Annotated in this window: 49 protein-coding genes, 1 tRNA gene and 1 pseudogene (2 of these 51 only partly in view); 9 read left to right on the forward strand and 42 right to left on the reverse strand. The window is 72.2% G+C overall.

Annotation, left to right across the window (positions count from 1 at the left end):
• From nusB to RWE79_RS07350, 13 genes and pseudogenes are all read right to left on the reverse strand, one after another.
• On the reverse strand, window positions 1-48 hold the start of the coding sequence (nusB, locus tag RWE79_RS07290) for a transcription antitermination factor NusB (RefSeq protein ID WP_475939194.1). 381 nt of this gene lie to the left of the window's left edge; 48 of the gene's 429 nt are visible here — the first part of the coding sequence; the start codon lies at window positions 46-48; the stop codon falls past the left edge of the window.
• Window positions 49-50: 2 nt separating this feature from the next.
• Complete coding sequence (gene efp / locus RWE79_RS07295; protein WP_475939195.1) at window positions 51-617, reverse strand: elongation factor P; 567 nt, start codon at window positions 615-617, stop codon at window positions 51-53.
• A gap of 52 nt (window positions 618-669) precedes the next feature.
• Window positions 670-1,786, reverse strand: a pseudogene (locus tag RWE79_RS07300) (aminopeptidase P family protein).
• Window positions 1,787-1,909: 123 nt separating this feature from the next.
• Window positions 1,910-2,584 (reverse strand): P-loop nucleotide/nucleoside kinase family protein, encoded by a 675-nt coding sequence (locus tag RWE79_RS07305; protein ID WP_475939196.1) that lies wholly within the window; start codon window positions 2,582-2,584, stop codon window positions 1,910-1,912.
• Window positions 2,585-2,737: 153 nt separating this feature from the next.
• The gene (gene aroB, locus RWE79_RS07310; protein ID WP_475939197.1) at window positions 2,738-3,829 is read right to left on the reverse strand and encodes a 3-dehydroquinate synthase; all 1,092 of its coding nucleotides are present in this window, start codon (window positions 3,827-3,829) and stop codon (window positions 2,738-2,740) included.
• Window positions 3,826-4,377, reverse strand: coding sequence for a shikimate kinase (locus tag RWE79_RS07315; RefSeq protein WP_475939198.1), 552 nt, complete (start codon window positions 4,375-4,377; stop codon window positions 3,826-3,828). Before RWE79_RS07315 ends, aroB begins: the two co-directional genes overlap by 4 nt.
• Window positions 4,374-5,558, reverse strand: a complete 1,185-nt coding sequence (gene aroC, locus RWE79_RS07320) for a chorismate synthase (protein WP_475939199.1) — start codon at window positions 5,556-5,558, stop codon at window positions 4,374-4,376. The genes RWE79_RS07315 and aroC overlap by 4 nt, the downstream gene beginning before the upstream one ends.
• 98 nt (window positions 5,559-5,656) lie before the next feature.
• Window positions 5,657-6,493, reverse strand: a complete 837-nt coding sequence (locus RWE79_RS07325; protein WP_475939200.1) for a shikimate dehydrogenase — start codon at window positions 6,491-6,493, stop codon at window positions 5,657-5,659.
• A 50-nt stretch (window positions 6,494-6,543) separates the two neighbouring features.
• Window positions 6,544-8,421: an endolytic transglycosylase MltG gene (gene mltG, locus RWE79_RS07330; RefSeq protein ID WP_475939201.1), complete on the reverse strand. Its 1,878-nt coding sequence runs from the start codon at window positions 8,419-8,421 to the stop codon at window positions 6,544-6,546.
• A gap of 122 nt (window positions 8,422-8,543) precedes the next feature.
• Entirely contained in the window at window positions 8,544-9,008 is a 465-nt protein-coding gene (gene ruvX, locus RWE79_RS07335) for a Holliday junction resolvase RuvX (protein WP_475939202.1), read from the reverse strand.
• Complete coding sequence (alaS, locus tag RWE79_RS07340; protein WP_475939203.1) at window positions 9,008-11,677, reverse strand: alanine--tRNA ligase; 2,670 nt, start codon at window positions 11,675-11,677, stop codon at window positions 9,008-9,010. The genes ruvX and alaS overlap by 1 nt, the downstream gene beginning before the upstream one ends.
• The gene (locus tag RWE79_RS07345; protein WP_475939204.1) at window positions 11,677-11,970 is read right to left on the reverse strand and encodes a DUF6167 family protein; all 294 of its coding nucleotides are present in this window, start codon (window positions 11,968-11,970) and stop codon (window positions 11,677-11,679) included. Before RWE79_RS07345 ends, alaS begins: the two co-directional genes overlap by 1 nt.
• 6 nt (window positions 11,971-11,976) lie before the next feature.
• A complete protein-coding gene (locus RWE79_RS07350) occupies window positions 11,977-12,408 on the reverse strand; it encodes a DUF948 domain-containing protein (protein ID WP_475939205.1) in 432 nt (143 codons plus the stop codon).
• A gap of 204 nt (window positions 12,409-12,612) precedes the next feature.
• Between RWE79_RS07350 and RWE79_RS07355 the strand changes: the two genes are divergently transcribed.
• Window positions 12,613-14,799, forward strand: coding sequence for an ATP-binding protein (locus tag RWE79_RS07355; RefSeq protein ID WP_475939206.1), 2,187 nt, complete (start codon window positions 12,613-12,615; stop codon window positions 14,797-14,799).
• Between the two features lie 19 nt (window positions 14,800-14,818).
• On the opposite strand, the gene rpsD is transcribed toward RWE79_RS07355, so the two are convergent.
• On the reverse strand, window positions 14,819-15,433 hold the full coding sequence (gene rpsD, locus RWE79_RS07360; protein WP_405734097.1) for a 30S ribosomal protein S4: 615 nt from the start codon (window positions 15,431-15,433) through the stop codon (window positions 14,819-14,821).
• Window positions 15,434-15,654: 221 nt separating this feature from the next.
• Here rpsD and RWE79_RS07365 point away from each other — a divergent pair, with 221 nt between their 5' ends.
• On the forward strand, window positions 15,655-16,365 hold the full coding sequence (locus RWE79_RS07365; protein WP_475945652.1) for a DUF2470 domain-containing protein: 711 nt from the start codon (window positions 15,655-15,657) through the stop codon (window positions 16,363-16,365).
• A gap of 36 nt (window positions 16,366-16,401) precedes the next feature.
• On the opposite strand, the gene RWE79_RS07370 is transcribed toward RWE79_RS07365, so the two are convergent.
• From RWE79_RS07370 to RWE79_RS07385, 4 genes are all read right to left on the reverse strand, one after another.
• The gene (locus RWE79_RS07370) at window positions 16,402-17,751 is read right to left on the reverse strand and encodes a replication-associated recombination protein A (protein ID WP_475939207.1); all 1,350 of its coding nucleotides are present in this window, start codon (window positions 17,749-17,751) and stop codon (window positions 16,402-16,404) included.
• Window positions 17,752-17,822: 71 nt separating this feature from the next.
• Window positions 17,823-18,464 (reverse strand): vitamin K epoxide reductase family protein, encoded by a 642-nt coding sequence (locus RWE79_RS07375; protein ID WP_475939208.1) that lies wholly within the window; start codon window positions 18,462-18,464, stop codon window positions 17,823-17,825.
• A 129-nt stretch (window positions 18,465-18,593) separates the two neighbouring features.
• On the reverse strand, window positions 18,594-19,856 hold the full coding sequence (gene hisS, locus RWE79_RS07380; RefSeq protein WP_475939209.1) for a histidine--tRNA ligase: 1,263 nt from the start codon (window positions 19,854-19,856) through the stop codon (window positions 18,594-18,596).
• Between the two features lie 13 nt (window positions 19,857-19,869).
• Window positions 19,870-20,595 (reverse strand): MBL fold metallo-hydrolase, encoded by a 726-nt coding sequence (locus tag RWE79_RS07385; protein ID WP_475939210.1) that lies wholly within the window; start codon window positions 20,593-20,595, stop codon window positions 19,870-19,872.
• Window positions 20,596-20,782: 187 nt separating this feature from the next.
• Here RWE79_RS07385 and RWE79_RS07390 point away from each other — a divergent pair, with 187 nt between their 5' ends.
• Both RWE79_RS07390 and RWE79_RS07395 read left to right on the forward strand, forming a co-directional pair.
• Entirely contained in the window at window positions 20,783-21,607 is an 825-nt protein-coding gene (locus RWE79_RS07390; RefSeq protein ID WP_475939211.1) for a peptidylprolyl isomerase, read from the forward strand.
• Window positions 21,608-21,803: 196 nt separating this feature from the next.
• Complete coding sequence (locus tag RWE79_RS07395; protein WP_475939212.1) at window positions 21,804-23,033, forward strand: DUF349 domain-containing protein; 1,230 nt, start codon at window positions 21,804-21,806, stop codon at window positions 23,031-23,033.
• 100 nt (window positions 23,034-23,133) lie between these two features.
• Here the strand turns inward: RWE79_RS07395 and RWE79_RS07400 are convergent, their stop codons facing one another.
• The 15 genes from RWE79_RS07400 to RWE79_RS07470 form a co-directional block, all read right to left on the reverse strand.
• Window positions 23,134-25,569, reverse strand: coding sequence for a RelA/SpoT family protein (locus tag RWE79_RS07400; RefSeq protein ID WP_475939213.1), 2,436 nt, complete (start codon window positions 25,567-25,569; stop codon window positions 23,134-23,136).
• Window positions 25,570-25,805: 236 nt separating this feature from the next.
• On the reverse strand, window positions 25,806-26,366 hold the full coding sequence (locus RWE79_RS07405) for an adenine phosphoribosyltransferase (protein WP_475939214.1): 561 nt from the start codon (window positions 26,364-26,366) through the stop codon (window positions 25,806-25,808).
• A gap of 45 nt (window positions 26,367-26,411) precedes the next feature.
• The gene (gene secF, locus RWE79_RS07410) at window positions 26,412-27,542 is read right to left on the reverse strand and encodes a protein translocase subunit SecF (RefSeq protein WP_475939215.1); all 1,131 of its coding nucleotides are present in this window, start codon (window positions 27,540-27,542) and stop codon (window positions 26,412-26,414) included.
• On the reverse strand, window positions 27,542-29,323 hold the full coding sequence (gene secD, locus RWE79_RS07415) for a protein translocase subunit SecD (protein ID WP_475939216.1): 1,782 nt from the start codon (window positions 29,321-29,323) through the stop codon (window positions 27,542-27,544). The genes secF and secD overlap by 1 nt, the downstream gene beginning before the upstream one ends.
• A gap of 102 nt (window positions 29,324-29,425) precedes the next feature.
• Window positions 29,426-29,920, reverse strand: a complete 495-nt coding sequence (yajC, locus tag RWE79_RS07420) for a preprotein translocase subunit YajC (RefSeq protein ID WP_475939217.1) — start codon at window positions 29,918-29,920, stop codon at window positions 29,426-29,428.
• Between the two features lie 165 nt (window positions 29,921-30,085).
• Window positions 30,086-31,144, reverse strand: coding sequence for a Holliday junction branch migration DNA helicase RuvB (gene ruvB, locus RWE79_RS07425; protein ID WP_475939218.1), 1,059 nt, complete (start codon window positions 31,142-31,144; stop codon window positions 30,086-30,088).
• 25 nt (window positions 31,145-31,169) lie between these two features.
• Entirely contained in the window at window positions 31,170-31,781 is a 612-nt protein-coding gene (ruvA, locus tag RWE79_RS07430; protein ID WP_475939219.1) for a Holliday junction branch migration protein RuvA, read from the reverse strand.
• On the reverse strand, window positions 31,778-32,368 hold the full coding sequence (gene ruvC / locus RWE79_RS07435) for a crossover junction endodeoxyribonuclease RuvC (RefSeq protein ID WP_475939220.1): 591 nt from the start codon (window positions 32,366-32,368) through the stop codon (window positions 31,778-31,780). The genes ruvA and ruvC overlap by 4 nt, the downstream gene beginning before the upstream one ends.
• Window positions 32,369-32,580: 212 nt before the next feature.
• Entirely contained in the window at window positions 32,581-33,339 is a 759-nt protein-coding gene (locus RWE79_RS07440) for a YebC/PmpR family DNA-binding transcriptional regulator (RefSeq protein ID WP_475939221.1), read from the reverse strand.
• Between the two features lie 62 nt (window positions 33,340-33,401).
• Window positions 33,402-34,001, reverse strand: a complete 600-nt coding sequence (gene pdxT, locus RWE79_RS07445) for a pyridoxal 5'-phosphate synthase glutaminase subunit PdxT (RefSeq protein WP_475939222.1) — start codon at window positions 33,999-34,001, stop codon at window positions 33,402-33,404.
• Window positions 34,001-34,912: a pyridoxal 5'-phosphate synthase lyase subunit PdxS gene (gene pdxS / locus RWE79_RS07450; protein WP_475939223.1), complete on the reverse strand. Its 912-nt coding sequence runs from the start codon at window positions 34,910-34,912 to the stop codon at window positions 34,001-34,003. Before pdxS ends, pdxT begins: the two co-directional genes overlap by 1 nt.
• A gap of 100 nt (window positions 34,913-35,012) precedes the next feature.
• A complete protein-coding gene (locus RWE79_RS07455; RefSeq protein ID WP_475939224.1) occupies window positions 35,013-35,549 on the reverse strand; it encodes a LemA family protein in 537 nt (178 codons plus the stop codon).
• Window positions 35,550-35,581: 32 nt separating this feature from the next.
• A complete protein-coding gene (locus tag RWE79_RS07460; protein ID WP_475939225.1) occupies window positions 35,582-37,531 on the reverse strand; it encodes a primary-amine oxidase in 1,950 nt (649 codons plus the stop codon).
• A gap of 59 nt (window positions 37,532-37,590) precedes the next feature.
• Window positions 37,591-39,129 carry an APC family permease gene (locus RWE79_RS07465; protein ID WP_475939226.1) on the reverse strand — a complete coding sequence of 513 codons (1,539 nt, stop codon included), beginning with the start codon at window positions 39,127-39,129 and terminating at the stop codon, window positions 37,591-37,593.
• Window positions 39,130-39,216: 87 nt separating this feature from the next.
• A complete protein-coding gene (locus RWE79_RS07470) occupies window positions 39,217-40,185 on the reverse strand; it encodes a hypothetical protein (protein ID WP_475939227.1) in 969 nt (322 codons plus the stop codon).
• Window positions 40,186-40,482: 297 nt separating this feature from the next.
• Here RWE79_RS07470 and RWE79_RS07475 point away from each other — a divergent pair, with 297 nt between their 5' ends.
• Window positions 40,483-41,892 carry a hypothetical protein gene (locus RWE79_RS07475; protein WP_475939228.1) on the forward strand — a complete coding sequence of 470 codons (1,410 nt, stop codon included), beginning with the start codon at window positions 40,483-40,485 and terminating at the stop codon, window positions 41,890-41,892.
• On the opposite strand, the gene RWE79_RS07480 is transcribed toward RWE79_RS07475, so the two are convergent.
• From RWE79_RS07480 to pgsA, 3 genes are read right to left on the reverse strand one after another with little or no spacing between them, the layout of a single operon-like run.
• Window positions 41,855-43,015: a glycosyltransferase family 4 protein gene (locus RWE79_RS07480; RefSeq protein ID WP_475939229.1), complete on the reverse strand. Its 1,161-nt coding sequence runs from the start codon at window positions 43,013-43,015 to the stop codon at window positions 41,855-41,857. The genes RWE79_RS07475 and RWE79_RS07480 overlap by 38 nt on opposite strands.
• Window positions 43,012-43,923 (reverse strand): phosphatidylinositol mannoside acyltransferase, encoded by a 912-nt coding sequence (locus tag RWE79_RS07485; RefSeq protein WP_475939230.1) that lies wholly within the window; start codon window positions 43,921-43,923, stop codon window positions 43,012-43,014. The genes RWE79_RS07480 and RWE79_RS07485 overlap by 4 nt, the downstream gene beginning before the upstream one ends.
• The gene (gene pgsA / locus RWE79_RS07490) at window positions 43,920-44,645 is read right to left on the reverse strand and encodes a phosphatidylinositol phosphate synthase (protein ID WP_475939231.1); all 726 of its coding nucleotides are present in this window, start codon (window positions 44,643-44,645) and stop codon (window positions 43,920-43,922) included. The genes RWE79_RS07485 and pgsA overlap by 4 nt, the downstream gene beginning before the upstream one ends.
• 205 nt (window positions 44,646-44,850) lie before the next feature.
• Between pgsA and RWE79_RS07495 the strand changes: the two genes are divergently transcribed.
• Together RWE79_RS07495 and RWE79_RS07500 are read left to right on the forward strand one after the other, a co-directional pair.
• Entirely contained in the window at window positions 44,851-47,085 is a 2,235-nt protein-coding gene (locus tag RWE79_RS07495; RefSeq protein ID WP_475939232.1) for an elongation factor G-like protein EF-G2, read from the forward strand.
• Between the two features lie 152 nt (window positions 47,086-47,237).
• Window positions 47,238-48,968 (forward strand): hypothetical protein, encoded by a 1,731-nt coding sequence (locus RWE79_RS07500; RefSeq protein WP_475939233.1) that lies wholly within the window; start codon window positions 47,238-47,240, stop codon window positions 48,966-48,968.
• A 68-nt stretch (window positions 48,969-49,036) separates the two neighbouring features.
• Here RWE79_RS07500 and RWE79_RS07505 read toward each other — a convergent pair whose 3' ends face one another.
• The 4 genes from RWE79_RS07505 to RWE79_RS07520 form a co-directional block, all read right to left on the reverse strand.
• On the reverse strand, window positions 49,037-49,600 hold the full coding sequence (locus RWE79_RS07505) for an HIT family protein (RefSeq protein ID WP_475939234.1): 564 nt from the start codon (window positions 49,598-49,600) through the stop codon (window positions 49,037-49,039).
• A gap of 67 nt (window positions 49,601-49,667) precedes the next feature.
• Window positions 49,668-51,653, reverse strand: coding sequence for a threonine--tRNA ligase (gene thrS / locus RWE79_RS07510; RefSeq protein WP_475939235.1), 1,986 nt, complete (start codon window positions 51,651-51,653; stop codon window positions 49,668-49,670).
• A gap of 168 nt (window positions 51,654-51,821) precedes the next feature.
• The gene (locus RWE79_RS07515) at window positions 51,822-53,000 is read right to left on the reverse strand and encodes a hypothetical protein (RefSeq protein WP_475945654.1); all 1,179 of its coding nucleotides are present in this window, start codon (window positions 52,998-53,000) and stop codon (window positions 51,822-51,824) included.
• Window positions 53,000-53,593, reverse strand: a complete 594-nt coding sequence (locus tag RWE79_RS07520; RefSeq protein ID WP_475939236.1) for a DUF4365 domain-containing protein — start codon at window positions 53,591-53,593, stop codon at window positions 53,000-53,002. Before RWE79_RS07520 ends, RWE79_RS07515 begins: the two co-directional genes overlap by 1 nt.
• Before the next feature lie 196 nt (window positions 53,594-53,789).
• On the opposite strand from RWE79_RS07520, the gene RWE79_RS07525 reads away from it, so the two are divergent.
• A complete protein-coding gene (locus tag RWE79_RS07525; RefSeq protein WP_475939237.1) occupies window positions 53,790-54,530 on the forward strand; it encodes an exonuclease domain-containing protein in 741 nt (246 codons plus the stop codon).
• 77 nt (window positions 54,531-54,607) lie between these two features.
• On the opposite strand, the gene RWE79_RS07530 is transcribed toward RWE79_RS07525, so the two are convergent.
• Window positions 54,608-54,679: transfer RNA gene (locus RWE79_RS07530), tRNA-Val, on the reverse strand.
• Between the two features lie 38 nt (window positions 54,680-54,717).
• Window positions 54,718-55,176: an SRPBCC family protein gene (locus tag RWE79_RS07535; protein ID WP_475939238.1), complete on the reverse strand. Its 459-nt coding sequence runs from the start codon at window positions 55,174-55,176 to the stop codon at window positions 54,718-54,720.
• 92 nt (window positions 55,177-55,268) lie between these two features.
• Between RWE79_RS07535 and RWE79_RS07540 the strand changes: the two genes are divergently transcribed.
• A protein-coding gene (locus RWE79_RS07540) for an SCO7613 C-terminal domain-containing membrane protein (protein ID WP_475939239.1) crosses the window boundary here: on the forward strand, window positions 55,269-57,671 show its 5' portion. 87 nt of this gene lie beyond the right edge of the window; 2,403 of the gene's 2,490 nt are visible here — the first part of the coding sequence; it begins with the start codon at window positions 55,269-55,271; its stop codon lies off the right edge, out of view.

The following is a 57,671-nucleotide window of genomic DNA, read 5'->3' on the forward strand; positions in this document are numbered from 1 at the left end:
GAACAGGATCTGGAAGGCCCGCTTGCGGGCCTTGTTCCGGGCAGCCACGGTTAGTTGTTCACCCGGCCGAGGTAGTCACCCGTACGGGTGTCCACCTTGACCTTTTCACCCGTGGTGATGAAGAGCGGGACACCGATCTCGTAACCGGTCTCCAGGCGCGCCGGCTTGGAGCCGCCGGTGGAGCGGTCGCCCTGGACGCCGGGCTCGGTGTACTCGATGACGAGCTCGACGGAGGCCGGCAGGTCGATGTAGAGCGGCGCGCCCTCGTACATCGCGACGACGGCCTCGAAGCCCTCCAGGAGGTAGTTGGCGGCGTCGCCGATGACCTCGGGGGTGATCGTGATCTGGTCGTAGGTGTCCGTGTCCATGAACACGAAGTCGGAGCCGTCCTTGTAGGAGAACTGCATGCCGCGCTTGTCGACGTTGGCCGTCTCGACCTTCACGCCGGCGTTGAAGGTCTTGTCGACGACCTTGCCGGAAAGCACGTGCTTGAGCTTCGTACGGACGAAGGCGGGGCCCTTGCCGGGCTTGACGTGCTGGAACTCGACTACTGACCAGAGCTGGCCCCCGTCGAGCTTGAGCACGAGGCCATTCTTGAGGTCGTTCGTGGATGCCACGGTTGCGGAATCTCCTGGACTGCTGCTTCGGAGACCAAACGTGCGCGCCCACTTACAGGGCGAGCAGCTCCTTGGTCGTGATGGTGAGTAGCTCGGGCCCGCCGTCCGCCACGGGGCGTACGACGAGTGTGTCGTCGATGCGGACACCGCCGCGGCCCGGAAGATGGACCCCCGGTTCGACGGTGACCGGCACGCAAGCGTCCAGTTTACCCATGGCCGCGGGCGACATCCGAGGGTCCTCGCCGATCTCCAGACCGACGCCGTGCCCGGTGCTCTCCTCCAGCTCGTCGCCGAACCCCGCGGCGGTCAGCGCCGACCGGGTGGCTCGGTCGACATCACGGCAGGCCACACCCGGTGCGAGGGCTTCCCGGCCGGCCCGCTGAGCGGCGAACACCAGGTCGTACAGCTCGACCTGCCAGTCGGCCGGAGTGGTCCCGATGACGAAGGTACGGCCCACCTCGCAGCGGTAGCCGCGGTAGCGGGCGCCCAGGCAGACGGTGAGGAAGTCGCCCTCCTCCACCCGGCGGTCGGTGGGCATGTGACGGGCGACACCCGAGTGCGGGCCGGTACCGACGGAGGTGGGGAAGGCCGGGCCCTCCGCGCCGTGGTCGACCAGCCGGCGTTCCAGTTCCAGGGCGAGGTGGCGCTCGGTGCGGCCGACCAGGATCGACTCCAGCAGCTCGCCGAGGGCCTGGTCCGCGATCTCCGCGGCGATGCGCAGCGCGGCGATCTCCTGCTCGTCCTTGACCAGGCGCAGCTGCTCCACCGCCCCGCCGAGGTCACCGATGCGGACGCCCGGTACGACCGAGCCGATCGCCCGGTACCTGGCCATCGTCAGATGGTGTTCCTCGACGGTCAGCGCCCGTGCCCCGCGCTCGCGGGCGAGGTCGGCGGCGGCCACCACCGGGTCGGCGTCCGGCGAGGGCAGAGGGCAGCACCAGGGCGCGTACGTCGTCCGGTACCTGGCCCTCGGCGGGGTCGCCGGAGGGCCGTCGGCGGTGGACCAGGACGTCCTGCGCGCCAGGACCGACCAGCAGCACCGCGTCGGCGGGGGCGCAGCCGGTCAGGTAACGGACGTTGGCCGGGCGGGACACCAGGGCCGCTTCCGCCCCTGCCGCGGCGCAGCGGTCACGGAGGCGTTCCCTGCGAACGGCGTGCACCTCGGACATGTGGCGAGCGTACGTCGCCGCCGGGTGTCCGGCCCGTCGAGCGCGTCCGGGGGTGGCCCACCGGGACGCGGCGGGGCCCGGGCAGGGCCCGGCGGCCGCCCGGGCCGGCCCCGCACCGGCTCCCTACCAGGCCGGTGGGCCCTGGAGGCTGCGGGTGACCACGCTGTCCAGTGCCGCGGCGGCGGAGACGACGTCCATCTGGGAGTTGTCGATGATCGGCAGCCCGGAGCCGTACCAGCCGGCCATCCGGCCGTGGATACGGGCCACCTCCTCGTCGGACAGCCGGCGGTTGCCGGAGCGCTGCGCGTTGCGGGCCAGTACGACGTCCAGGCCGGGCAGCAGCACGACGGGCAGCAGCCCCGGGCCGACGTGCCGTTTCCAGCCGCCGAGGCCGACGACCGGCCGGTCCGGGAAGACGGCGTCGTCGATGATGCAGGAGATGCCGTTGGCCAGGAAGTTGCGGGCCGAGAAGCCGCAGGTGCGGCGGGCCAGGCGGTACTGGGCCTCGGAGTGCTCGTTCCAGCCCGACTGCGGGTCGGCGAATCCGGAGCGCACCCATTCGCGGACGTCGTCCAGGCTGATGTGCGCCGTCGGCACACCCCGGTGGTCGGCCCAGTGGCGGGCGATGGTGGTCTTGCCCGCCCCGGCCGCGCCGATCAGCAGCACGGCGACGGGCGCCGGGGTGTGTGTCTGCGGCTGCGGCTGCGGCAACTGGACCGGCGCTCCCGGTGGCAGCGGGAAGTGTCCCGTGGTGCCGCCGTGCGGCGGTGGCATTGGCACCCCCACAGCATGCTGCATGTCGGCCCACTCCGTCTCGTACGGGATCGTGCTTGCGCGAGCGGCGGGCGGAGCGCCGTTCGACACCGAACGGTACCGTCCCGGGCCGCACTTGTGTGAACGGCCCGGTGACGGCGCTGGTGCCCGCGCATGCTCGCGGGGCCCACCGGCAGGCTACGTGGCGACCTCGGCGTAGGCGGCGACCAGCACGGCGGGGTCGGGGCCCTCCAGGACGGTGGGCTTGCCGAGGCCGTCGAGGACGATGAACCGGAGCCGGTCGCCCCGCGACTTCTTGTCGACCTTCATGGTCTCCAGCAGCTTGGGCCACTGGTCGTAGCGGTAGCTCAGCGGGAGGCCCACGGACTCCAGGACGGCGCGGTGGCGGTCGGCGGTCGCGTCGTCCAGGCGCCCGGCGAGACGGCCGAGTTCGGCGGCGAAGACCATGCCGATGGAGACGGCGGCGCCGTGGCGCCAGTTGTAGCGCTCGTTCTTCTCGATGGCGTGGGCCAGCGTGTGACCGTAGTTGAGGATCTCGCGCAGCCCGGACTCCTTGAGGTCGGAGGAGACGACCTCGGCCTTGACCCGGATCGCCCGCTCGATGAGCTCGGCGGTGTGCGGGCCTTCGGGGGTCCGGGCGGCGGCGGGGTCGGACTCGATGAGGTCGAGGATGACCGGGTCGGCGATGAAGCCGGCCTTGATGATCTCCGCCAGGCCGCTGACGTAGTCGTTGACGGGCAGCGAGTCCAGCGCGGCCAGGTCGCACAGCACACCGGCCGGCGGGTGGAAGGCACCCACGAGGTTCTTGCCCTCGGCGGTGTTGATGCCGGTCTTGCCGCCGACCGCGGCGTCCACCATGCCCAGCACGGTGGTCGGTACGGCGATCCAGCGCACCCCGCGCAGCCAGGACGCGGCGACGAAGCCCGCCAGGTCGGTGGTGGAACCGCCGCCCACGCCGACGATGACGTCGGTACGGGTGAAGTTGGACTGGCCCAGGGCCTTCCAGCAGTAGGCGGCGACCTCGGCGGTCTTGGCCTCCTCGGCGTTGGGGACCTGGACGGCGATGACCTCGTAGCCCTGCCCGGCGAGGTCCTCGCGCAGCGCCTCGCCGGTGGTGGCCAGCGCCTCGGGGTGGATGACGGCGACCCGCCGGGCATCGGTGCCGATCAGCGTGGACAGTTCGCCGAGCAGCTGCCGGCCGACCAGCACCTCGTACGGCGCGGTGCCCGCGCTGCCGCCGACGTGGACGCGGGTGGGGACCTCGGTCATACGGGCTTCAGCTCCAGTTCGGCCAGGACGATGCCGGCCACTTCCTCGGCGGTGCGGTCCTCGGTGCTGACGACGGCACGCGCGACCTCGGTGTACAGGGGGCGGCGGGCCTCCATCAGCTCGCGCCACTTCTGGCGGGGGTTGACGACCAGCAGCGGGCGGGCGGTGTCCAGGCCGACCCGCTTGACCGCCTGCGCGACGCCCATGTCGAGGAAGACCACGGGCAGTCCGGTCAGCAGCTTGCGCGTGTCCTCGCTGAGGATCGCGCCACCGCCCAGCGCCAGTACGCCGTCGTGCTCGGCGAGCGCCACCCGCACCGCCTCGGCCTCCAGGGCCCGGAAGTGCTCCTCGCCCTCGTCGACGAAGATCTCCGCGATCGGCCGGCCCTGGGCCCGGACGATGTCGGCGTCGGTGTCCCGGCAGGTAACGCCGAGCCGGGCGGCCACCAGCTCACCGACGGTGGTCTTGCCGACCCCCATCGGGCCGACCAGCACGACGACCGGGCGGCCCGGAGCGCCCGAACGTGCCGAGCTGCCGGGGCCGTTCACCGGATCACCAGGTTGTCGAGGTATCCGCGCACGTTGCGGCGGGTCTCGGGCACGCTGTCGCCGCCGAACTTCTCGGCCACCGCGTCGGCCAGCACCAGGGCGACCATCGCCTCGGCGACGATCCCGGCGGCCGGCACGGCGCACACGTCCGAGCGCTGGTGGTGGGCCTGGGCGGCCTCGCCGGTGGTCACGTCGACCGTGGCCAGCGCCCGCGGCACGGTGGCGATCGGCTTCATCGCGGCCCGCACCCGCAGCAGTTCGCCGGTGCTCAGACCGCCCTCGGTGCCGCCGGCCCGGCCGGAGGTGCGCCGGATGCCGTCGGCGGTGGGCACGATCTCGTCGTGCGCCTTGGACCCGGGCACCCGGGCCAGGTCGAAGCCGTCACCGACCTCGACGCCCTTGATGGCCTGGATGCCCATGAGCGCGCCGGCCAGCCTGGCGTCCAGCCGGCGGTCCCAGTGCACATGCGAGCCCAGTCCGACCGGGACGCCGTAAGCGAGGACCTCCACGACACCGCCGAGGGTGTCGCCGTCCTGGTGGGCCTGGTCGATCTCGGCGACCATCCGCTTGCTGGCGTCGGCGTCCAGGCAGCGCACCGGGTCGGCGTCCAGCCGCTCGACGTCGGCGGGGGTGGGGTAGACGCCGTACGGGGCCTTTGCCGCCGCCAGCTCCACCACATGGGAGACGATCTCGATGCCGGCGGTCTCCTTGAGGTAGGAGCGGGCCACCGCGCCGAGCGCCACCCGGGCGGCCGTCTCCCGGGCGCTGGCGCGCTCCAGGATCGGCCGGGCCTCGTCGAAGCCGTACTTCTGCATGCCCGCCAGGTCCGCGTGGCCGGGGCGCGGCCGGGACAGCGGGGCGTTACGGGCCAGGCCGGCCAGGATCTCGGGGTCGACCGGGTCGGCCGCCATCACCTGCTCCCACTTGGGCCACTCGGTGTTGCCCACCATGACGGCGACCGGGCTGCCCAGGGACAGGCCGTGGCGCACACCGCCGAGGAAGGTGACCTCGTCCCGCTCGAACTTCATCCGGGCACCGCGGCCGTAGCCGAGCCGCCGCCGCGCCAGGGCGTCCGCCACCAGGTCCGTGGTGATCGGCACGCCGGCGGGAAGGCCCTCCAGCGTCGCGACGAGTGCGGGGCCGTGCGACTCCCCCGCGGTCAGCCAGCGCAACCTGCTCAACGATGCTCCTTAGACGTACTGCGGCTCGGGGCGGACCCCACGCTTCGATCCTCCCACGATTCACCGCGCCGGTTTGCCCCGGTCCACGGTGCGGACGGTCAGCGGCCGTGCAGCGCGGCCTCGCCCGCCGCGCGCATCGCGGCGAGCGGGGCGGGCGCCAGACCGGTCATCTGCTCCACCTGGAGCACCGCCTGGTGGACCAGCAGGTCGAGGCCGCCCACCACCGCGCCGCCGCGCCGCGACCAGGCGGCGGCCAGCGTCGTGGGCCAGGGGTCGTACAGCACGTCGAAGAGCGCGCCCGGGTCGCGGGGTACGGCCCCGGCCAGCGCGTCGGCCGCCCCGGCGGGGGTGGTGGCGATCACCAGCGGCGCGTCGAGGGCCCGGGCAGCGTCCTCCCAGGCGGCGGTGCGCACGGTGACACCCAGCCGTTCGCCCCACTGCCGCATCTCGGCGGCGCGGTCGGGGCCGCGCACGTAGGCGGTGACCTCGCCGGAGCAGACCTGGGCGAGGGCGGCCAGGGCGGAGGAGGCGGTGGCCCCGGCGCCCAGGACCGCGGCCGACTCGACCCGGCCGACGCCGCGCTCGCGCAGGGCGGCCACCATGCCGGGGATGTCGGTGTTGTCGCCGATACGGCGGCCGTCCTCGGCGAAGACCAGGGTGTTGACGGCCTCGACGGAGGCCGCGGTGGCGCTGACCTCGTCGAGGAGCGGGATCACTGCCCGCTTGAGCGGCATGGTGAGCGACAGCCCGGCCCAGCGGTCCTGGCCGGCCTCCAGCTCCTTGAGGAAGCCCGCCAGGGCGTCCTCTTCCACCTCGAAGGGGTCGTACGACCAGCCGGTCAGGCCCAGCTCGGCGTAGGCGGCGCGGTGCAGCACCGGGGAGAGCGAGTGGCCGATCGGCGAGCCGAGTACGGCTGCTCTGCGTGCGCTGGTCATGCGGGTTCGGGCTCCTGCGATGGTGCGGGCGGGCCGTGCGGGCGGGCCCGCTACTGGCACGACCCGGAGGTCGCGTTCAGGCTCTGGCCATGGTATTCGCAGTATGCCTTGACGTTCTTCAGGTGCTGGGCGTAGGTCACCGCGAAACGGGTGTCGCCGGCCTTGACCGTCACCCAGTAGGCCCAGTCGCCCTTGGTCGGGTTCAGGACGGCTTCGAGGGCGTCCGCACCGGGGTTGGAGATGGGCGCCGGGGGCAGCCCGATGTTGGTGTAGGTGTTGAAGCCGTCGGCCTTCGAGGCGAGTTCGGCGCTGGTGAGCTTGGTCCTGCCCAGGTGGTACTGGAGCGTGGAGTCCAGCTCCAGCTTGTGGTTGGTCGCGTCGGTGTTGAGGCGGTTGTAGAGGGCGCGGGCGGCCTTGCCCATGTCCTCCTTCTGGTCCACCTCGGCCTGCAGGATGCTCGCCTCGATGATGACGTCGTAGGCGGTGTTCAGGTTGACGTCCTTGCCCGCGCTGCCCAGGTCGAGCTTGGTGTACTCGGACTTGGCGTTGCCGACCATCTGCTTGAGCAGGTCGACGGGCTTCATCTTGCTGCTGATGGAGTAGCGCGCCGGATAGAGGAAGCCCTCCGGGTTGCCGTCGGCGTACGAGGGCAGGCCGAGACTCTTGGTGTTGTTCTCCGCGGCCTTCTGCGTGGTACCGGTGGCGACCTTGAGCTTGGAGTCGATCAGCGCGTAGATCTTGGTGGCGCGCAGCCCTTCGGGGATGATCAGCACGTTCTGGGAGGAGGGGTCGAGCATCATCGTGATGGCGGACTTCGCCGACATCTGGCCGCGCAGCACATAGACACCGGCCTGGATGGTCAGGCTCTTGGAGTTCTTGGCGGCGGCCTCGGTGAAGGCGTCGATGCTCTTGATGACGCCGGCCTTCTTCAGGATCCGGCCCATCTGCAGCGCCGAGGAGCCGTCGGGAATCTCGACCTGGACCTCGCCCTTGCCGCCGCCCGCGTAGTCCGGGGCGGGGCCGAAGTGCTGCTGGTAGTACTGGTAGCCGGCATAGGTCGCGCCGGCTCCGCCGCCGCCGAGGACCAACAGGACGACCAGGCAGGCACAGCCGCTGCGGCGCTTCTTGCCGCCCTTCTTCTTGCCCTTGCCGCCGCGCCCGCGACGTCCCTCGCCGGGGTCGGCGTCGTCGTCATCGTCATCGTCGTCGCCGCCGGTGAAGAAGGCGTGCGTCTCCTCGGCGGGTTCCTCGTCGGGGTCCCAGTCGGAGGGCGAGGCGGGGGCGGTCCGCAGCGGCTGCTGCCGGGGCTCGCCCTGCTGGGGGGCGGGCTGCTGCCGCTGGATCTGCTGGGGGTCCTGCTGGTGGGGCTGCTGGGGCTGCTGAGGCTGCGGCCGGCCCTGCTGGGGGTGCTGTGCCTGCGGCTGACCCTGCGGCTGGCCCTGCTGCTCGTAGTGCTGCTGCTGGGGCTGCTGGGGCTGCTGCTCCTGGTAGTTCGGCCGCTGGGGCGGAGGGTAGCCGCCCTGCCCGTAGTAGTCGGCCTGCCGGCCGCCGGTGGCGTAGGGGTCGCCGTACGGATCGCCCTGGTTCACGTCGTACGCGGCCGGGGCGCCGTTCCAGGCGTCGTACTGCTGCTGGGGCTGGTGCTGCTGCTGGGGCTGCGCCTGCTGCTGATACCCCTGCTGCTGGTCGTACTGCGGCTGGACCTGCTGCTGGTGCTGGTGCTGCCCGGAGGCGTAGGGATCCCAGTTCTCCTGCTGCTGCGCCTGCGCGGGCTGCTGCTGGTACTGGTTCTGGTGCTGCTGCTGGTTCTGCTGGGCTTGCTGCTGCGCCTGGGACGGGTACTGCTGCTGGTCGCCCCAGTGGTCGCCGAAGAGCGGGTCCTCGGGGTGCCACGGTTCGGAGCCGGGGCCCCGGCCATAGTCAGTCATCGATCCCCTTGGTTCGCGAGGCGGCAGCAGGCCGGCGCTTGCGGCACGGCCGTCGGGACCGCCCCGTCGGCACGGGACCACTGCGGTCGCCATGTGCCGCGCGGAACGTTACCGTACCGCGATCAGATAAACGGTTCGACGCACTCGCCCGGAGCTTTACCAGACACCCGTTCGGTCTCCAGGGCACTCTGGAGGATGACGACTGCCGCGGCCTGGTCCACCACGGCCCGGCCCTTTTTCGCCTTGACGCCCGATGCGCGCAGCCCGTGGGTGGCGGTGACGGTGGTCATCCGCTCGTCGACGAGCCGGACCGGGAGCGGCGTGATGATCTTCGCCACATCCTGCGCGAAGCCCCTGACCTTGGCCGCGGCGGGCCCCTCCTTCCCGCTGAGGGAACGGGGGAGCCCGATCACGACCTCGATCGGCTCGTACTCGGCGACGATCTCGGCTAGCCGGCGCAGGGCCGCCGCGACGTCCCGGCCCGGCACGGTCTCGACCGGGGTGGCGAGGACCCCGTCGGGGTCGCAGGAGGCGACCCCGATCCGGGCGTCCCCGACGTCGACGGCGAGTCGGCGGCCCCTGCGCATCAGGCCTTCTCTGCCACGAGGCGCTGGACGGCGCCGATGGCCTCGTCGACGGCGGCCGGGTTCTGGCCACCGCCCTGGGCCACGTCGTCCTTGCCGCCACCGCCGCCACCGAGGGTCTTGGCGGCGGCGCGGACCAGCTCACCGGCCTTCATACCGCGCTCGCGGGCGGCCTCGTTGGTGGCGATGACGGTCAGCGGACGGCCGCCCGCGACCGTGAAGAGGGCGACGACGGCCGGACGGCCGCCCGTGACGCGCTGACGGACGTCCAGAACGAGCCTGCGCAGGTCGTCGGCGCCGGTGCCCTCGGGGACCGTACCGGTGACCAGGGCGACGCCCTTGACGTCCTGGGCGCCGGCGGCCAGGCCGGCGGCGGCCTGCAGGACCTTCTCGGCGCGGAAGCGCTCGATCTCCTTCTCGGCCTCCTTGAGCTTGGCCAGGACACCGGAGATCTTGTCGGGCAGCTCCTCGGGACGGCCCTTCACCAGGTCCGTGAGCTGCGCGACGATCGTGTGCTCACGGGCCAGGAAGTTGTACGCGTCCACCCCGACCAGGGCCTCCACGCGGCGCACGCCGGAGCCGATCGACGACTCGCCGAGCAGCTTGACCAGGCCGAGCTGGGCGGTGTTGCCGACGTGGGTGCCGCCGCACAGCTCCTTGGAGTAGTCGCCGATGGTGACGACGCGCACATGCTCGCCGTACTTCTCGCCGAACTCGGCGATGGCGCCCTGCTTCTTGGCCTCGGCGATCGGCAGCACCTCGGCCGTGACGTCGAGTTCGCGGGCGAGCACCTCGTTGATCTTCTGCTCGACATCGGTGAGGACCGTACCGGGAACGGCGGTCGGCGAGCCGAAGTCGAAGCGGAAGCGGCCCGGGGAGTTCTCCGAGCCGGCCTGGGCGGCGGTCGGGCCGAGGGCGTCGCGCAGCGCCTGGTGGGTGAGGTGGGTGGCGCTGTGGGCGCGGGCGATGGAGCGGCGGCGCACGAGGTCGATCCGGGCCAGGGCGCCGGCCCCGACGGTCACCTCGCCGACCTGGACGACGCCCTTGTGCACGCTGACCCCGGGCACCGGCTGCTGGACGTCGCGGATCTCGATGACGGCACCGGTGTCGATCCGGATCCGGCCGGTGTCGGCGAGCTGACCGCCGCCCTCGGCGTAGAAGGGGGTGCGGTCCAGGATGACCTCGACCTCGTCGCCCTCGTTGGCGGCGGGCGACGGCACGCCGTCCACCAGCAGGCCGACGACGGTGGCCTCGCCCTCCTCGCGCGTGTAGCCGGTGAACTCGGTGGTGCCGGCGCTGTCGGCGACGGCCCGGTAGGCCGACAGGTCGGCGTGGCCGCTCTTCTTGACCAGGGCGTCGGCCTTGGCGCGGTCCCGCTGCTCCTTCATCAGGCGGCGGAAGCCGTCCTCGTCCACCGAAAGGCCCTGCTCGGCGGCCATTTCGAGGGTGAGGTCGATGGGGAAGCCCCAGGTGTCGTGGAGCAGGAACGCCTTCTCGCCGGGGAGCACCTTGCCACCGGAGGCCCTGGTCTCGCTCACGGCGGTGTCGAGGATGTTGGTGCCGCCCTTGAGCGCCTTGAGGAAGGCGGCCTCCTCGGCCAGGGCGACCGTCTCGATGCGCTTGCGGTCCTCGGTCAGCTCCGGGTACTGCCGGCCCATGGTCTTGATGACGACGTCCACCAGGTCGGCGACGACCGGCTGCGTGGCGCCGAGCAGGCGCATCATCCGGATGGCGCGGCGCATGATGCGGCGCAGGACGTAGCCGCGGCCCTCGTTGCCGGGGGTGACGCCGTCGCCGATGAGCATGACGGAGGTGCGCATGTGGTCGGCGACCACGCGCAGCGACACGTCGGAGCCCGGGTCGGCTCCGTAGGCGACCCCGGTGAGTTCGGTGGCCTGGTCGATGACGACACGCAGGGTGTCCGTCTCGTACATGTTCCGCACGCCCTGCAGGATCATGGCGAGGCGTTCGAGACCGAGACCGGTGTCGATGTTCTTGCTGGGCAGCTCGCCGAGGATCGGGAACTCCTCCTTGCCGGAGCCCTCACCTCGCTCGTACTGCATGAAGACCAGGTTCCAGATCTCCACGTACCGCTCGTCGTTGACGGCCGGGCCGCCCTCGGCACCGAACTCCGGGCCGCGGTCGTAGTTGATCTCGGAGCACGGGCCGCAGGGGCCGGGGACGCCCATGGACCAGTAGTTGTCCTTCATGCCCAGGCGCTGGATGCGCTCGGCGGGCACCCCGATCTTCTCCCGCCAGATCTGCTCGGCCTCGTCGTCGTCCTTGTAGACGGTGATCCAGAGCTTCTCCGGATCCAGGCCGTAGCCGCCGTCCGCCACGGAGCCGGTGAGCAGCTCCCAGGCGTAGGTGATGGCGCCTTCCTTGAAGTAGTCGCCGAAGGAGAAGTTGCCGCACATCTGGAAGAACGTGCCGTGCCGGGTGGTCTTGCCGACTTCTTCGATGTCGGGGGTGCGCACACACTTCTGCACGCTGGTGACCCGCGGGTGCGGCGGCTTGACCTCGCCGAGGAAGTAGGGCTTGAACGGGACCATGCCCGCCGGGACCAGCAGCAGGGTGGGGTCGTCGGCGATGAGGGACGCCGACGGCACGACGGTGTGTCCACGCTCCTCGAAGAAGCGCAGCCAGCGGCGGCGGATTTCAGCCGACTCCATCAGTGATCGTCCTTCCGGTTGTACGCGATTGCCGGGCGCTGCCCGGGAAACTCGAGTTCGGGGGCCGTGTCCGCCCGGCCCAGTGCGTCGTTCAGCTGGTCCTCGCGCTCGGCCATGCCGGCCCGGACGTCCTGCGCGAACGTACGGAGCCGCGTGCCGGCTTCGATCGCCTTGTCGGCGGCCCGGGCCGCGAGGCTCTCGGGCGTCAGGCTGCGGATCTTGCGGTGGACCTTGTTGGTGGCCCAGACGCCGGTCGCGGCACCGGCGGTGAACCAGAAGGCACGGCGGAACATGGCAGGTCAGCCCCTCGACTTACGGCCCCGGGCGGACGGCAGGGTCCGGACCGTGACCACGGTGTGCTTCTTGGGCGCGTTCTTGTCCCCCCGGCCCTGGAGACCGACCGCACGCCGTACCCCGTACCCGAAGGCCGCGACCTTCACCAGCGGTCCGCCGAAGGTGGACGCGACGGTGGTGGAGAGCGCGGACGCGTTCGCGGTGACCTCGGCGACGTCCGAGGTGATGGTGTCCACCCGGTCCAGCTGGGTGTGCGCGGAGCGCACCGCCGCCGACGCCTCGCCGAGCAGCGGGACCGCGTGCTCGGTGACGTCCGCGACGAGCCGGGTGGCCTGCCGAAGTGTCTGCGCCAGCCTGACCAGGACGACGGCCAGGAAGGACACCAGGATCGCCCAGAAGACGGCCACGATGAGGCCGGCCACCTCTCCACCGGACACGATGCTGCTCCTCGGAAGTTCCACGGCTCCACGGCGACGGACGCGGAGTACTTGCTGCTGAGACGGACACCGACCATATCGCGCCGGGCACCGGCACCCGTACCGCGTTTCCGCCGGGCGAAGACCGTGCCCGCTCCGGGCCCGGGGCCCCGGTTCACGGCCCGGCTGTACGTTCCGCACACCCGGCGGTACGCTCCGTGACCCATGCGGCACGATGTGACCACCGGCAACCTCCCCGCGGAGCTGAACCACTTCGTGGGGCGCCGGAACGAACTGTCCGAAGTCGCCGGTCTGCTGGACCGGGCCCGGCTGGTCACGCTGACCGGCGTCGGCGGGGTCGGCAAGACCCGGCTCGCGGTGCGGGCGGCCGAGGACGCCCGGGCCCGGTTCGCCGACGGGGCGTGGCTGGTGGAGCTGGCGCCGGTACGGGACCCGGGGCTGGTGGAGCACGCGGTGGCCGAGGCCCTCGGACTGACCGACCACACCACGCGGCTGCCGGCGGCCGCGCTCGCCGCCCATCTCACGGGCCGGCGGATACTGCTGGTCCTGGACTGCTGCGAGCGCCAGGTGGAGGCCGCCGCCCGGCTCACCGAGGCCCTGCTGCGGCGGGCCCCCGGGCTGCGGGTGCTGGCCACCTCCCGGCAGCCGCTGGGGGTGGCCGGGGAACACGTACTGCCGGTGGCCCCGCTGGCGGACGAGGCCGTGGAACTCTTCGCCGACCGGGCGGCGGCCGTGCTGCCGGGTTTCGCGGTGGACGGGGAGAACCGGGCGGCGGTGCTGGAGCTGTGCCGCCGGCTGGACGGGATCCCGCTGGCCCTGGAGCTGGCGGCGGGCCGGCTGCGGGCCCTGTCGGCGGAGCAGATCCTGGAGCGCCTCGACGACCGCTTCGCGCTGCTGACCCGGCGTGGCGCGACCGGCCCGGCCCGGCACCGGGCGCTGCGCACGGCGATCGGCTGGAGCCATGAGCTGTGCAACCCGGCGGAGCGCCTGCTGTGGGCGCGGCTGTCGGTCTTCGCGGGGGACTTCGACCTGGAGGCCGCCGAATACGTCTGCTCCGGGCCGGAGTTGCCGGCCGACGCGATGATGGACCTGATCGCGGACCTGGTGGACAAGTCCGTACTGCTGCGTCACGACACGGGCGGTGTGGTGCGCTATCTGCTGCTGGACACGATGCGGGAGTACGGGCTCGGCTGGCTGCGCGGGACCGGCGACGAACAGCGGGTACGGGCCCGGCACCGGGACTGGTACCTGGGCTTCGCGACCTGGGGCGAGCTGGAGTGGTTCAGCGCCCGGCAGGCCCAGGTCTCCCGGAGCACCGAACGGGAGCTGGCGAATCTGCGGGCCGCGCTGGACTTCTCGCTGGGGGACCCCGGGGAGTCCCGGATCGGCCAGTTCCTGGCGGGGACACTGTGGTTCTACTGGGTGGGCTGCGGCCGGCTGGCGGAGGGCCGCTACTGGCTGGAGCGGGCGCTGGCCGCCGACGACGCGCCGACCGCGCAGCGGGCGAAGGCGCTGTGGGTGTGCGGTTATGTGTCCATCCTCCAGGGTGACGGGGTCGCCGCGCTCGGAGTGCTCCACGAGTGCCGTCAGCTGGCCCTGGACACCGGCAACGCCACCGCGGTCGCGTACGCCGTGCACCGGCTGGGCTGCGGGGCACTGCTGAGCGACGATCTGCCGCGTGCCGAGGCGCTGTTCGAGGAGGCGCTGAGCCACTACCGCCTGCTGGGCGAGCTCAACAGCAACGTCATCATGGCCGAGGTGGAGCTGGCGATGGTGGCGGCCTTCAAGGGCGACCTCCGGCGCGGCATCGAGATCTGCGACTCGGTTCGGGAGGCCTGCGAGGACCACGGCGAGCGCTGGGCGCTGGCCTACGCCCTGTACACCCGGGCGGTCATCGCCTGGTCGCAGGACGACCCGGTCATGGCGCGCCGGCTGTCGGAGGAGTGCGTCCGGATCAACCACGGTTTCCGGGACCTGGTCGGGATCGTGCTCGGTATCGAGCTGCTGGCGCTGCTGACGGCGTCGTACGACGCGGAGGAGGCGGCGGTGCTGCAGGGCGCGGCGGCCGGCATCTGGGAGCTGGTGGGGCTGCCGGTCTTCGGCTCTCGCTACTTCGCGATCCCGCACAACCGGTGCGAGGAGCTCGCGCGGGCCGAGCTGGGCGCGGCGGCGTACGCGGGGGCCTTCGCCAGGGGCACGGCGCTCGGCCTGGACGCGGCGGTGGGCAGGGCGCTGCGGGACGGCCGGGAGCAGTCACGGAGCGGCGGCACCGGGGCCGGCGCAGGGGACGGGGACGGGCCGCGTCCGCCGGCGCTGTCGGCGCCCGGCGCGGGCGGGACCGGGCATGCGAAAGCCCGTCCCTCCCTGCCTGGGCAGGGTGGGACGGGCTGAAACGCCGGGTGCGCTCGCGTCAGCGGGCGTAGTACTCGACGACGAGCTGCTCGTCGCAGATCACGGGGACCTCGCGGCGGTTCGGCAGACGGTCCAGGCGGAAGGCCAGCGCCTGCAGGTTGACCTGCAGGTACTTGGCGACCTCGCCCTCGCCGGCCCAGCCACCCTCACGGGCGACCTGGAACGGCGTCTTGGCGCGGGAGCGCTCGCGGACCTGGATGACGTCGTCCGGCTTCACGCGGAAGGACGGCTTGTCGACCTTCTTGCCGTTGACCTCGATGTGGCCGTGCACGACCTGCTGGCGGGCCTGGTAGATGGTGCGGGCCAGACCGGCACGCAGGACGAGGGCGTCCAGGCGGCGCTCCAGCTCGACGACCAGGGCCTCACCGGTCTTGCCTTCGGCCTTCTTGGCGCGGTCGTAGGCACGGGCCATCTGGCGCTCGGAGATGTCGTACTGAGCGCGCAGCCGCTGCTTCTCCAGCAGACGGACCTTGTAGTCGCTGTTCTGCTTGCGGCCACGACCGTGCTCGCCCGGCGGGTAGGGGCGGGCCTCGAAGTACTTGACAGCCTTCGGGGTGAGCGCAATACCGAGCGCACGGGACTTCTTGACCTTGGGACGCGACTGGTTAGGCACGTTCTCCAGACCTCCGGTGTAAGTTAGGTTAGGCTTACCTTAACTGAGGAGATCGCATGTCTCGCCCTGGGAACACCAAGCGCATCACAGACAACGCCAGCGCCGGAAACGCCTCGACTGCGCGTTCCAACGGCGATGGACCCGACGCTCTGGGCGAAGGGATGACGGAGGTCCGATCAGCTCATGGTCAGCCGCGTCCCAGCGGGCATGAAATCGCCCGACTGCCGTCAGCAGCCGAACGCACACGAACTCTCGTACAGAGTACAGCGTCGTCGGTAGTGGTCATTCCCGGTCTGGACGCTGCGCGCCAGGACGAGATGACCCCCGCCGACCGGATCACCGGCACCGACGGCGACGTGTTCCTGCTGCTTCCGGCCGACTCCCCCGCCGTACGGGCCGCCACGCACGCCCAGGCGGACGAGCTGCCCGCTGTGCTGGAGATCACGGATGTGGCCCCGGTGGCGGTGGCCAACCGCATCCGGGGACGCGCCCGGGTCGCCGGCTGGCTGACCTCGGCCCGCGAGCTTCCGGCCCGCCCCGGCTGCTCATGGCTCCGGCTGGAGGTCGGGGAGGCCTCGGTGGACGACCTGTGGGGCGCCGAGGCGATCGAGCCGGAGGCCTTCGCGCAGGCGAGCCCGGATCCACTGGCCCGGCACGAGGCCGAGCTGCTCCAGCACCTGGCCGCCTCGCACCCCGAGCAGCTGGGCTGGCTGTGCGCCCTGGCCGGCGAGGCCTGCGGGACGCTGCCGGGAGGCGCGGTGCCGCTGGCCCTGGACCGCTTCGGGCTGCGGGTCCGCTTCACCGGGGACCACGGCTGCTTCGACGCCCGCTTCGAGTTCCTGTCGCCGGTGAACGGCCCCGAGGGCCTGCCCCGGGCGATGCACGCCCTCTTCGAGGTGGCGTACGAGGCAGCCCACCCCGGCCGGGTCTGACCGGCCCGCCGGCCTGCCCCGGCCGCCGGCTGCCCGTCAGTCGCCCGCCAGCCGTCCGCGCACCCGCTCCACCACGTCCGCGTACCGCGCCTCGGCGCCGTGGCGGGTGGGCTCGTAGTACCGCGCGCCGTGGACGGCGTCCGGGGCGTACTGCTGCGCGGCGATACCGCCCGGCACGTCGTGCGGGTACACATAGCCCTGGGCGTGGCCCAGCTTGGCGGCGCCCTTGTAGTGGCCGTCCCGCAGATGCGAGGGGACGGGGCCGGCCTTGCCCGCCCGGACGTCCGCCAGGGCGGCTCCGATGGCGAGCGTCGCGGCGTTGGACTTGGGCGCCAGGGCGAGCGCGATGGTGGCATGGCTCAGGGTGAGGGCGGCCTCGGGGAAGCCGATCAGCGCGACGGCCTGGGCCGCGGCGACGGCGGTGGGCAGCGCCGTGGGGTCGGCCAGGCCGATGTCCTCGCTGGCGGAGATCATCAGCCGGCGGGCGATGAAGCGCGGGTCCTCCCCCGCCTCGATCATCCGCGCCAGGTAGTGCAGGGCCGCGTCCACGTCCGAGCCCCGGATGGACTTGATCAGGGCGCTGGCCACGTCGTAGTGCTGATCGCCGTCACGGTCGTACTTCACCGCCGCCCGGTCGACGGTCTCCTCCAGCGTGGCGAGGCTGATCGACGCCTCGCCCTTGGCCATCGCGGATCCGGCGCCCGCCTCCAGGGCGGTCAGCGCCCGCCGTGCGTCACCGCCCGCTATCCGCAGCAGATGGGCCTGCGCGTCGGCGTCCAGCTCGACGGCGCCGCCCAGACCGCGCTCGTCGGCGACCGCCCGGCTCAGCAGTCCGCGCAGGTCGTCGTCGGTGAGCGGCTCCAGGGTGAGCAGCAGCGAGCGGGAGAGCAGCGGCGAGATCACCGAGAAGTACGGATTCTCGGTGGTGGCCGCGATCAGGGTGACCCAGCGGTTCTCCACGGCGGGCAGCAGGGAGTCCTGCTGGGCCTTGCTGAAGCGGTGGATCTCGTCGAGGAACAGGACGGTGTCGCGGCCGTACATCCCCGACTGCTGCTTGGCGCTCTCGATGACCGCGCGGACCTCCTTGACGCCCGCGGTGATCGCCGACAGCTCCACGAAGCGCTTGTCGGTGGCCTGGCTCACGACATGCGCCAGCGTGGTCTTCCCGGTGCCGGGCGGACCCCACAGGATCACCGAGGACGCCCCCGCGGGCCCTCCGGCGCCCTCCCCCACCAGGCGGCGCAACGGCGATCCCGGCTTCAGCAGATGCCGCTGCCCGACCACCTCTTCCAGGGTGCGTGGGCGCATGCGTGCGGCCAGCGGACTGCCGCCCGGCTCACGGGCCCGGCGGTCCTCTGCTGCGGCGGTGAACAGGTCGGGTTCCACGAAGGGAAGCCTATGTCACGGCACTGACAGCCCCGCCCGCCTCGCGCCTCGCGGCCCCGGCGTCGACAGGGCTAGAGCAGCGTGCTCCAGTACGACCACCAGCGGGTCAGGATCAGCATGAGGATGACCCCGTACCAGAGCACCGGGACGACCCAGTGGAACTCCAGGATCAGCGAGCGGGCCCCGGCGGGGACCTTGATGATGCCGTGCTTGACGTTGTGCACGGCGGTGTACCAGAACAGGGCGATGGTGACGGCCCAGGCCAGCGAGCACCACAGGCACAGCGAGCCGATGCTGTAGAGCGACTGGTACTGCAGCCAGGTCACGAAGCAGACGCCGAAGACCGTGCCGGCCTGGAGTCCGAGCCAGTACCAGCGGCGGTAGGCGGCCCCGGCGAACAGTCCCATGCCGACCGCCACCACGATCGGGTAGGCGACCATCCCGATCATCGGATTCGGGAAGCCGAACGCGTGGGCCTGCTCGCTCTTCATGATGTTGCCGCAGGAGATGATCGGGTTCAGGCTGCAGCCCGGGACGAAGTTCGGGTCCTCCAGCAGCTTGAACTTGTCGATCACGATGACCCAGGACGCCAGCGTTCCGAGCGCGCCGCAGATCACGAGCAGCCAGCTGAAGGCCTTGCCCGCGCCGATCGTCCCGGTGTGTTCCTGCCGCTCGTCGCCGGTACGAGCCTCATCAAGCGCCGGTGTCACCATGTCGCCGTTCCCTAGGTCCGTCGTTTCCCGACCTGCCCAACGCCGGTCGGGCCGGGGAAGTGCCGGATGTCATCCTGCCGTGTCGGCCGTTCGACCGGCAACGGACCATCCGGCCCTCCCGCCGCTCCTTCAGGCCAGCTTCTCCCGCACGGTGGCGACCACCGCGTCCACCGCGACCGGGGTCTGCTCGCCGGACTCCAGGTCCTTGAGCTGGACGATGCCCTCGGCGAGGTCACGCTCACCGGCGACGACCGCGAAGCGGGCGCCGGAGCGGTTGGCCGACTTCATGGCGTTCTTCAGGCCCTTGCCGCCGAAGGCGAAGTCGGTGGCGATGCCGGCCCGGCGCAGCTCGGTGACCGCGCCGAACAGCACCCGGCGTGCCTCGTCGCCCAGCGGGACGGCGAACACCTGGGTGACCGCGGGGAGTTCGAGCTCGATGCCCTCCGCCTCCAGGGCCAGCACCGTACGGTCCACGCCGAGGGCCCAGCCGACGGAGGGCAGCGCCGGGCCGCCGATCATCTCGGACAGGCCGTCGTAGCGCCCGCCGCCGCCGACCGCGGACTGGGAGCCGAGGCCGTCGTGGACGAACTCGAAGGTGGTGCGGGTGTAGTAGTCCAGGCCGCGCACCAGCCGGGCGTCGTCCTCGAAGGGCACACCCGCCGCCGTCAGCAGCTCGCGCACCTCCTCGTGGTACGCCTTGCACGCGTCGCAGAGGTAGTCGGCCAGCACCGGGGCGCCGGTCAGCTGCTTCTGGACGTCGGGGCGTTTGTCGTCCAGGACCCGCAGCGGGTTGATGTCGATACGGCGGCGGGTCTCCTCGTCCAGGTCGAGACCGCGCAGGAAGTCCTGGAGCGCGGACCGGTAGACCGGCCGGCACTCCTGGTCGCCGAGCGAGTTCAGCAGGATGCGGAAGTCGCGCAGGCCCAGTGAGCGGTACGCCTGGTCGGCGAGGATGACCAGTTCGGCGTCGAGCAGCGGGTCCTCGGCGCCGATCGCCTCGGCGCCGACCTGCGAGAAGTGCCGGTAACGGCCCTTCTGCGGGCGCTCGTAGCGGTAGTAGGAGCCGGAGTACCAGAGCTTGACCGGCAGGTTGCCCGCCTTGTGGAGGTTGGCCTCCAGGGCGGCGCGCAGGACGGAGGCGGTGCCCTCGGGACGCAGGGCCAGCTCGTCGCCGCCCTTGGTCGTGAGGGTGTACATCTCCTTGGTCACGATGTCGGTGGACTCACCGACGCCGCGCGCGAAGAGCTCGACGTTCTCGAAGCCGGGGGTCTCGATGTAGCCGTAGCCGGAGTCGCGCAGGGGCGCGGCGATGGCCTCGCGGACCGCCAGGAACTTCGCGGAGTCCGGCGGGAGGAGGTCGTAGGTGCCTTTGGGGGCCTTGAAAGTGGTCACGGAAGGTCTCTCGTCACAATCCTCGTCGCGGAGCCGGCGTCTCGTTGCCCGAGAGGCCGGTTCCGGGGCCGCGGGCCGCCTCACCCAGGTACGGGTTGGCGGCGCGCTCGCGGCCGATGGTCGTCTGGGGGCCGTGGCCGGACAGCACCACGGTCGAGTCGTCGAGCGGCAGGCACACCCGGGCCAGCGACGCGAGCAGCTCGGCCGTGTCGCCGCCGGGCAGGTCGGTACGTCCGACGGAGCCGGCGAAGAGCAGGTCGCCGGAGAAGAACACCGACGGGATGTCGGGGGTCTCCGGGAGCCTGAAGGTCACCGACCCCCTGGTATGGCCGGGGGCGTGCGCGACGCCCAGCTCCAGCCCTGCCAGTGTCAGTGTGCTGCCGTCGGTCAGTTCCCTGAGGTCGTCCGGCTCGCCGATGGTGAGCTCGCCCATCAGCGGCTGCCCGATGGAGCGGCCGAGGGCCTTCTCCGGGTCGGCGAGCATGTAGCGGTCCTCGGGGTGGATCCAGGCGGGGACGTCGTGCGCCCCGCAGACCGGGACCACCGAGGCCACATGATCGATATGGCCATGGGTGAGGATCACGGCGACAGGCTTGAGCCGGTGCTTGGCGAGGGTCTCCTCGACGCCCTGGGCCGCCTGGTGGCCCGGGTCGATGATCACGCACTCCTCACCGGCAGCGGGGGCGACCACATAGCAGTTGGTCCCCCAGGCCCCGGCGGGGAACCCGGCAATGAGCACGTTCGTCCTTCTGTCGTCCACGGAGATCTGCGCGTTCCAGCAGTGCAAGAGCCTACCGGCGCGGGCACGGCCGTCGCGAACCAGTAACGTCACTGGACGACGAGCGGCGCGAACGCGAAGATCGGCGACACGCGAAACTCACAATGCAGCACCACGTTGGCACAAAACACCATCGGGAGAAGGCGCAGTGGTCAACAAGGATCAGCGGCGGCGGCAGCTCGCCCGCGAGAAGTACGAGCGGCAGCAGCAGCGGCGTTACTCGCAGCGGTCCCGGGCCCGGCGGCGCAACGCCGTGATCGCCTCGGTGATCGCCGTCGTCGTGGCGGCGGGCGGCACCGCCTGGGCGACGATGGGCCTGGGCGACAGCAAGGACGACAGCGCCGCGGCGTCCGCGTCCGCGTCGGCCTCGGCGAGCGCCACCAGCAAGGCCCCGGACCCCTGCGAGAAGGCCGCCGCCGGCACCGTCGGCACCAAGCAGTGGAAGAAGGAGCCGTCGGTCACCATCGACAGGACGGCGAAGTACGTCCTCGACCTGAGCACCACCTGCGGTGACATCCCGCTGAACCTGGACGCCGCCGACGCCCCGCACACGGTGAACTCGTTCAAGTTCCTCGCGGACAAGGGCTTCTTCGACCACACCAAGTGCCACCGGCTGACCACCTCGGGGATCTACGTGCTGCAGTGCGGCGACCCGACCGGTCAGGGCTCGGGCGGCCCGGGCTACACGATCCCGGACGAGAACCTCAAGGCGAAGTCCATCGCCAAGGGCACCTACCCGGCCGGCACCGTCGCGATGGCGAACACCGGCTCGAAGCACACCGGCGGCAGCCAGTTCTTCCTGGTCTACAAGGACAGCACGCTGCCCGCCCAGTACACGCCCTTCGGCACGATCTCCTCGGCCGGCATGAAGGTCCTCCTGAAGATCGCCGCCGCCGGTGAGTCCACCGGAGCCGGCGACGGCGCTCCCAACGCCACCGTCGTGATCAACAAGGCGACGGTCGACAAGTCCTGACCCCGCCGGGGGCCGGCCCGGTGCCCCGGCTGTCGGTGAATTTCGCGTGTGCGGGATGCGGACAGCCGGGGCACCGGTCGCCTATGTTGGCCGTTGTATAGGGTGCCTGCGGCAGGGCGCGGCCCTGGCCGGATGAAACTGTGGAAGATGCCCGCGAATCCTTGTACGAGGGCCGGGCATCACGTGAGGAGGCGCTGTGAGCAGCGACCCGTGGGGCCGCGTCGACGAGACGGGGACCGTGTACGTGCGTACGGCCGAAGGCGAGCGGGAGGTCGGTTCGTGGCAGGCCGGGTCCCCTGAGGAGGCGCTGGCCTACTTCGAGCGCAAGTACGAGGGTCTGGTGGTCGAGATCGGTCTCCTCGAACGGCGGGTGCGCACCACGGACCTCGCCCCGAAGGACGCGCTGACCGCGATCGAGCACCTGCGTGTCTCGGTGGACGGCGCGCACGCGGTGGGTGACCTGGACGCCCTGTCCAAGCGGCTGGACGCGCTGGTCGGGCTGGTGGACTCGCGCCGCGAGGAGCGCAAGGCGGCGAAGGCCAAGCAGACCGACGAGGCGAAGGTCGCCAAGGAGCAGCTGGTCACCGAGGCCGAACAGCTCGCCGAGAGCGAGCAGTGGCGGTCGGCCGGCGAGCGGCTGCGCGCGCTGGTGGACATCTGGAAGGGCCTGCCGCGGCTGGACCGCAAGACCGACGACGAGCTGTGGCACCGCTTCAGCCACGCCCGCTCGGTCTTCTCCAAGCGGCGCAAGGCCCACTTCGCCTCCCTCGACGCGCAGCGCGAGGAGGCGCGGCGCGCCAAGGAGAAGCTGGTGGAGGAGGCGCTGTCGCTGTCCACCTCCACGGACTGGGGTCCCACCGCCGCCCGCTACCGCGAGCTGATGACCGACTGGAAGGCAGCCGGTCGTGCGCAGCGCGAGTCCGAGGACGATCTGTGGAACCGCTTCCGCGGTGCGCAGGACGTGTTCTTCGCGGCCCGCTCCGAGGTCTTCGCCGAGCGGGACGTGGAGCAGCGGGAGAACCTGGCGCGCAAGGAGGAGCTGACCATCGAGGCCGAGAAGCTCCTTCCGGTGACGGACCTCAAGGGCGCCCGCGCGGCGTTCCGGGCGATCAACGAGCGCTGGGAGGCCGTGGGCCACGTCCCGCGCGACGCCCGGCCCAGGATCGAGGGCCGCATGCACGCGGTCGAGCGGGCGATCCAGGAGTCCGAGGAGTCCGAGTGGCGCCGTACGAACCCGGAGGCCCGGGCGCGGGCCGCGGGGCTCACGGGGCAGCTCCAGGCCGCGGTCGACAAGCTGGTCAACCAGGTCGAGGCGGCCCGGGCGGCGGGCAACACGGCGAAGGCCGACAAGCTCGCGAAGGAGCTGGAGGGGCGGCAGGCGCTGCTCGACCAGGCTCTGAAGGGGCTGCACGAGTTCGGCGGCTGACAGGGTCCGGCAACGCGACGGCCCCGGCACGAGGTTCGTGCCGGGGCCGTCGCGTTTGCCGGGGGCCTACCGCTGCCGGGGGCCTACCGCTGCCGGGGGCCTACCGCTGGCGGGAGGAGGTCACCCGGTAGACGTCGTACACGCCCTCCACGCCCCGTACCGCCTTCAGGACGTGGCCCAGGTGCTTGGGGTCCCCCATCTCGAAGGTGAAGCGGGAGGTGGCGACCCGGTCGCGGGAGGTCTGGACGGCCGCCGACAGGATGTTGACGTGCTGGTCGGACAGGACACGGGTGACGTCGGAGAGCAGCCGCGAACGGTCCAGCGCCTCGACCTGGATGGCGACCAGGAAGACCGAGGACTGGGTCGGCGCCCACTCCACGTCGATCAGACGCTCGGGCTGCTGGGAGAGCGAGTCGACGTTGACGCAGTCGGCCCGGTGCACGGAGACGCCCGCGCCGCGCGTGACGAAGCCGACGATCGGGTCGCCCGGCACCGGGGTGCAGCAGCGGGAGAGCTTGACCCAGACGTCCTTCTCGCCCTTGACGATGACGCCGGGGTCGGCGTTGGCCCGCCGCTTGCTGCGGCTGCGCGAGGGGGTGGTGACCTCGGCGATGTCCTCGGTCGCGCCCTCCTCACCGCCGAGGGCGTCGACGAGCTTCTGCACGACGGACTGCGCGGTGATGTGCCCCTCGCCGATCGCCGCGTACAGCGCGGAGATGTCGGGGTAGCGCATCTCGTGCGCGAGCGTGACCAGCGAGTCGCCTGTCAGCACGCGCTGGATCGGCAGATTCTGCTTGCGCATCGCCCGTGCGATGGCTTCCTTGCCCTGCTCGACCGCTTCCTCGCGGCGCTCCTTGGAGAACCAGGCGCGGATCTTGTTCCTGGCCCGGGGCGACTTGACGAAGCCCAGCCAGTCCCGGGAGGGACCGGCGCCGGCCGCCTTGGAGGTGAAGACCTCCACGGTGTCGCCGTTGTCGAGGGTGGACTCCAGCGGCACCAGCCGGCCGTTGACCCTCGCGCCTATCGTGCGGTGGCCGACCTCGGTGTGGACGGCGTAGGCGAAGTCCACGGGGGTGGCACCGGCGGGCAGCGCTATGACGTCGCCCTTGGGGGTGAAGACGAAGACCTCGTTCTGCGAGAGGTCGAAGCGCAGCGACTCCAGGAACTCGCCCGGGTCCTCGGTCTCCTTCTGCCAGTCCAGCAGCTGACGCAGCCACGCCATGTCGTTGATGGCGTCGCCCTCGCCGCGCCGGGGCGTGTCGGTGCGCACCTTGGAGGTGCCGGCGACGGCCTCCTGCTTGTACTTCCAGTGCGCGGCGATGCCGTACTCGGCGCGCCGGTGCATGTCGAAGGTGCGGATCTGGAGTTCGACCGGCTTGCCGCTGGGCCCGATGACCGTCGTGTGCAACGACTGGTACATGTTGAACTTGGGCATCGCGATGTAGTCCTTGAACCGCCCGGGGACCGGGTTCCACCGCGCGTGGATGGTGCCCAGTGCCGCGTAGCAGTCACGGACGGAGTCGACGAGGACGCGAATGCCGACCAGGTCGTAGATCTCGGCGAAGTCGCGGCCCCGCACGATCATCTTCTGGTAGACGCTGTAGTAGTGCTTGGGGCGGCCGGTGACGGTGGCCTTGATGCGGGCCGCCCGCAGGTCCTGCTGGACCTGGTCGGTGACCACGGCCAGGTACTCGTCGCGCTTGGGCGCGCGCTCGGCCACCAGCCGGACGATCTCGTCGTACATCTTGGGGTAGAGGATCGCGAAGGCGAGGTCCTCCAGCTCCCACTTGATGGTGTTCATGCCCAGCCGGTGGGCCAGCGGGGCGTAGATCTCCAGCGTCTCGCGGGCCTTCTTCTCCTGCTTCTCCCGCTTGAGATACCGCATGGTGCGCATGTTGTGGAGGCGGTCGGCGAGCTTGATGACCAGCACGCGCGGGTCCTTGGCCATGGCGACGACCATCTTGCGGACCGTCTCGGCCTGGGCGGCCTCGCCGAACTTGACCTTGTCCAGCTTGGTGACGCCGTCCACCAGCAGGGCGACGGAGTCGCCGAAGTCGCGGCGCAGCGCGTCGAGGCCGTACTCGGTGTCCTCGACGGTGTCGTGCAGCAGGCCGGCCATGAGCGTGGCCGGGTCCATGCCCAGCTCGGCGAGGATGGTGGTGACGGCCAGCGGGTGGGTGATGTACGGGTCGCCGCTCTTGCGTTTCTGGCCCCGGTGCCAGCGCTCGGCGACCTGGTAGGCACGCTCGATCTGGCGGAGCTGCGCGGAGTCGCCCTTGGGGTCGTTGCTGCGCACTATCCGCAGCAGCGGCTCCAGAACCGGGGTGTACGGGCTGGTGCGCTGACCGCCGAGACGGGCCAGGCGGGCACGGACACGGTTGGAGGAGGCTGCGGCCGGGCGCGCCGGACCGACGCTGCCGGGGGTACGTACGGGCCGGGCAGCGGGCGGGTCGGCGGGAGCCGGGGCGGCGGGTGCGGCAGGTGCTGCGGCGTCCGCTGCGGTGACCGGCTGGGCCGGCTGGGCCTCGTCGGGCAAGGGCGCTCCTCCTGGGGCCCTCCTGCCCGAGGGCGGGCGAGGAGGGAAGGTCCGAAACACCATGGTACTGATCCCGCGGCCATCACCGCGTCCTGTCCCCCGGCCCCCGGCCGCCCCAGCAGGAAGAGCCGCCCCGGCAGAAGGAGGCGGCTCGGCAGAAGGAGGCGGCTCGTGCCGGACGGGCCGGATCCGGCCCGTCCGGCACGAGCCCGTCCGGCGGTCGAGGACGAAACGGCCTAGGTGGCGATCAGTGCCTCCAGCGGGGCCCCGCGCAGGGCGGGCGCCAGACGCGCCCGCCCTCCGAGGAAGCCCAGCTCCAGCAGGACCGCGACGCCCGCGACCTCGGCGCCGCTGCGCCGGATCAGTTCCAGGGACGCCTCGGCCGTGCCGCCGGTGGCCAGGACGTCGTCGATGACCAGCACCCGTTCGCCGGGCGTGAAGGCGTCCTGGTGCACCTCGATCTCGGCGGTGCCGTACTCCAGCTCGTAGCACTGCCCATGGGTGGCACCGGGCAGCTTTCCGGCCTTGCGCACGGGCACGAAGCCCAGGCCCGCCCGGGCGGCGGCGGGGGCTGCGAGGATGAATCCGCGCGCCTCCAGACCGACGACCTTGTCCGCCCCGTGCCGCGCGGCGAACGCGGCCAGGGCGTCCACCAGCGCGTTGAACGCGGCGGGGTCGGCGAGCAGCGGGGTGATGTCCTTGAACATCACGCCCGGCTTCGGGTAGTCGGGCACGTCCCGGATGCGGCTGAGCAGCAGGCTGCGCAGTTCGTCCGGGGCTGCGTCCGTCGTGGTCATCTTCCTGACTTCCTTGCTCTGGTGCTGTACTGCGGGGCGCGTGCCTCAGCGGCGCTTGCCGGAGGGGCGGTTCTTGCCACGGTTGCGCGAGCCCGGCTGGTGCCGCGGGCCGACGACTCCGGCGGCCGCGTGCGCGTCGTCCGGGTCGACGTCCTCGTCCGTGCCGTCGAGCGCCGTGTCCTGCGGCTCCTCCTCGCCCTTGCGGGCGTCGGCGGCCCGCTTGGCCAGGACGCGCTTGCGCAGCGCCTGCATCGCCGGGTCGCGCTCCTTGAGGTCCGCGACCAGGGGGGTCGCGATGAAGATCGAGGAGTACGCACCGGCGGCGAGGCCGACGAACAGTGACAGGGCGATGTCGTTGAGCATGCCCGCGCCGAGCAGGCCGCCACCGACGAACAGCAGCGCGGCGACCGGCAGCAGGGCCACGACCGTGGTGTTGATGGAACGCACCAGGGTCTGGTTGAGGCTGCGGTTGGCGAGCTCGCTGTATGTGAAGCGGTTCTGCTTGGTGATGTCCTTGGTGGACTCCTTGAGACCGTCGAAGACGACGACGGTGTCGTAGAGGGAGTAACCGAGGACGGTGAGCAGACCGATCACGGTGCCCGGGGTGACCTCGAAGCCGACGATGGCGTACACGCCGACGGTGATCGTGAGGTCGTGGATCAGGGCGATCAGCGCGGCGATGGCCTTGCGCCACTCGAAGGCGATGGCGAGGTAGACCGTCACCAGGACCATGAAGATCACCAGGCCCTGGATGGCCTTCTTGGAGATCTCCTCGCCCCAGCTCGGGCCGACGATCTGCTGGTTGACCTCCTGCGCGGTGAGCCCGAGGTCCTTGGCGATGTTCGCCTGGATCTCCTTGGCATCGGTGGTGCTGACATCGCTGATCTGGATGCGCAGGCTGCCGGTGCCGAGCTTCTGCACCACGGGGATGTGGCCCGCGGTGTCGCCCTCGATCTTGTTCTGGGCCTCGGAGACGCTGATCGAGGTCTTCGGCGTGGTGAAGACCGCGCCGCCGGAGAACTCGATGCCGAGCTTGAGGCCGTTGACGGCCAGGCCGAGAATCGCGGCGAGCGTGATCAGGATCGAGACGCCGTACCAGAGCCTGCGCTTGCCCACGAAGTCGTAGGCGACCTCGCCCCGGTGCAGGCGGTGCCCGAGGTTACCGAGCCGGGACATCAGGCCTCCTTGACGTCGGAGCGGGCCGGACGGCGGGTGCGCCGCAGCGGCGGGGTGACGCCCAGCGCACGGGGGTCGAGCCCGGACCAGCGGTGGCCGCTCGCGTAGAACTTCCGGCGGGCCAGGATCGTCATCAGCGGCTTGGTGAACAGGAACACCACGACGACGTCGAGCAGGGTGGTCAGGCCGAGAGTGAAGGCGAAGCCCTGCACCTTGCCGACCGAGACGACGAACAGCACGGCCGCCGACAGGAACGACACGAAGTCCGACACCAGGATCGTACGGCGGGCGCGGGGCCAGCCCCGGGCGACGGCGGGCTGCAGGGAGCGGCCCTCGCGCAGCTCGTCACGGATGCGTTCGAAGAAGACGATGAACGAGTCCGCGGTGATACCGATGGCGACGATGGCACCACAGACCGCAGGCAGGTTCAGCGCGAAGCCGATGGCCGGGCCGAGCAGCGTCATGATCTCGTAGGTGAGGATCGCGGAGACGACGAGGCTGAGGATCGCCACGAAGCTCAGGCCCCGGTAGTACGCGATGAGGTAGAGCACGACGAGCACAAGGCCGACCGCGCCGGCGACCAGACCGCCGTGCAGCTGCTCGCCACCGATCGCCGGGGAGACCGTGGTCTTGTCCGAGATGTCGAAGGACAGCGGCAGGGAGCCGTAGGACAGGACGTTGGACAGGTCCTCGGCGCTCTGCTGGGTGAAGCTGCCGTAGATCTCGGCGCTGCCGCTGAGCGTGGTGCTCACCGAGGGGGCCGAGACGACCTCGTTGTCCAGCGCGATGGCGAAGCGGTTGTTCGGGTCGCTCTGCTGGGACAGCTGGGAGGTGATCTTGGAGAAGGCCTTGGAGCCGGTGCTGTCGAAGGACAGGGTGACGATCCAGCCCTGGCCCTGCTGGGTGTCGTAGCCGGAGCTGGCCTTCTTGACGTTCTTCCCGTCGACCGCGGAGACGCCGAGGATGTACTTCTCGGTGCCGTCCTGGCTGCACGCGACGATCTTGTCGGTGGGCTTGGCGTTCAGGTTGAGGTTCGCCCGCGTCTTGCGGTTGGCGCAGTCCAGCGCGGTGAACTTGGCGGCCAGGTCGTCAGGGACCGTCGTGTCCAGCGCGCCGGCGCTCGCGGAGGCGCTCGCGCTCGGCGAGGCGGACGCGGCAGCGGCGGCAGCCGGGGAGGCGGACGCCGAGGGGCTGGCCGACGAGGAGTCCGCCTTGAGGCCGTCGGTGACGGCGCGGCCCTGCTTGGTGGCGCTCGCCGAGGCGGAGGCCGAAGCCGATGCCGACGAGGTGGCCTTGGCCGACGTGGAGGCGGAGGCCGACGGCGACGCCGAACCCGACGCGCCGGCGGAGGGTGACGCCGAGGCGGAGGCCGGGACATTGGCCGTCATCGCGAGCACGGGCCGGAAGTAGAGCTGGGCGGTGGTACCGACCTGCTTCTCCGCCTGGTCCGCGTTGGTGCCCTTGGGGATGTTGACGATGATGTTCCGGTCGCCCTGGATCTGGGTTTCGGCTTCCGAGACACCAAGACCGTTGACCCGCCGGTCGATGATCGCCTTGGCGGTGGTCATATTGGTCTTGTTGATCGCGTTGGGCTGGTCGCTCTTGGCCGTCAGCGTGATGCTCGTACCACCGGCGAGGTCGATACCCAGCCGCGGGGTGGTGTGTCCGGAGAGGAACATCCCCCCGGTGAGCGCCACCATGGCCAGCAGGATCGCTGCCAGAGCCCGCCCGGGGTACCCCTGACTCCCCGAGGACCTGCGGCCCTTCTTGGGTGCTGCCACCTTCTCGATTCTCCCTGTCCAACCGCTCCCGCAGCCTGCGCGCACGGCGGGGCGGCAACGAAGTGTCGTACGGACGTACCGAAACCCGCGCGGTGAGGCGCGTTACTTGGTGTCGGTACCGTCCGTCTTCGGCCCGTCCTTCGGCTGCTCGTCGCCCGCGTCCGCGGACTTGCTGAGGTCGATACGGTCCTCGGCGTCGGTCCCGGCCGCCACGGTCTCGTCGTCGCTCTCCACGGCCCCGGCATCGGTGTCGGTGTCGGTGTCGGTGTCGGCGTCCGTGTCGGCGTCCGTGTCGGTCTCGTCCTCGGCCGGGTCGATGCCGTGCACGACGCGGTCGTACTCCGCCTCGTCCAGGACCGCGCCGATGGCGTTCTTGGCGAAGTGCGCGTGGACACCGTCGGCGAGCTCCAGGAGGACCGTGTCGTCGTGGACCTCCTTCACGATGGCGTACATACCGCCGATCGTGCGGACTCCGGTGCCCGGCTCCATCTTGTTGCGCATATCGGAGGCCTGGCGCTGCTTGTTCTTCGCCGACCGCGTCATGAGGAACATGGCGCCGAACATGACGACGATCAGGAACAGAAACTGAATACTCACGGTCTGGACGATCCTTCACGCGGCCGCGGGTGAACCGGCCTGGTTTACGGGGATGTGGGCGCCGCTCCGGTAGGAAGGGCGTCGGCGGAGTCTAAGCGCTGGCTCGCCGCTGGAACAACGCCCAGCATGGCACTGTCGTTCCGGCGGCGGCGAGTCTCCCCGCCGTCAAGGGCCGAACAGTCCCTGTTGCCCGGGTCCTCCGCCCTGCTGATGGGGTCCTTGGGGTACCAGGCCCAGGTGCGCCCAGGCCGCGGGAGTGGCGACCCGGCCACGGGGAGTGCGGGCGAGCAGTCCCTCCCGCACCAGGAACGGCTCAGCCACCTCCTCCACCGTCTCGCGCTCCTCCCCCACTGCCACCGCCAGTGTCGACAGCCCCACCGGTCCCCCGCCGAAGAGGGTGAGCAGGGCGCGCAGCACGGCGCGGTCCAGCCGGTCCAGGCCGCGGCCGTCCACCTCGTAGACCTCCAGGGCCTGGCGGGCGATCTCGCGGGTGATCAGGCCGTCGGCCTTGACCTGGGCGTAGTCCCGCACGCGGCGCAGCAGCCGGTTGGCGATCCGCGGGGTGCCGCGGGAGCGGCCGGCGATCTCGGCGGCGCCGTCGGTCTCGATGACGACGTCGAGCAGGCGGGCGGAGCGGTGGATGACCCGTTCCAGCTCGGCGGGGGCGTAGAACTCCATGTGGCCGGTGAAGCCGAAGCGGTCGCGCAGCGGCGGCGGCAGCAGTCCGGCCCGGGTGGTGGCGCCGACCAGGGTGAACGGCGGGAGTTCGAGGGGGATGGCCGTGGCGCCGGGGCCCTTGCCGACGATGACGTCGACCCGGAAGTCCTCCATGGCCATGTAGAGCATCTCCTCGGCGGGCCGGGACATGCGGTGGATCTCGTCGAGGAAGAGCACCTCGCCCTCGGCCAGGGAGGACAGGATCGCGGCGAGGTCGCCGGCGTGCTGGATGGCCGGCCCCGAGGTGATCCGGATGGGGGCGCCCATCTCGGCCGCGATGATCATGGAGAGGGTGGTCTTGCCGAGCCCGGGCGCACCGGACAGCAGCACGTGGTCGGCGGTCGCCCCGCGCGCCCGGGCGGCCTTCAGGACCAGGTCGAGCTGCTCCCGGACCCGCTCCTGGCCGATGAACTCGCCCAGGTCCTTCGGCCGCAGGGCGGCCTCGACGGCCTGGTCCTCGCCGTCGGCGCCGGCGGCCACGATGCGGTCGGTGTCGTCCCAGTTCACTGTGGTCTTGCCTTACGTCAGCGGGTCAGCGGGCGCGGTTCAGGGTCTGCAGGGCGGCGCGGAGCAGGGCGCCGACGTTGGGCTCGGCGGCCGCCTCTGCCTGCGGGGTGACGGCGGCCACCGCGTCCTCGGCCTCGCGTGGCTGGTAGCCCAGGCCGATGAGGGCCGCGTGCAGCTGCTCCTGCCAGGAGGCGGGCCCCCGGACGGCGGCCGGGCGGGCCGCGGCGGGGCCGACCGGGGCGCCGAGCCGGTCCTTGAGCTCGATCAGCAGCTTCTGGGCGCCCTTCTTGCCGATGCCGGGCACCGCGATCAGGGCCTTCTCGTCCCCCGTGGCGACGGCGGTGCGCAGGCCGTCGGGGCTGTGCACGGCGAGCATCGCCTGGGCGAGCCTCGGGCCGACCCCGCTGGCGGTCTGGAGCAGCTCGAACACCTGCCGTTCGTCGTCGTCCGCGAAGCCGTAGAGGGTGAGGGAGTCCTCCCGTACGACCAGGGACGTGGCGAGCTTCGCGGGCTCGCCGACGCGCAGCGCGGCCAGGGTGTTGGGCGCGCACTGGACGGCCATGCCGATACCGCCGACCTCGATGACGGCGGTGTCGGGGGCGAGGGCGGCGACGGGGCCGCTGACGAAGGCGATCATGCGGATCCTCTGCGGGGGCGGTCTTGTACGTGCGGGTTGGTGTGCGGCCGGCCGCGCGGTTCGCCGCTCCCCTTCAGGGCGTTCTGGGCTATGGCCTGCTGCAGGCGGTTGGTGGCGGTGCCGCGCCAGATGTGGCAGATGGCCAGGGCCAGGGCGTCCGCCGCGTCGGCCGGTTTCGGGGGTGCGTCGAGCCGCAGCAGCCGGGTCACCATCGCGCCGACCTGGGCCTTGTCGGCGCGGCCGCTGCCGGTGACGGCGGCCTTGACCTCGCTGGGGGTGTGCAGATGGACCGGGAGGCCGCGGCGCGACGCGCAGAGCATCGCCACGGCGCTGGCCTGGGCGGTGCCCATGACGGTGCGGACGTTGTGCTGGCTGAACACCCGCTCCACGGCGACGGCTTCGGGCCGGTACTCGTCGAGCCAGGCCTCCATGCCCTGCTCGATGAGGACCAGCCGGCGCCCGATCTCGTCCACCGCGGGGGTGCGGATGACGCCGACTCCCGCCATCCGCAGGGGTTTTCCGGGGGCCCCGTCGACGACCCCGATCCCGCACCGGGTCAGCCCCGGGTCAACGCCGAGCACCAGCACGGTCCCCCCCTTCCGGTCTTCGAATGTCTGTGTCCCCGCAGGTTATCGGGTGTCACTGACAGAGCGCCCGACCCACAGGCCGTGGCGGGCCGGGCGCGCGGTTCCCCACGCCCCTTCGGGGCCCGCCCGGCCGCGAAGGCGACAGCGGGCCGGGTGGATTGTCCACCCGGCCCGCTGCCCGTGCCGTGTCCGGCGTCGGCGCCTTCGGCGTGCTACGCGTCGACCTTCTCCATGACCTCGTCGGAGACGTCGAAGTTGGCGAAGACGTTCTGCACGTCGTCGCTGTCCTCCAGCGCGTCGATCAGCCTGAAGATCTTGCGCGCGCCCTCCTCGTCGAGCTCCACCTGCATGGTGGGCACGAAGTTGGCGTCGGCCGAGTCGTAGTCGATACCGGCCTCCTGCAAGGCGGTGCGCACCGGGACCATGTCGGTGGCCTCGCTGATCACCTCGTAGGACTCACCGAGGTCGTTGACCTCCTCGGCGCCCGCGTCCAGCACCGCGCCCAGGACGTCGTCCTCGGACAGCTCACCCTCGCCCTTGGGGACGATGATGACGCCCTTGCGGTTGAACAGGTACGACACCGAGCCCGGGTCGGCCATCGAGCCGCCGTTGCGGGTCATGGCGACACGGACGTCGGAGGCGGCACGGTTGCGGTTGTCGGTGAGGCACTCGATGAGCACCGCGACACCGTTGGGACCGTAGCCCTCGTACATGATCGTCTGGTAGTCGGCGCCGCCGGCCTCCAGACCCGCGCCGCGCTTGACCGCGCTGTCGATGTTCTTGTTGGGCACCGAGCTCTTCTTGGCCTTCTGGATGGCGTCGAAGAGGGTCGGGTTACCGGCCGGGTCGGCACCGCCGGCCCGGGCCGCGACCTCGATGTTCTTGATCAGCTTCGCGAAGAGCTTGCCGCGCTTGGCATCGATCACGGCCTTCTTGTGCTTCGTCGTAGCCCATTTAGAGTGGCCGGACATCCGCCTGTCTCCTTCACGTCACCAAATGCTGAACGAACGGTTGCGATCCTACCGGGATCGCCTCAGCGTGTGACGCGCACCATGTCGGTGAAGAACCGGTGCACCCGGTGGTCGCCCGTCAGCTCGGGGTGGAAGGAGGTCGCCAGCAGGTTGCCCTGGCGTACGGCGACGACCGTGCCGTCGCCCAGCCGGGCCAGGGTCTCGACCTCGCTGCCGGTGGACTCCACCCAGGGCGCGCGGATGAAGACGCCCTCGACCGGGCCGCCGCGCACGCCCGCGATGTCGACGGCGGCCTCGAAGGACTCGTTCTGCCGTCCGAAGGCGTTACGGCGCACGATCATGTCGATGCCGCCGATGGTCTCCTGGTCGTCACGGCCGCCCAGGATCTTGTCGGCGAGCATGATCATGCCGGCGCACGAGCCGTAGGCCGGCATGCCGGCGCGGACCCGCTCGCGCAGCGGCTCCAGCATCCCGAAGAGGATCGCCAGCTTGGACATGGTGGTGGACTCGCCGCCGGGCACGACCAGGCCGTCGACCTCGGCGAGCTCCTCGGGGCGGCGTACCGGGCGGGCCGCCGCGCCGGATGCCTCCAGCGCGGCGAGGTGCTCGCGTACGTCGCCCTGAAGGGCGAGGACGCCGATCAGGGGGTCGGACGTCGCCATTACCAGCCCCGGTTCGCGTACCGCTCGGCCTCGGGCAGGGTGTCGCAGTTGATGCCGACCATGGCCTCGCCGAGGTTGCGGGACGCGTCCGCGATGATCTTCGGGTCGTCGTAGAACGTGGTGGCCTTGACGATGGCGGCGGCACGCTTGGCCGGGTCGCCGGACTTGAAGATGCCGGAGCCGACGAAGACGCCCTCGGCGCCGAGCTGGCGCATCAGCGCGGCGTCGGCGGGGGTGGCCACACCGCCGGCGGAGAACAGCACGACGGGGAGCTTGCCGAGCTCGGCGACCTCGCGGACGAGCTCGTACGGGGCGCGCAGGTCCTTGGCGGCGGCGTACAGCTCGTTGTTGTCGTAGCCGCGCAGGCGGGCGATCTCGTTCTTGATCTGGCGCAGGTGGCGGACCGCCTCGACGACATTGCCGGTGCCGGCCTCGCCCTTGGAGCGGATCAGGGCGGCACCCTCGGCGATCCTGCGCAGGGCCTCGCCCAGGTTGGTGGCGCCGCAGACGAAGGGGGTGGTGAACGCGAACTTGTCGCTGTGGTTGACCTCGTCGGCCGGGGTGAGGACCTCGGACTCGTCGATGTAGTCCACGCCGAGCGACTGCAGGATCTGGGCCTCGACGAAGTGGCCGATGCGCGACTTGGCCATGACCGGGATGGAGACCGCGTCGATGATCTCCTCGATCATGTTCGGGTCGGACATCCGCGCCACCCCGCCGTCCTTGCGGATGTCGGCGGGAACCCGCTCCAGGGCCATGACCGCGACGGCGCCCGCGTCCTCGGCGATCTTCGCCTGCTCGGCGTTGACGACGTCCATGATCACGCCGCCCTTCAGCTGCTCGGCCATGCCGCGCTTGACGCGTGCCGTGCCTGTCTCGGGGGTCTGGCTGCTGCTGGGGGACGTGGACACGGAAACCTCACGGGGAGTCGGGGGCCGAAGCCGCGCTGCTGATGCACCGCACTCGCATCCTCGCCCCGGTGAAGTGGACCGGAAAAGGGCCAATCCGTCGTCAGTGGCCTGCGAGCAGGGCCGGCGGCTCGTCGTCCGTCTCGAAGGTCATCGGCTGGGGCGCGTGCCCGGCCAGCCGGAACCAGCGCACCTTGCGGTGCTTGCGCAGCGCGTGGGCGGCCCGTACGGAGTCGTTGTGGAAGCGGCGCGCCATGGGGACGCGGCGGACGGCCTGCGTCAGCTCCCTCGTCGCGTCCTCGCCGCCCGGGGCCTCCCGTACCGCCCGCAGGGCGTCCGGCTCGGCGAACACCGCGCGCAGGGCCTGGCTGAGCTCGCTCTCGGCCACCTCGCGCTGGTCGTCCTGCGCCTGGCGGGCGGCGTGCGCGGCCTCGTACAGCACGATGCTGGCCGCCGGGTCGAGCACCCCGGCGGTCGCCAGCTCCTGCGCCACGGAGGCGCGGCGCAGGAGCTGGGCGTCCAGCGCGGCACGGGCCGCGTCGATACGGGCGTGGAGGCGGTCCAGGCGGCCCGCCGTCCAGCTCAGGTACAGGCCGACGGCGATGATCGCTACCGCGACCCAGATGATGGTGGTGGTCACGGGCGGCAAGGCTACCGGCGTGCGCCGGCCGCTCAACTCGCGCGGTGGCCTTCGCCGCTCGCCTCCCTGGGCAGATCCAGGGCCGGGTTGCGGTCGAAGAACCCGGTCGGCTTGAGCACGAAGCCGCTGTGGTCCACCGGCATCACGGGCCACTCCTCCAGCCTGGGCACATGGGTGGGGCCGAAGGTGTGCCAGACGGTCAGCTCGGTGTTCTCCAGCGACTCGCCGCCGGCCGTCCACTCCGGCAGGCCCGCGCCGCCCTTGTGCTGGTTGGGGTAGTCGCCCGCCGGATAGCGACGCTCGGGGCGGTGCCGGGTCACCCAGACATGCTTGGTGCCGTAGGCGATGCGCCGGGCGACCGCCGAGCCGGGCTGGGCCAGCACCACCGGTCCGGGGTTCGGCACCAGGGTGTACGCCACGGGCGTGCCCATCCGGTTGAGCGAGCCGGGGTTGGTGATCCGCCAGCGGCGCCCGGTGGAGGGGTCGGCGAGGCGGCCCCCGTCGGCGCTGTCGGTGATCGGGGTGGCCCGTACGGTGAAGGCGTTGCCGTTGGGGTTGTCCGGGCCGGGCGGCACCGGGACGACGTCGATCTCCTCGACGGTGTTGGCCAGGCCGTCCACCGCGACGTCCAGCCGCACGCAGAACAGGTGCTGGTGGTACGGCGCGAGCAGCCCGGGGGCCACCTCGGTGCCGTAGGGCGAGCCCTCGCCGGCCGGGACGGCGGAGGTCTGCACCAGGCCGGTGGACTTGGCCTCGAAGCCGATGGTGCCGTCCTGGTAGAAGTACCAGTAGAAGCCGTAGTCGTAGTTGCCGACGGTGGCGATGTAGGAGACCACCAGGCGGCGGGAGCGGCGGCTCTCGGCGGCCATGTCGTCGAACTGGTTGGTGTGCTTCCAGAGCAGGCCGAAGTCCTCCTCGTGGATGCAGACGGCGTTGGGCAGGGTCTCCGGCCGGCCGAGGTCGTCGCAGAGCACGGCGTCGAGGTAGCGGATCTCCCCGAGGCAGTCGCAGCCCAGCTTGAGCGCGTTGGCGTTGCGGCCCAGGGAGTACTCCCCGGCGTCCAGGAAGGCCACCCAGTTGCGGTCCTCGCCCGCGTCGGCGTAGCTGACGGCCATCTCGCCGAGGGAGGCGCGGTGCAGCACCGGGCGCTCGCGGTCGCCGTCGCGGTGGCTGATCTCGTGCAGGACCAGGCCCTCGCGGCCGTTGAAGTCGATCCGCAGGGCCCAGTTGAGCCAGCTGAGCCGGTTTCCGGTGAGCCGGAAGGACGGGCCCTGCGGCTGGCTGATCTCCAGGGGCTTGAGGTCGGTGCGGGGCGGCCCGTTGAACTCGGCCTCGTAGCGGCCGCATTCGGCCGGTACCGGCACCGCGCCGGTGTCGATGAGGCGTACGACGCGGCGTTCCACGACGTCGACGTCGGCCACCAGACCGGCCACCGGGTGCGCGAAGGGGTTGTCGGAGGCGTCGCAGCGCAGCCAGGTCAGCGAGCGCATCAGACGGCGGCCCGGGCGGTCGGCCAGGCGCAGCGGGCCGGCGCCGAGGGGGGCGGCGATGGCGAGGTCCAGGTCGGTGACGCCCCGGTCGGCCATGGCCTTGCGCCAGCCCGGGTCGGCCTTGACGATCCGCTCGACGACCTCCCACTCCTCGAAGGTGACGGGGGGCTGGCCCTCGGTGTCGGTGTCGATCAGCCGGTACGAGGCGACCACACCGGCGGTGAGGTCCACGACGGCCTCGGCGGCCTCGCCGGTGACGGAGTCGAGCAGGGTGACGCGGACCCGGCGGACCACCGGGTCGCCGTCGCGGTGGGAGGCGACGGTGTGCCGGTCCGGCTCGTCGAGCAGCACGAGCGGGAAGCGGGTGGTCCCGGTGACCCGGCCCTCGGCTTCGAGGACTGTGCGGACCGCGTCGATCTCGGCGGCGGACAGTGGGTCGAGCGGGTGCGGGGCGGCGGCCGCGGCCGGTTGTTCCGGATGGCAGCAACTCATGGTGGGCTCTCCCTGGTGCGGGGCTGGTACCCGGTGCGCGGGCGGGTCAGGTCGCGGCGTCACTCGGAGGGCTGGTCGGTCCCGCCGGTCTCGCGGGCCCGCTCGATACGGAACGCCTCGTTGCCCATGCCGATCGCGGCGTGCACCTCGGGGTGCGCGACCCGCAGGAACAGCCCGTAGCCCACGCCCAGGACGACCGTGACACCGACGACGCCGGGCAGGATCCAGGCCAGCGGCGAGTCCGGGGAGGAGCCCAGCAGGATGTCGAAGTCCCGGACCGTGATCACCATGATGACCAGGAGCGCCACCGCGGCCAGCGCTGAGCAGACGATCCGCGGTGCCTGGGCGCGGGCCGCGCCGCGGCGTACGAAGAAGGCGATGACGGCGGCGGAGGCGGTGGCCAGCAGCACGATGATGCCCAGCGCGCCGACCTGGCCGCTCCAGGTGAACAGCCGCAGCACGGGCGCGGTCGGGTCGCCGGCCGGCTTGTCGTCGGTGACGGCGAAGAGCGCCACCACGGCCAGCGAGACCACCGTCTGGAGCAGCGAACCGTAGGCGGGGGCACCGGTGTTGGGGTTGGTGCGGCCGAAGGCGCTCGGCAGCAGGCGCTCGCGGCCCATGGCGAAGGCGTAGCGCGCGACGACGTTGTGGAAGCTCAGCAGGCAGGCGAACATGCCGGTGATGTAGAAGACGTGCAGCACATCGGCGAAGCCGGCGCCGAGCCGGTCCTGGGCGAGGACGAACAGCAGGTTGGTGCCCTGCTTCTGGGAGAGCGCGACGACCTGGTCGGGGCCGGCGGCGACGCTCAGCGCCCATGCGCCGATGGCGAAGAACAGGGCGGTGAAACCGACCGCGAGGAAGGTCACCCGGGCGACGATCAGGTGCGGGCGGCTGGTCTCCTCGGCGTAGACCGGGGACTGCTCGAACCCGACGAAGCTGGCGATGCAGAAGCACAGCGCGGTGCCGAGGCCGGCCCCGGACAGCGTGCCGGGGTCGAAGGCGTGGAACGACACGCCCGCCTTGGCGGGGTCGGAGACGGCGGCGATGTCGAAGACCACCACGATGGCGATCTCGATCAGCAGCAGGACGCCGAGCACCTTGGCGTTGAGGTCGATCTTGAGCCAGCCCAGCAGGCCGATGCCGACGATGCCCACCACGGCGGGGATCCACCAGGCGACGTCGATCTGGAAGTGCGCCTGCAGTTGGGTGGAGATCTCGAAGCCGAAGAGGCCGAAGACGGCGAACTGCATGGCGCTGTAGGCCACCAGCGCCACCACCGAGGCGGCCGCCCCCGCGGTGCCGCCGAGACCGCGGGCTATGTACGCGTAGAACGCGCCGGCGTTGTGGACGTGCCGGCTCATCTCGGCGTAGCCGACCGTGAACAGGGTCAGGACGGCCCCGAGGATCACGAAGAGCAGCGGCTGCCCGACGATGCCCATGACGCCGTACGTGGTCGGCATGACACCGGCCACCACCATCAGCGGGGCGCTCGCCGCGACCACCGAGAACAGAAGGCCGGGCAGACCGATCCGGTCTGCCCGCAGGGCTCTCTCTCCGCCCTTGAACGTGTTGATGTCGGTGTTGCTGCCCGTCAGCATGGCTGGCCGGTCCTTCCGTCGGGGGTGCGGTGGGTACTTCGGACGTGTGTGGGGCGTGGGGGGCGTGCGTGTGGGGGGCGTGACATCTCAGGCGTGCTGGTACGACGAGCCGGGGTCGAGCGCCAGGTCGCGCGCGGCGCGGAACGCCTTGGCCGGATCCCGGTCGGGGTAGGACCAGGGCTTGCGGGTCGCGTACGGGCCGATCCGGTTGAACAGGGCGGCGGCCTCGGCCATCCGGCCCAGGACGACCTGGGCGTGGACGAGGTAGTTCAGGTCCAGGCAGAGGCGCGGGTGGTCACGGCCGTCCCATTCGAGCCACCAGTCGAAGGCCAGCGCCAGGCTCTTGCGGGCCCGCCAGCCGTTCCAGTGGGGCGAGCGCGCCGGCTCGTCGGGCTCGCTGCCGGCCCTGGCGAGGACCCGGTGGCGCTCGGTGTGCGCCACCAGGGGCAGCACGGCCAGGGGGGAGCCGGCCGGGGCCTCCTTGGCGGCCCAGTCGGTGAACTCGTAGACCTCGTGGTACGGGCCGTCGACGTCGGTCCTGCGGCGTTCGGCGAGGCAGGCGGTCATGAGGTGGTGCGCGTGGTGGTGGGTGCGGTGCCGGCCGCGGACCTGGTCGAAGGCGCGGTCCTGCTCGTCCTCGGTACCGGTGTGCCGGGCCAGGACGAGCAGGCCGAGCCAGGGCGTGGGGTCGGCGGGCGTCATGTCGGCGGCGGCCAGGCACAGTTCGCGGGCGCGGTCGGGGTCGACGCGCCCCTCGGCGGCCCGGAAGACGGTGGCGCACGCCAGCAGCGCGGCGGCATCGGCACTGTCCGGCTCGGCCAGCAGCCAGTCCTCGGCCCAGGCGACGGTGGAGGGCGCCTCGCCGAGGACGACGAGCCGGTGACCGCGCCGGTCCCAGTTCTCACCGGTCTCGGCCAGCAGGGCCCGCAGGTCGGTCCAGCGTCCCTGCGACAGCGCGGTCCGGGCGGCGATCAGCGGGGCGTCGTCGAGTGCCGGATCGAAGGTGACCTTGTCCCGCGAACGGCCGAGACCGAAGGGCGGTGGAGGGGGGGACATGCTGGGAAAGCCTCCACGGCGCACACGTCAGGTCCGGCCCCGCGGCAGAGGCCGTCAGTGAATCGGAAACGGGTCACGGGAGGTCGCGGGCGAAGCCGGCGACCGATTCGATCACGCACAGCAAACCGGTAGTCACCACTCCGCCTCAAGAGCGGACCTGTTGTCTCGGTGTTGTCTCGCACAGGCGTCCGGCCGCCACGGGGTCCGTCCACGGCCCATTTACACCAGTGATCACGAAACCGCAAGGATCGAGGTGACCTCCTGCGCCGCCGCGCGGACGGCTGATATCAGGTACCTGTGCCGCACAAGCCCCCGCAGACCTCGACGCACCCGCTGACCCATCTGCGGCACAGTCGTGGCTGGAGCTACCAGGACCTCGCCCGGCTCGTCGCCGACCACGCGCGGGCCCTGGGCGTGCCGATGGCGGCCCGCCGGGAGAAGATCTGGCGCTGGGAGCACTGGGGCGTGGTGCCCGAACGCGACAGCCAGCGGGCCCTCGCCCGCGCCCTGGGGGTACCCGAACGCGAGCTGGACCTGCGCCACTGGCCCGCCTGGTTACCCGCGCACGACGGGGTCCCCGGCGACCTGCCCTGGACCCCCGACGGGAGCCTGGCCGCGCTGCGCACGCTGCTCGACGAGGGCACCCGGGACGACTGGGACGGACCGGTGGCCGACGGCGCCGCGCTGCGCGAGGCGGTGGCGCAGTGGCGCGCCGCCATGCCGTCCGTCCCCGGGCCCCGCGCACCGGACCGCGCACCGGACCGCGCGGTGCCCCACGGCGGGGGGCCGGCCGGTCCGGTGATCGGCGAGGAGACGGTGGCGTGGCTGGAGTCGGGCGTTACGGGCCTGCGCGGGCTGGAACAGCGGCTGGGCGGCGGGGCGGTACGCGGCCGGGTCGCCGCCGACCTGGCGGTGGTCGCCGGTCTGCTGGCCCGGGGCCCGCACGGCCCGGCGCTCGACGTGAGGCTCTTCCGGACCGCCGCCGACCTGGCGCTCCTGGGCGGCCGCGCGGCGGCCGACAGCGACCTGCACGGCGTCGCGCACCGGTACTTCCTCACCGCCCTGCGGCTCGCGCACAGCGCGCGGGACCTGCCGGCGGCCGCCGGTGTGTGGGCCGCGCTGAGCCGGCAGGCGGTGCTGGCCGGCCGCCCGGCCGACGCCCTGGCGGTCCTGGACGCCGCCGACACCGCCGCCGAAGCGGCCACCGGCGCGGCCACCGGCACGGCCGGCCGCCGCACCCTGGCGATGCTGGCCGGGCACCGGGCCCGGGCCCTGGCCGGGGAGGGCGACGAGGTGGCCTGCCGGCACGCCCTGGACCGGGCCCGTGACCTGCTCGCCGGTGCCGGGAACGACGGCCGTGGCGACGGCCCGGACCCCGGCCGGTTCGACGCCGCCGCGCTGAACGCCCTGGCCGGCACCGCGCTGCTCGCCCTGGGCCGGCACCACGAGGCCGCTGCGCTCCTGGAGGACGCCCTGGCCGCGCAGGACCCGGCCCGGGTGCGCGACCGCGCCCTGCGCACCGTACGGGCGGCCACCGCCCGCCTGCGCATGGGCGACCGGGAGGCGGCGCTGGCCCTGCACACGGCGGCGGCCGGCCTGCTGCCCGGCCTGGAGTCCCGCCGGGCCGCCGCCGCGCTGAACGCCCTCACGGCCGAGCTGCGGGGTCCCGTCAGTCCCGGGCGAGCCCGAAACGCGCACGCAGGCTGACGCGCTCGTCCTCGGCGACATGCGCGGCGCCGGCCGTCACCGTCTCGTACACCGCGAGGATGTCCGCGCCCACCGTCGACCAGTCGAAGCGCTGCACATGGCGGCTGCCGAGCTTGCGCAGTTCGGCCAGCCGCGCCGGGTCGCCCAGCAGCCGTACGGCCGCCGTGGCCAGGGCGTCGGCGTCCTCGACGGGGAACAGCTCACCGGCCGCGCCGCCGTCCAGGACCTGCCGGAAGGCGTCGAGGTCGCTCGCCAGGACGGGGGCGCCGGCCGACATGGCCTCGACGAGGATGATGCCGAAGGACTCGCCGCCGGTGTTGGGGGCGACGTACAGGTCGACGCTGCGCAGCAGGCGCGCCTTCTCCTCGTCGCTGACCATGCCGAGGAACTCGACGCGCTCGCGCAGCTCGGCGGGCAGGTCCTCGACGGCCTCCTTCTCGTCACCGCGGCCGGCCACCAGGAGCCGGGTGCCGGGGCGCTCGGCGAAGATCCTCGGAAGGGCGCGCATCAGGGTGGGCAGTCCCTTGCGGGGCTCGTCGATGCGCCCTATGAAGCCGATGGTCCCGCCCTGCCACCGCGGATCGGGTTCGGCGTCGGCGAAGAAACCCACGTCGACGCCGTTGGGGATGACGACGGCGTCGCCGCCGAGGTGCTCGACCAGGGTCCGCCGGGCGTACTCGCTCACCGCGATCCGCGCGCTGATCTTCTCCAGGGCGGGCTGGAGGATCGGATACGCGGCGATCATGGCGCGCGAGCGCGGGTTGGAGGTGTGGAAGGTCGCCACGATGGGGCCCTGCGCCGCCCAGCAGGCCAGCAGGCCGAGGGAGGGCGACATCGGCTCGTGGATGTGGATGACGTCGAAGGCGCCGTCGTGCAGCCAGCGGCGGACCCGGGCGGCGGACAGGAACCCGAAGTTGAGCCGGGCGACGGAGCCGTTGTACGGCACCGGGACGGCGCGGCCGGCGGAGACCGCGTAGGGCGGCAGCGGGGTGTCGTCGTCGGCCGGGGCGAGCACCGACACCTCGTGGCCCAGCGTGATCAGGTGATCGGCGAGGTCGCGGATGTGGAACTGGACGCCGCCGGGGACGTCCCACGCGTACGGGCAGACGATCCCGATCCTCAAGACTTCTCCGTTCCGGAATGTTCGGGGTCCAGATCGGCGAGCCAGAGCCGCTGGAGCATGTGCCAGTCCTCGGGGTGCTCGGCGATGCCGGCGGCGAAGACGTCGGCGACGGCCTGGGTCATGACGGAGGTCCGCTCGGCACGGGAGCCCTCCTGCGGCACCTCGACGGCCGGGTGGACGCGTCCGCGCATGACGGGTGAGTCGTCGTACCAGAGGGTGACCGGCAGCAGCAGCGCGCCGGTCTGCTGGGCCAGCAGCGCCGGGCCGGCCGGCATCCGGGTGCGGTCGCCGAAGAAGTCGACCTCCACGCCCGAGGCGGACAGGTCGCGGTCGGCGACCAGGCAGACCAGGCCGCCGGCCCGCAGCCGCCGGGCCAGCGTGCCGAAGGCCGCGCCGCCGTTGTGCGGCAGGACCTCCATGCCCAGGCCCTCGCGGTAGGCGACGAAGCGGTCGTACAGCGTCTCCGGCTTCAGCCGCTCGGCGACAGTGGTGAGGCGAACTCCCAGCCGGGTGGTGACCCAGGCGCCGGCGAGGTCCCAGTTGGCCATGTGCGGGAGGGCCGCGACCACACCGCGGCCGGTGGCCAGGGCGTCGTCGAGGTGGTGGGCGCCCTCGAGGTCGAAGCCGTCACGGATGCGGTCGGCGCTCCAGGCCGGCAGCCGGAAGGACTCCATCCAGTAGCGCAGGTAGGAGCGCATCCCGGCCCGGGACAGCTCGCGCAGGCGCGCCTCGTCCGCGTCCGGGACCACCTTGCGCAGGTTGGACTCCAGCCGTGCCACGCCCTTGCCGCGGCGGCGCCAGGCGAGGTCGGCGATCTCCTTGCCGAGCCGCACGGCCACCGGCTCCGGGAGGCGTTTGACCGCGCCCCAGCCGGCTCCGTAGAGCCCGTCGGTCAGGCGTTCCCTCACGCGGCCCCGCTCCCTTCCCGGTCCCGGGCGGCGGCCTCGTCGGCCTCGAACGCCTCGCGGCGTACGGTGACGACGCGCTGGGCGAGCGTCACCAGGCTGCCGACGGCGACGATCCACAGGGCGACCGGCAGCAGGTACTGGATGCCGGGGACGCCGAACGCGTGCAGGCCGGACAGGCCGCAGGCCACCAGGGAGATCACCAGCCGCTCGGCGCGTTCGACCAGCCCGTTGACCCGGACCGGCAGCCCGATGCTCTCGCCGCGCGCCTTGGTGTAGGACACGACCTGGCCGCTTGCGAGGCAGAAGATCGTCACCGCGCACAGGACGAGGTCGTTGCCGCCGCCCGCGTACCACAGCGCCAGACCGCCGAAGATCGCCGCGTCGGCGACCCGGTCGAGGGTGGAGTCGAGGAAGGCGCCCCAGCGGCTGGAGAGCCCGGCCTGGCGGGCCATGTTGCCGTCCACCAGGTCGGAGAAGACAAAGAGGGTGATCACCACGGTGCCCCAGAAGAACTCTCCCCTGGGGTAGAAGGCCAGCGCGCCCGCGATCACGCCACCGGTGCCGATCAGGGTCACCGCGTCGGGGCTCACCCCCATCCGCAGCAGAAAAGCGGCGAACGGCGTGAGAACACGCGTGAAGAATGCACGCGCGTACTTGTTCAGCATGGCCTTCCCGGAGGTCGGTGGGTGCCGTGCGGCCCCGTCGGCCACCGGCTGGCCCATCGTAGCCAGCCCCGCTCCCCCGGATGCGTGAGGCTCCCGACCGTCCGGCCGCCGTACGACGTATGGACGCACCGTGAAGGGCGTGGGAAGGTCGAATTACCGCGGGCGTCGACGAGGCTGCCGGAGCGGTCTCCCGTGGCGTCCCGAGAAGTGCCGTGCGCACGCACCCGAAGTGATGCGTGCACGACCGGGAGGCGAGGCACACATGGGCGACAGGAACCAGACACATCCAGGAGCCGCCGGAAGGGCGCCTGCGGCCGGCCGGGCCCGTTCGGCCGACCGGCCGGACGAGATCAGGAACGTGGTGCTGGTCGGCCACAGCGGTTCGGGGAAGACCACACTGGTCGAGGCACTGGCCCTGGCCACCGGGGCGGTGAACCGGGCCGGGCATGTGCCCGAGGGGACCACGGTCTCCGACCACGACGAGATCGAGCACCGCCAGCAGCGATCGGTACAGCTCTCGCTCGTACCCGTGGAATGGGGTGGTATCAAGGTAAATCTCCTGGACACTCCGGGATACGCCGACTTCGTCGGGGAACTGAGGGCCGGTCTGCGGGCAGCGGACGCGGCCCTCTTCGTCGTCTCGGCGGCCGAGGGCCGCGAGACGCTGTCCGGGGCCACCCGCATGGTGTGGGACGAGTGCGCGTCGGTCGGTATGCCGCGCGCCGTGGTCGTCACCCACCTGGAGTCGGCCCGCGCCGACTTCGACGACATGACCCGCACCTGCCGCGAGGTCCTCGGCGGCGACTCCCCCGACTCCGTGCTGCCGCTCTACCTGCCGCTGCACGGCGAGGAGGGCGCGGACGGCCACGCTCCGGTCACCGGGCTGACCGGGCTGCTGACCCAGCGGGTCTTCGACTACTCCTCCGGCGAGCGCACCGAGCGCGACCCGGAGCCCGGCCGGATGCCGCAGATCGCCGAGGCACGCAACCGTCTCATCGAGGGGATCATCGCCGAGAGCGAGGACGAGACCCTGATGGAGCGCTACCTCGGCGGCGAGGAACTGGACCTCAAGACCCTGGTCCAGGACCTGGAACGGGCCGTGGCACGCGGCTCGTTCCACCCGGTGATCGCCGCCGCGCCGGCCGCCGAGGGCTGCCGGCAGGGCATCGGCACCGTGGAGCTGCTGGAGCTGATCACCGGCGGCTTCCCCACCCCCCTGGAGCGCCAGGTGCCGCCCGTCACCACCCCGCAGGGCGGCCCGCGGGCCACGCTGACCTGCGATCCGCAGGGGCCGCTGGCGGCGGAGGTCGTCAAGACCTCCTCGGACCCGTACGTGGGCCGGATCAGCCTGGTCCGGGTCTTCTCCGGGACGCTGCGCCCCGACGAGACGGTCCATGTCTCCGGGCACGGCCTCCAGGACCGGGGCCACGAGGACCACGACGTCGACGAGCGGGTGGGCGCCCTGTCCTCGCCCTTCGGCAAGCAGCAGCGCGGCGTCCCGCACGCCGTCGCCGGCGATCTGGTCTGCGTCGCCAAGCTCTCCCGGGCCGAGACCGGGGACACCCTGTCGGCCCGGGACGACCCGCTGCTGATGGAGCCCTGGGTGATGCCGGACCCGCTGCTGCCGGTCGCCATCCAGGCGCACAGCAAGGCCGACGAGGACAAGCTGTCGGTCGGCCTGTCCCGGCTGGTCGCCGAGGACCCGACGATGCGGCTGGAGCAGAACCCCGACACCCGGCAGGTCGTGCTGTGGTGCCTGGGCGAGGCCCATGTCGACGTGGCGCTGGAGCGGCTGCGCGGCCGTTACGGGGTCCAGGTCGACGGGGTGCCGCACAAGGTGTCGCTGCGCGAGACGTTCGGCGAACGGACCGCCGCGCGCGGCCGGCACGTCAAGCAGTCCGGCGGCCACGGCCAGTACGCCATCTGCGAGATCGAGGTCGAGCCGCTTCCGGTGGGCTCGGGCATCGAGTTCGTGGACAAGGTCGTGGGCGGCTCGGTGCCCCGGCAGTTCATCCCCTCGGTGGAGAAGGGCGTCCGCGCCCAGGCCGCCCGGGGGGTCGCGCTCGGCTTCCCCGTGGTGGACATCCGGGTGACGCTCACCGACGGCAAGGCGCACTCGGTGGACTCCTCGGACGCCGCGTTCCAGACGGCCGGCGCGCTGGCCCTGCGGGAGGCGGCGGCGGACTGCCGTATCCATCTGCTGGAGCCGGTCTCGGTGGTCCGGGTGCTGGTGCCGGACGAGTACGTCGGACCCGTCATGAGCGACCTGTCCGGGCGGCGCGGCCGGGTCACGGGCACCGAGCCCGCCGGGTCCGGGCGCACCCTCGTACAGGCCGAGGTGCCGGAGATCGAGATCGGGCGCTACGCCGTGGACCTGCGGTCGCTGTCGCACGGCACCGGGCGCTACAGCCGCGGTTACGCCCGGCACGAACCGATGCCGCCGCAACTGGCGGTGAAGCTGCGTGAGCAGCACCGGCAGGAGGCGGGGGCCAGGTAGTGCGTCCGGGCGCGCGCGGGTGAGCCGCGCGCCAAGGAGCCCGTAGGAGCGGGTGGTTGGCGGCCCGGCGCGTGAACAGGCCTGATGCGCCGGGCCCCTGACGCGTCGCGTCCGTCACCTATACGCTGGGTGGGCAGTGTCGGCGTGCGGGGATGGGGGCGGTAGTGGCTGGTCTCTCAGGGTTCGCCAGTTCGGAGTTCGACTTTCTCAGCCCCGGGGCACAGGTCCCGCTCAGCGGGGCGGACGGACAGACCGCGGCGACGCAGGCACTCGCGTCCGCCGCGTACCGCGACGAGGCCGACCAGAAGGTCGCGAAACTCGTCGCGCTGGACGCCGACAAGGCGGACGCGGACATGACGGCGGCCACCAGGACCACGTTCAAGAAGGGCAGGGGCTGGGCCACCCTGCTGGAACCCCGGCTCGGTGAGGCCTTCGCGCGCGCGGTCCAGGTGCGGATGCTGGGCGGCGGGCGCAACGAGCTCATCCAGTCCTTCGGGGCCGAGCCGCAGACCGTGGTGGAGCACTGCCTGGCCGCCAACCGCATCCGCCAGGAACGCGACAAGAAGCTCACGGTCGTGATGGCGGTCTGCGGGCTGCTCTTCCTCCCCGGTGTACTGGTCTGGCTGGGCGCGTTCCAGCTGCGCCGCACCATCGCCAAGTTGGAGGGCAACCGGGCCGGCGTGCTCGGGGCGGTGGTCCTGCTGGTGGTCGGCTTCTTCGCGGTGCTGTTCGTGGTCAATCCGCCGCTGACCGGCTTCTGGTCGCAGTATCTGCGGGTCATGATGCTGGCCCCGGTGCTCGGCTGGTTCTGGGCCCGGCGGATCTGCGAGGCCACCGCGAAGGACCTGCGCGACCGCTGGGCCGGGCTGGTCTCGGGCGCCGGGGTCGGCGCCAAGATCCCCGAGGCGGTGCCGCGCAACCCCAACGAGACCCGGGCCGAGCAGCTGCGGCAGAACCTGGCCAAGCTCTCCCAGGAGCAGCAGAGCAATGTGCTCTTCTACGCGGGCCCCAAGGGGATACTCGGCATGGGCACCCGCTGGGGCTCCTGGTCCATGGCCGAGGAGCTGGTGCCACGGGCCGGCATGACGGAGATCCACGGCTTCCGCAGCTGGGACGTGATCAAGGCGGTCCACGGCAAGCTGCGCGAGCTGGAGCGCGGCCCGCTGCACACCGGCGGCTTCAAGCCGACCCCCTCGATACGGCACTGGGTGATCTCCCCGGTCGGGCCCGGCGCGACGAAGGTCGCGCGGCCGACCGGCGCCGATGTCGAGGGCTACACCGTCAGGGACTTCGAGATCCAGCGGATCTGCAACGAGCAGCAGTTCGGCAAGGGCAACCGGCACTACCTCGGGGTGCAGTTCACCCTCTGGGACGGCCAACTGGTGATCACCATGCTGGTCACGGTCACCGTGCTGGCCAGCACCCTGCGGGTGGAGGTCACCGGGCACGCCCTGGGGCCGGTCCACTCGCTGTTCACCAGCGGACCGGACCCCAAGGAGAAGGAAGTCTCCAAGTCGATCAGGTTCTGGGAGACCAAGACGGTCGCGCTGCCCCTCGTCGAGGCCGACGAGGTCGTACGGCTCGCCGCGCGGGCGCCGCTGACCTGGTATCCGCCGCTGCTGGACTTCCTCGGCGGCAAGCTCGTCCTTCCCGAACCGTTCGGGCTGCGCCACACCTGGGCCGACAAGCCGTGGCGGCACCGCTTCATGGCCGACGACGCGCTGCGCGCCGCGACGCCCGTGCTGCGCGCGGTGCACTCCGCCGCCATCCAGGTCATGGCGGACCACGGAGTCGACACCGAGAAGTTCGCCGGCCGGGCGACCATGCTCAGCGGCGCGGTGCAGAACGTCGACCCGATGCGGGCCGACCTCTACGACGCGTAGCGGCGGAGCGGGCGGGCCGGCCGGCGCGGCTGCTTCCGGGCCGGCGCGGCCTCTTCACGGCTCCGTCGCTACGCGGTCCGCGGCCAGGCGCCGGCGAGCATCGCGCGGGTGTCGGCGAGCAGCTGCGGCAGCACCTTGGTGTGGCCGACGACCGGCATGAAGTTGGTGTCCCCGCCCCAGCGGGGCACCACGTGCTGGTGCAGATGCGCGGCGATCCCGGCGCCGGCCGCCAGGCCCTGGTTCATGCCGATGTTGAAGCCGTGCGCCCCGGACGCGGCGCGCAGCGCGGTCATCGCCTGCTTGGTGAACTCGGCGAGCTCGACGGTCTCCGCCTCGTCCAGTCCGGTGTAGTCGGCGACATGGCGGTACGGGACCACCATCAGGTGGCCGCCGTTGTACGGGTACAGGTTGAGGACCGCGTAGACCTTCTCGCCGCGGGCGACGATCAGGCCGTCCTCGTCGCTCCTGGCCGGGATCACGCAGAACGGGCAGCCGTCGTCGGCCCCCGGGCCGGTCGGCTTGTTCTCCCCCTGGATGTACGCCATCCGGTGGGGCGTCCACAGGCGCTGGAAGGCGTCCGGGGACCCGACTCCGATCTGCTGCTCCGGCTCAGTCGTCATGCGGGCCAGCATAAGACTTCCACGGAACGGCGCAGGGCCCCGGGGCTGCTCCCGGGGCCCTGCGCGGTGTGCCGTGCGGTCAGACCTGTACGCGGTCCTCGACGGCCTTGGCGATCTCGGCGAGGGCGTCCTGAACCGGGATGCCGTTCTTCTGCGAGCCGTCGCGGTAGCGGAAGCTCACCGCGCCGTTGGCGACGTCCTCGTCACCGGCGATGACCATGAACGGGACCTTGTTCTTCTGGGCGTTGCGGATCTTCTTCTGCATCCGGTCCGAGGAGGCGTCGACCTCGAAGCGCAGGCCCTTCGCCTTGGCCTTGGCGGCGAACTCCTGGAGGTGCGGCACATGCGCGTCGCCGATCGGGATGCCGACCGCCTGCACCGGGGCCAGCCACGCCGGGAAGGCGCCCGCGTAGTGCTCCAGCAGCACCGCGAAGAACCGCTCGATGGAACCGAACAGCGCGCGGTGGATCATGACGGGGCGCTGCTTGGTGCCGTCGGGGGCCGTGTACTCCAGGTCGAAGCGGTCCGGGAGGTTGAAGTCGACCTGGATGGTCGACATCTGCCAGGTGCGGCCGATGGCGTCCTTGGCCTGGACCGAGATCTTCGGGCCGTAGAAGGCGGCGCCGCCCGGGTCCATGACGAGGTCGAGGCCCTGCTTCTCGGCCGCCTTGCGCAGGGTCTCGGTGGCCTCCTCCCAGTTCTCGTCGGAGCCGATGAACTTCTCCGGGTCCTTGGTGGACAGCTCCAGGTAGAAGTTCTCCAGACCGTAGTCGCGCAGCAGGTTCAGCACGAAGGTGAGGAGGCTGTCGAGCTCCTCGGCCATCTGCTCCTTGGTGCAGTAGATGTGCGCGTCGTCCTGGGTGAAGCCGCGGGCCCGGGTGAGGCCGTGTACGACGCCGGACTTCTCGTACCGGTAGACGGTGCCGAACTCGAAGAGCCGCAGCGGCAGTTCGCGGTAGGACCGGCCCCGGGCGTCGAAGATCAGGTTGTGCATGGGGCAGTTCATGGGCTTCAGGTAGTAGTCCTGGCCCTCGTCGAGCTGCATGGGCGGGTACATGCCGTCGGCGTACCAGTCCAGGTGGCCGCTCTTCTCGAACAGGGTGCCCTTGGTGGCGTGCGGGGTGTAGACGAACTCGTAGCCCGACTCCTCGTGGCGCTTGCGCGAGTAGTCCTCCATGGTGCGGCGGATGATGCCGCCGCGCGGGTGGAAGACGGCCAGGCCGGACCCGATGTCCTCGGGGATGGAGAACAGGTCCAGTTCGGAGCCGAGCTTGCGGTGGTCGCGCTTCTCGGCCTCGGCGAGGAAGTCCAGGTGGGCCTTGAGTTCCTCCTTGGACGGCCACGCGGTGCCGTAGATGCGCTGGAGCATCGGGTTCTTCTCGCTGCCGCGCCAGTAGGCGGCGGCGTTGCGCATGAGCTTGAACGCCGGGATGTAGCGGGTGGTGGGCAGGTGGGGACCCCGGCAGAGGTCCTTCCAGCACAGCTCGCCGGTCTTGGCGTCGACGTTGTCGTAGATGGTCAGCTCGCCCGCGCCGACCTCGGCGGACGCGCCTTCGGCGGCGTCGGCGGCTGCCGAGCCCTTGATGCCGATCAGCTCCAGCTTGTACGGCTCGCCGGCGAGCTCCTCGCGGGCGGCCTCGTCGGTGACGACGCGCCGCGAGAAGCGCTGGCCGCGCTTCTGGATCTCCTGCATCTTCTTCTCGATGGCCTTGAGGTCATCGGGGTGGAAGGGCTTCTCGACGTCGAAGTCGTAGTAGAAGCCGTCCTTGACCGGCGGGCCGATGCCCAGCTTGGCCTCGGGGAACAGCTCCTGCACGGCCTGGGCCATCACATGCGCGGTGGAGTGGCGCAGGATGTTCAGGCCGTCCTGGCTGCCGATCGCGACGGGCTCGACCTCGTCGCCGTCGGCGACGGCGTACGCCAGGTCCTTGAGCTGACCGGCGACGCGGGCGGCCACCACGGTGCGGTCGCCCTCGAAGAGCTGAGCGGCGGTGGTGCCCGACGTGACCACGCGCTCTTCCCGCTCATCGGAATCGCGTTTGATGATCACACGGACGTCTGACACCGGTTCTCTCCTGACTGACGACGAATGCGGCGCCGAATCTTCCTGCGCGCGCAACAGGAATCGTACCGACCCGGCTGACCGCACCGCGAAGCGATTCGGCGCCGGGCGCGCGGCGGACGGCGGGAGGACAGCCGGAGCGCCGCCGCCGCAGCCGATTCGGAGCGGGCTTCAGCCGCCGCAGGCGTCCTCGAAGGTGTCGATGCCACCCTGGAGGGACTTGAGCAGCCGGTCGCGCTCGGCCTCGTCGACATGGACGGGGGTGACGGCGGTGGGGTGGGTGATGCGGCGGAAGCCGCTGCCGGCTTCGAGCAGGCCGCTGACCCGCACCGGGAGGCCGACGAGGTGGGCGTGGGCGGCGATGCGGTACGCGTCCTGGTCGAGCCGGACGCGGACCTGGCGTACGTCGGCCCCGGCCAGCACCCGCAGCCCTACGGTGCCGTCGCCGGACGGCCCGGGGCGGCGCAGCCGGACGACGGTGCCGGTGACCTGGACGTGGACGGAGGGCTCCGCGCTGACGTAACGGACTCCGGCGGCCTCCAGGGCGGGGAGGTCGCCGGGTGAGAACTCGACGGGCTCGGGGCGGGCCGCGAACCCGGCGGGCGGTCCGGCCGCCGGCGACCAGTCGAGCGCGACGGCGACCCCCTCGGCACCCCGGACCAGACGGACCAGGGAGTCGGTGAGCTCGTGGCAGACACCGAGGCCGACCGCGGAGTCGAAGGCCTCCAGGCCGCCGGTGGCCCGCTGGTAGTCCACCGCGTCCCGGGTCGCCTGCAACGCCCGCAGCAGGGTGGTGACGACCGTGCGGCCGGCCGGGGCGGGGACGTAGGCGGTGAGCAGATGGCCGCCGGGCGAGGGTCCGACCAGGACCTGCTCCAGGAAGGCGCCCGCGAAGCGCGCGTGCCGCCGGCCGTAGTAGCCGGCCGGGCCGCGTTCGGCGCGGGCGGCGGCCGTCAGCATGGCGCGGGCCGCCGAGCGCAGCTGCCCGGCCGCGGGCCAGGGGACGGCGTCGGCGATCCGGGGCATGTCGCGGATCCAGCGGATCTCGTCCCCGGGCACGGACAGGGCGGTGAGCACCTCGCGGGCGGACGGCGCCCCGCTGCGGGCCAGGGCGGTCAGCGCCTCGCCGAGCAGGTCGGCGTAGTCCGCGTACTGGCCGCCGGCGCGGTGCTGCGGCACCAGCAGGCTGGTGCCGCCGTCCCCCGGCGGGGTCCAGCGGGTGTACTGGCCGTGCGCGCCGCCGCGGCGCTGCCAGCCGTGCCGGGCGAGGAGGGCGGTGAGGACGGCGGGGTCGACTCTTTCGGGGGCGGGCAGCGCGAAGTCGTCCGAGGGACTGTCCAGCCGGTCCATCATGGCCTCCCTCCCGCCCCGACCCGCGTCATGATCTCGCAGAGGGCGCGGTCGTCGAAGATCCGGGCGGTGGGTATCCGCACGGTGGTCCTGCGGCGGCCGGTCACCGGGTGACCGGCCAGGTTGACCCAGTAGCAGCAGTGCCGCAGCTCCAGGCGGTCGTGGCTGGCCCGCAGCCACTCCTCGGGCGTACGCGGCACCAGCATCACCACCAGGATCTTGTGCACCGACACCGGTGTGCGGGCCAGCTTGACCAGGTGCTCGTTGTCGAGGGTGAAGGCGAAGGTCGGCCCCGGCGGATGTGCGGCGACCTGGTAGGTGCACTTGAGCTGCACCTTGATGGTGACCTCGTCGTCGACGGCGTGGCCGGCGCCCCGGGCGCTGTGACTGATGTGCCAGTCGATGCCGTAGTCCGGGAAGGGCTGGGCGAGCGAGCAGCCGGCCGCCGCGGCGACCGCGTGCAGATAGCCCACCTGCAGGGTCTCCATACAACTGGTGGTGGCGAGCGCCCCGCGCAGCTCGGCCCGCTCGGGCTGGGGGTACCACCCGCTCGCGGGGGACAGCCCTCCCGGTTCGGGCTGCGCGATCGCCATCGCTCTCCGTGCCTTTCCGCTGCCGTGATTCCCCGGTCGCCGATCGGTTCCGTTGTCTTTCCCCTCCTCCGATTCATCCCCACCAGCGACGTTTCGGAAACGAATGCGGTTCGGTGACGGCCTGTCACGGGTACGTACTGTGCAGGGCGGTGGTCCGGCCGGCCCTCAATCCCCCCGGCCCGTAAGGGAGTACGCCATGCCCACACCTCGTTGGTACGACGGGCCGCTGGCCGCGTTCGACACGGAGACCACCGGCGTCGACGTCGAGACGGACCGCATCGTCTCGGCCGCCCTGGTGGTCCAGGACGCCACCGGCGCCCAACCGCGCTGCGAGCACTGGCTGGTGGACCCGGGCGTCCCCGTGCCGGACGCCGCGCGCGCGGTCCACGGTCTGTCCGACGCGTATCTGCGCCGGCACGGCCGGCGCCCCGGGCCCGTCGTCGAGGAGCTCGCGCGGGCGCTGGCCCGGCAGTCGGCGGCCGGGGTGCCGCTGGTGGTGATGAACGCCCCGTTCGATCTCACCCTGCTCGACCGGGAGTTGCGCCGTCACCGCGGCACCACGCTGGCCGCCTGTCTCGGCCGTGCGCCGCTGTACGTACTCGACCCCCGGGTCCTCGACAAGTACCTCGACCGGTACCGCAAGGGCCGCCGCACCCTCACCGACCTCTGCGCCCACTACGGTGTGCCGCTCACCGGCGCGCACGACGCGGCGGCCGACGCCACCGCCTCGCTGACCCTGGTGCGGGCGCTCGGGCTGCGCTTCGAGGACCGGATAGGCCGGACACCCCCCGGCGAGCTGCACGCGCGGCAGGCCGTCTGGCATGCCGGGCAGGCACGCGGTCTCCAGGCCTGGTTCTCGCGCAACGGCACCGACGAGAGGGTGGACCCGGCGTGGCCGCTGCGCCCGGAGGCCGCCCGGGTGGATCCGGCTGCCTGAGGCGTGTCCGCGCGGCGGAAACGACGAGGCCGGTGTGTGGCCGCGCATTGCGCGGCCACACACCGGCCTCGGTGCTGTGGGCGATACTGGGATCGAACCAGTGACCCCTTCGGTGTGAACGAAGTGCTCTCCCGCTGAGCTAATCGCCCGGGATGTGCAGAACAATACAGGGCCGGGGGCAGTGGGTTCAAACGCCATTGAGGCGGGCGAGGAGCCCGTGCCTGCCCTGGCGCAGCATCAGGGCGTGGTTGGCGCGGAAGAGCGGGCGGCAGGGGACGGCGAGCCGCCGCATCAGGGGCTTGTTGACGATCACCTCCTCCTCGAAGACGACCCGGGTGCCGCCGGTGCCTCCGGTGGTACCGGGCAGGATCGTCCAGCGGACCCAGCCTTCGAGGTCGCCGTACAGGGCCACTTCCAGCACCCGGGCCCGCGGGTCCTGACGGGTGGCGTGCGCCGTGACGAACAGGTCGTACGGCAGCACGGAGCGGAAGCGCAGGGTGCCGGTGGTCTCCCCGGTGCGGCGGACCTCGCGTACCTGGCGCCACCACAGGGGGTACTCGTCGGGGCGTTCCAGGACGCGGTAGACGGCGTCGGGCTCCGCCGCGACGTGCCAGGAACTTCGGAAGCGGTAGTGGCACCAGTCCATGGGCTCAGTGTGCCCCCGTATCCACGTACTCAGAACCGATCTGAGTAGCCGGGCCGATGTGGCGCGTTGTGGGCCGCGCCACACTGCCGGTCATGGACACAACGCCGCCGTCGCAGGCACCGCCGCCGCCCCCGGACAACCGCTGCCCCGGCTGCGGCTGGTACCCGCTCGCCCCCGCGCCGCTCGCCGCGTGCCCGCGCTGCGCGCTGCCGCTCACGGGTGAGCTGGTCGCCGAGGTGCGGGAGATCGACGCCGCGCTGGTGCGGCTGGACGCCGAACGCGGGCGGTTGCTCGCGCGGCGGTGGCAGCTGCTGACGGCCGCACGGCCCCGGATCCCGGTGCCCGCCGCGTGGGGGCCCGGGCCGGCGCGGGCCCGTGAGGCCTCGCCCCGGGCTGCGCAGAATCTGCTGCTGGCGCTGGGCGGGGTGCTGCTCGCGGTGGCGGCGATGGCGTTCACGGTCGTCAGCTGGGGCCTGCTCGGCATCGGTGGCCGGGCCGTCGTGCTCGGGGTGCTGACCGCCGCGGTGGTGGCCGCCCCCGCCCTGCTGCTGCGGCGCTCGCTCAACGCCACGGGCGAGGCCGTCGCCTGTGTCGGCCTCGTCCTGCTGCTGCTCGACGCGTACGCGATCCGGCAGGTGGCGATGGCCGGTACCGACGGGGTGCGTTACGCGGCCGTCTCCCTGGCCGCCGTCAGCGCGCTGTGGGCGCTCTACGGACGGCTGCCGGCCGTCCGGCGGCTGACGCTGCCGGCCCCCGCCGCGCTACTGCTGGCCCAACTCCCGCTTCCGCTGCTGGCGTTGGGCGGCACGGATTCGGGTACGGCGACCTGGACCGCGGCGGCGCTGCTGGCGACGGCGGGGCTCGACACGGCGGTGGTGGCCCTGTCCGGGACCGGGTCCGCCGGGGCCGGGTCCGCCGGGTCCGCCGGGGCCGGCCCGGTGGGCGTCTCCCGCGGCACACGGACGGTGGCGGCGGTCGCGGGCTCCCTCACCGGGCTGGGCGGTCTGCTGATCGCCCTCGCCCTCTCGGTGACCGCGGGCGGCTACCGCTCCGAACTCCCGTCCGCCGGCCTGCTGCTGGCGGGCTCCGGCCTCGCGTCGACCGCCGCCCTCCGGTCCTCCGGCCCGGTCGCGACCGCCCTCGGGTCGGTGACCGGTCTGGCCCTGACCGCCGCGGCCGGCGCGACGGTACGGATGGCCGTCGGCAGCGGGTGGGGGGTGCCGGGTTACCTGTTGTGCGCGGTCGCGGTCCTGGCCGTGGTGTCCGTCGGGTACGGACGCGGCCCGCTGCCGCGCGCCCTCGCCCTGGGCCTGGGCATCGGGGCGGGGGTGGCCGGCGCCCCGGCGGTGCTGTGGGCCCTGCCGGGCCTGGCGGCCGGGGTGTTCGGCCCGCTGGTCACCTCCGGGCCCGTCCGGTTCGGCCCGGCCCCGGCCGTCGCGGTACCGGTGATCCTGGCCGCTGCCGCCGGGCTGCCGATGCCGGCACGGCTGCGGGGTGCGGCGCGCCGTGGCGCCCTGGTCCTGGGCGCGGTGGCGGCGGCCGTGCTGCCGACGGCGCTCGGGCTGTCCTCCACGGTCTCCGTGCTGCTGCGGGTCGCGGTGGTGGCGGTGCTGCTGCTGGTGCCCGGCCGTACCGCGCCGGCCCCGGCGGTCGTGCTGGCGGTGACCTCGGTGGCCTGGGCGCTCGGCTCGTGGCCGCTGACGTTCGCCGTACTGGGCGTGCTGCTCGGTGCCTTCGGCGGGGCCGCCGCCGTCCGGACCGCGCCCGGGGTTCGGGCCGTGGCCGGCGCGGCCGCCGTCGCCTGCGCGGCGGGGCTCGCGTGGGCCGGCCCGGTGGCCGCCGGATCGGCAGCCGCCACCGCTTCGTCCGGGGTGCTCGGTGTGGCGGCGGCGGCCGTCGCCCTGGCCCTGTCGCTGCGGGCCGCCGGCCTGTCGCCCGCGCTGGAATGCGCCGGGTACGGCACGGCCGCCCTGGCCGTCGCCCTGGCGGGCGGCGACCCCGCGATGCTGGCCCTGGTCCTCGGCCTGGCCGGTGTGCTGGCCGCCGCGGTCGCCCTGAGCGCCGACCGCAGGCTGCCCGCCGGTTACACCGCGGCCGCCCTGATGACCGCCGCCACCTGGGTGCGTCTCGCCGCCTCCGGCATCTCGGTTCCGGAGGCCTACGCGCTGCCGGTGAGCCTGGCCGCGCTGGCCGTCGGCTTCCTGCGGCGGCGGCGCGACCCCGCCGCGTCCTCCTGGACCGCCTACGCCCCCGGACTGGCGGCCGTCCTGGTGCCGAGCCTGCTCGCCGCCTGGGCCGACCCGCACTGGCCGCGCCCGCTGCTGCTGGGCGCCGCCGCCCTCGCCGTCACCCTCCTCGGCGCCCGGCACCGTCTCCAGGCCCCGCTGGTGCTCGGCGCCCTGGTCCTGTCCCTCGACGCGCTCCACGAACTCGCCCCCTACGTCCTCCAGGCTGTCGGGGCGCTCCCCCGGTGGCTCCCGCTCGCCCTCGCGGGC

This window comes from Streptomyces sp. RLA131 (assembly GCF_056270125.1).

Bases quoted from the DNA above. Each gene is read 5' to 3' on its own strand.
- RWE79_RS07460 (WP_475939225.1), bottom strand. From the start codon at position 37,531: ATGAGTTGCTGCCATCCGGAACAACCGGCCGCGGCCGCCGCCCCGCAC.
- RWE79_RS07535 (WP_475939238.1), bottom strand. From the start codon at position 55,176: ATGGACTGGTGCCACTACCGCTTCCGAAGTTCCTGGCACGTCGCGGCG.
- RWE79_RS07440 (WP_475939221.1), bottom strand. From the start codon at position 33,339: ATGTCCGGCCACTCTAAATGGGCTACGACGAAGCACAAGAAGGCCGTG.
- secF (WP_475939215.1), bottom strand. From the start codon at position 27,542: ATGTCCCGGCTCGGTAACCTCGGGCACCGCCTGCACCGGGGCGAGGTC.
- RWE79_RS07470 (WP_475939227.1), bottom strand. From the start codon at position 40,185: ATGTCCCCCCCTCCACCGCCCTTCGGTCTCGGCCGTTCGCGGGACAAG.
- ruvA (WP_475939219.1), bottom strand. From the start codon at position 31,781: ATGATCGCCTTCGTCAGCGGCCCCGTCGCCGCCCTCGCCCCCGACACC.
- RWE79_RS07495 (WP_475939232.1), top strand. From the start codon at position 44,851: ATGGGCGACAGGAACCAGACACATCCAGGAGCCGCCGGAAGGGCGCCT.
- RWE79_RS07515 (WP_475945654.1), bottom strand. From the start codon at position 53,000: ATGGACCGGCTGGACAGTCCCTCGGACGACTTCGCGCTGCCCGCCCCC.
- ruvX (WP_475939202.1), bottom strand. From the start codon at position 9,008: ATGCGCAGGGGCCGCCGACTCGCCGTCGACGTCGGGGACGCCCGGATC.
- RWE79_RS07405 (WP_475939214.1), bottom strand. From the start codon at position 26,366: ATGACCACGACGGACGCAGCCCCGGACGAACTGCGCAGCCTGCTGCTC.
- aroB (WP_475939197.1), bottom strand. From the start codon at position 3,829: ATGACCGAGGTCCCCACCCGCGTCCACGTCGGCGGCAGCGCGGGCACC.
- RWE79_RS07345 (WP_475939204.1), bottom strand. From the start codon at position 11,970: ATGTTCCGCCGTGCCTTCTGGTTCACCGCCGGTGCCGCGACCGGCGTC.
- RWE79_RS07325 (WP_475939200.1), bottom strand. From the start codon at position 6,493: ATGACCAGCGCACGCAGAGCAGCCGTACTCGGCTCGCCGATCGGCCAC.
- RWE79_RS07355 (WP_475939206.1), top strand. From the start codon at position 12,613: ATGCGGCACGATGTGACCACCGGCAACCTCCCCGCGGAGCTGAACCAC.
- pdxT (WP_475939222.1), bottom strand. From the start codon at position 34,001: ATGGCGACGTCCGACCCCCTGATCGGCGTCCTCGCCCTTCAGGGCGAC.
- RWE79_RS07505 (WP_475939234.1), bottom strand. From the start codon at position 49,600: ATGCTGGCCCGCATGACGACTGAGCCGGAGCAGCAGATCGGAGTCGGG.
- mltG (WP_475939201.1), bottom strand. From the start codon at position 8,421: ATGACTGACTATGGCCGGGGCCCCGGCTCCGAACCGTGGCACCCCGAG.
- RWE79_RS07525 (WP_475939237.1), top strand. From the start codon at position 53,790: ATGCCCACACCTCGTTGGTACGACGGGCCGCTGGCCGCGTTCGACACG.
- pgsA (WP_475939231.1), bottom strand. From the start codon at position 44,645: ATGGGCCAGCCGGTGGCCGACGGGGCCGCACGGCACCCACCGACCTCC.
- alaS (WP_475939203.1), bottom strand. From the start codon at position 11,677: ATGGAGTCGGCTGAAATCCGCCGCCGCTGGCTGCGCTTCTTCGAGGAG.
- RWE79_RS07375 (WP_475939208.1), bottom strand. From the start codon at position 18,464: ATGGTGACACCGGCGCTTGATGAGGCTCGTACCGGCGACGAGCGGCAG.
- RWE79_RS07305 (WP_475939196.1), bottom strand. From the start codon at position 2,584: ATGCAGCATGCTGTGGGGGTGCCAATGCCACCGCCGCACGGCGGCACC.
- RWE79_RS07465 (WP_475939226.1), bottom strand. From the start codon at position 39,129: ATGCTGACGGGCAGCAACACCGACATCAACACGTTCAAGGGCGGAGAG.
- RWE79_RS07500 (WP_475939233.1), top strand. From the start codon at position 47,238: ATGGGGGCGGTAGTGGCTGGTCTCTCAGGGTTCGCCAGTTCGGAGTTC.
- RWE79_RS07520 (WP_475939236.1), bottom strand. From the start codon at position 53,593: ATGGCGATCGCGCAGCCCGAACCGGGAGGGCTGTCCCCCGCGAGCGGG.